Source organism: Bacteroides intestinalis (assembly GCF_003464595.1).
Taxonomy (GTDB): Bacteria; Bacteroidota; Bacteroidia; order Bacteroidales; family Bacteroidaceae; genus Bacteroides; species Bacteroides intestinalis_A.
Genome location: NZ_QRZF01000004.1, coordinates 173,014 through 230,684, shown reverse-complemented (window position 1 = coordinate 230,684; position 57,671 = coordinate 173,014). Strand labels below are relative to the sequence as shown.

38 protein-coding genes (2 of these 38 only partly in view) are annotated in these 57,671 nt (G+C 41.1%); 21 read left to right on the top strand and 17 right to left on the bottom strand.

Going from position 1 to position 57,671, the window contains the following annotated elements:
* The 7 genes from DWW10_RS07695 to DWW10_RS07665 all read right to left on the bottom strand — a co-directional run.
* On the bottom strand, positions 1-437 hold the start of the coding sequence (locus tag DWW10_RS07695) for a DUF4995 domain-containing protein (RefSeq protein WP_118421232.1). It extends 826 nt beyond the left edge of the window; 437 of the gene's 1,263 nt are visible here — the first part of the coding sequence; the start codon lies at positions 435-437; its stop codon lies off the left edge, out of view.
* Positions 438-475: 38 nt separating this feature from the next.
* Positions 476-2,860 (bottom strand): PDZ domain-containing protein, encoded by a 2,385-nt coding sequence (locus DWW10_RS07690; RefSeq protein WP_118421233.1) that lies wholly within the window; start codon positions 2,858-2,860, stop codon positions 476-478.
* Between the two features lie 27 nt (positions 2,861-2,887).
* Positions 2,888-4,876, bottom strand: coding sequence for a heparin-sulfate lyase HepC (gene hepC / locus DWW10_RS07685; RefSeq protein ID WP_118421234.1), 1,989 nt, complete (start codon positions 4,874-4,876; stop codon positions 2,888-2,890).
* Between the two features lie 129 nt (positions 4,877-5,005).
* On the bottom strand, positions 5,006-6,700 hold the full coding sequence (locus tag DWW10_RS07680) for a RagB/SusD family nutrient uptake outer membrane protein (RefSeq protein ID WP_118421235.1): 1,695 nt from the start codon (positions 6,698-6,700) through the stop codon (positions 5,006-5,008).
* A 36-nt stretch (positions 6,701-6,736) separates the two neighbouring features.
* Positions 6,737-9,850, bottom strand: coding sequence for a SusC/RagA family TonB-linked outer membrane protein (locus DWW10_RS07675; RefSeq protein WP_118421236.1), 3,114 nt, complete (start codon positions 9,848-9,850; stop codon positions 6,737-6,739).
* Between the two features lie 44 nt (positions 9,851-9,894).
* Positions 9,895-11,301, bottom strand: a complete 1,407-nt coding sequence (locus DWW10_RS07670; RefSeq protein WP_118421237.1) for an alpha-L-fucosidase — start codon at positions 11,299-11,301, stop codon at positions 9,895-9,897.
* Positions 11,302-11,538: 237 nt separating this feature from the next.
* Entirely contained in the window at positions 11,539-15,561 is a 4,023-nt protein-coding gene (locus tag DWW10_RS07665; RefSeq protein ID WP_118421238.1) for a hybrid sensor histidine kinase/response regulator transcription factor, read from the bottom strand.
* Positions 15,562-15,997: 436 nt separating this feature from the next.
* Between DWW10_RS07665 and DWW10_RS07660 the strand changes: the two genes are divergently transcribed.
* Positions 15,998-18,154, top strand: a complete 2,157-nt coding sequence (locus DWW10_RS07660; protein ID WP_118421239.1) for a DNA topoisomerase 3 — start codon at positions 15,998-16,000, stop codon at positions 18,152-18,154.
* Between the two features lie 60 nt (positions 18,155-18,214).
* Positions 18,215-20,215, top strand: coding sequence for a PorE family type IX secretion system protein (porE, locus tag DWW10_RS07655; protein ID WP_118421240.1), 2,001 nt, complete (start codon positions 18,215-18,217; stop codon positions 20,213-20,215).
* A 15-nt stretch (positions 20,216-20,230) separates the two neighbouring features.
* Here porE and DWW10_RS07650 read toward each other — a convergent pair whose 3' ends face one another.
* Both DWW10_RS07650 and aroC read right to left on the bottom strand, forming a co-directional pair.
* A complete protein-coding gene (locus DWW10_RS07650) occupies positions 20,231-21,586 on the bottom strand; it encodes a dipeptidase (protein ID WP_118421241.1) in 1,356 nt (451 codons plus the stop codon).
* Between the two features lie 124 nt (positions 21,587-21,710).
* A complete protein-coding gene (aroC, locus tag DWW10_RS07645) occupies positions 21,711-22,787 on the bottom strand; it encodes a chorismate synthase (protein ID WP_022391596.1) in 1,077 nt (358 codons plus the stop codon).
* A 637-nt stretch (positions 22,788-23,424) separates the two neighbouring features.
* On the opposite strand from aroC, the gene DWW10_RS07640 reads away from it, so the two are divergent.
* The 3 genes from DWW10_RS07640 (at position 23,425) to DWW10_RS26010 (ending at position 27,195) form a co-directional block, all read left to right on the top strand.
* Entirely contained in the window at positions 23,425-24,348 is a 924-nt protein-coding gene (locus tag DWW10_RS07640; protein ID WP_229096733.1) for a DUF4925 domain-containing protein, read from the top strand.
* Positions 24,349-24,665: 317 nt separating this feature from the next.
* Entirely contained in the window at positions 24,666-26,621 is a 1,956-nt protein-coding gene (locus tag DWW10_RS07635) for a PCMD domain-containing protein (protein WP_118421242.1), read from the top strand.
* A gap of 52 nt (positions 26,622-26,673) precedes the next feature.
* Positions 26,674-27,195, top strand: a complete 522-nt coding sequence (locus DWW10_RS26010) for a calycin-like domain-containing protein (RefSeq protein ID WP_182021367.1) — start codon at positions 26,674-26,676, stop codon at positions 27,193-27,195.
* Between the two features lie 646 nt (positions 27,196-27,841).
* Here the strand turns inward: DWW10_RS26010 and DWW10_RS07625 are convergent.
* The gene (locus tag DWW10_RS07625) at positions 27,842-28,630 is read right to left on the bottom strand and encodes a porin family protein (RefSeq protein ID WP_118421243.1); all 789 of its coding nucleotides are present in this window, start codon (positions 28,628-28,630) and stop codon (positions 27,842-27,844) included.
* 14 nt (positions 28,631-28,644) lie between these two features.
* On the bottom strand, positions 28,645-29,784 hold the full coding sequence (locus DWW10_RS07620) for a PCMD domain-containing protein (RefSeq protein WP_118421244.1): 1,140 nt from the start codon (positions 29,782-29,784) through the stop codon (positions 28,645-28,647).
* Positions 29,785-29,916: 132 nt separating this feature from the next.
* Here DWW10_RS07620 and DWW10_RS07615 point away from each other — a divergent pair, with 132 nt between their 5' ends.
* Positions 29,917-31,200 carry an L-cysteine desulfidase family protein gene (locus DWW10_RS07615; RefSeq protein WP_022393575.1) on the top strand — a complete coding sequence of 428 codons (1,284 nt, stop codon included), beginning with the start codon at positions 29,917-29,919 and terminating at the stop codon, positions 31,198-31,200.
* An 89-nt stretch (positions 31,201-31,289) separates the two neighbouring features.
* Here the strand turns inward: DWW10_RS07615 and DWW10_RS07610 are convergent, their stop codons facing one another.
* Positions 31,290-31,883 carry an FKBP-type peptidyl-prolyl cis-trans isomerase gene (locus DWW10_RS07610; RefSeq protein WP_022393574.1) on the bottom strand — a complete coding sequence of 198 codons (594 nt, stop codon included), beginning with the start codon at positions 31,881-31,883 and terminating at the stop codon, positions 31,290-31,292.
* A gap of 494 nt (positions 31,884-32,377) precedes the next feature.
* Between DWW10_RS07610 and ilvD the strand changes: the two genes are divergently transcribed.
* From ilvD to DWW10_RS07575, 7 genes are all read left to right on the top strand, one after another.
* Positions 32,378-34,177 carry a dihydroxy-acid dehydratase gene (ilvD, locus tag DWW10_RS07605; protein ID WP_022393573.1) on the top strand — a complete coding sequence of 600 codons (1,800 nt, stop codon included), beginning with the start codon at positions 32,378-32,380 and terminating at the stop codon, positions 34,175-34,177.
* Between the two features lie 49 nt (positions 34,178-34,226).
* Positions 34,227-35,921 carry a biosynthetic-type acetolactate synthase large subunit gene (ilvB, locus tag DWW10_RS07600; RefSeq protein WP_022393572.1) on the top strand — a complete coding sequence of 565 codons (1,695 nt, stop codon included), beginning with the start codon at positions 34,227-34,229 and terminating at the stop codon, positions 35,919-35,921.
* A 32-nt stretch (positions 35,922-35,953) separates the two neighbouring features.
* Positions 35,954-36,523, top strand: coding sequence for an acetolactate synthase small subunit (gene ilvN, locus DWW10_RS07595; RefSeq protein ID WP_007210376.1), 570 nt, complete (start codon positions 35,954-35,956; stop codon positions 36,521-36,523).
* The gene (locus tag DWW10_RS07590; RefSeq protein WP_022393571.1) at positions 36,516-37,268 is read left to right on the top strand and encodes an acyl-[acyl-carrier-protein] thioesterase; all 753 of its coding nucleotides are present in this window, start codon (positions 36,516-36,518) and stop codon (positions 37,266-37,268) included. Before ilvN ends, DWW10_RS07590 begins: the two co-directional genes overlap by 8 nt.
* A 52-nt stretch (positions 37,269-37,320) precedes the next feature.
* Positions 37,321-38,364 (top strand): ketol-acid reductoisomerase, encoded by a 1,044-nt coding sequence (gene ilvC, locus DWW10_RS07585; RefSeq protein ID WP_022393570.1) that lies wholly within the window; start codon positions 37,321-37,323, stop codon positions 38,362-38,364.
* Positions 38,365-38,768: 404 nt separating this feature from the next.
* Entirely contained in the window at positions 38,769-39,230 is a 462-nt protein-coding gene (locus DWW10_RS26730; RefSeq protein WP_476374406.1) for an LruC domain-containing protein, read from the top strand.
* 398 nt (positions 39,231-39,628) lie between these two features.
* Positions 39,629-41,656 (top strand): LruC domain-containing protein, encoded by a 2,028-nt coding sequence (locus tag DWW10_RS07575; protein WP_118421245.1) that lies wholly within the window; start codon positions 39,629-39,631, stop codon positions 41,654-41,656.
* 76 nt (positions 41,657-41,732) lie between these two features.
* Here DWW10_RS07575 and DWW10_RS07570 read toward each other — a convergent pair whose 3' ends face one another.
* On the bottom strand, positions 41,733-43,619 hold the full coding sequence (locus tag DWW10_RS07570) for an AAA domain-containing protein (protein ID WP_118421246.1): 1,887 nt from the start codon (positions 43,617-43,619) through the stop codon (positions 41,733-41,735).
* 242 nt (positions 43,620-43,861) lie between these two features.
* On the opposite strand from DWW10_RS07570, the gene DWW10_RS07565 reads away from it, so the two are divergent.
* From DWW10_RS07565 to DWW10_RS07540, 6 genes are all read left to right on the top strand, one after another.
* The gene (locus DWW10_RS07565) at positions 43,862-46,105 is read left to right on the top strand and encodes an aconitate hydratase (protein WP_118421247.1); all 2,244 of its coding nucleotides are present in this window, start codon (positions 43,862-43,864) and stop codon (positions 46,103-46,105) included.
* Between the two features lie 4 nt (positions 46,106-46,109).
* Entirely contained in the window at positions 46,110-47,258 is a 1,149-nt protein-coding gene (icd, locus tag DWW10_RS07560; RefSeq protein ID WP_118421286.1) for an NADP-dependent isocitrate dehydrogenase, read from the top strand.
* A 25-nt stretch (positions 47,259-47,283) separates the two neighbouring features.
* A complete protein-coding gene (locus DWW10_RS07555; protein ID WP_118421248.1) occupies positions 47,284-48,627 on the top strand; it encodes a citrate/2-methylcitrate synthase in 1,344 nt (447 codons plus the stop codon).
* A 515-nt stretch (positions 48,628-49,142) separates the two neighbouring features.
* Positions 49,143-49,904 carry a DUF1295 domain-containing protein gene (locus tag DWW10_RS07550; RefSeq protein WP_118421249.1) on the top strand — a complete coding sequence of 254 codons (762 nt, stop codon included), beginning with the start codon at positions 49,143-49,145 and terminating at the stop codon, positions 49,902-49,904.
* 37 nt (positions 49,905-49,941) lie between these two features.
* A complete protein-coding gene (locus DWW10_RS07545; protein ID WP_118421250.1) occupies positions 49,942-51,162 on the top strand; it encodes an NADH:flavin oxidoreductase in 1,221 nt (406 codons plus the stop codon).
* Positions 51,162-52,007: an SDR family oxidoreductase gene (locus tag DWW10_RS07540; RefSeq protein WP_118421251.1), complete on the top strand. Its 846-nt coding sequence runs from the start codon at positions 51,162-51,164 to the stop codon at positions 52,005-52,007. The genes DWW10_RS07545 and DWW10_RS07540 overlap by 1 nt, the downstream gene beginning before the upstream one ends.
* 56 nt (positions 52,008-52,063) lie before the next feature.
* Here DWW10_RS07540 and pfkA read toward each other — a convergent pair whose 3' ends face one another.
* The 4 genes from pfkA to porQ form a co-directional block, all read right to left on the bottom strand.
* On the bottom strand, positions 52,064-53,044 hold the full coding sequence (pfkA, locus tag DWW10_RS07535; protein ID WP_007210387.1) for a 6-phosphofructokinase: 981 nt from the start codon (positions 53,042-53,044) through the stop codon (positions 52,064-52,066).
* A 174-nt stretch (positions 53,045-53,218) separates the two neighbouring features.
* Positions 53,219-54,091, bottom strand: a complete 873-nt coding sequence (locus DWW10_RS07530) for a 4-hydroxy-3-methylbut-2-enyl diphosphate reductase (RefSeq protein WP_022393824.1) — start codon at positions 54,089-54,091, stop codon at positions 53,219-53,221.
* Positions 54,092-54,219: 128 nt separating this feature from the next.
* A complete protein-coding gene (gene cmk, locus DWW10_RS07525) occupies positions 54,220-54,909 on the bottom strand; it encodes a (d)CMP kinase (RefSeq protein WP_022393823.1) in 690 nt (229 codons plus the stop codon).
* 23 nt (positions 54,910-54,932) lie between these two features.
* Positions 54,933-55,898, bottom strand: a complete 966-nt coding sequence (gene porQ / locus DWW10_RS07520) for a type IX secretion system protein PorQ (protein WP_118421252.1) — start codon at positions 55,896-55,898, stop codon at positions 54,933-54,935.
* Between the two features lie 206 nt (positions 55,899-56,104).
* Between porQ and DWW10_RS07515 the strand changes: the two genes are divergently transcribed.
* Together DWW10_RS07515 and DWW10_RS07510 are read left to right on the top strand one after the other, a co-directional pair.
* The gene (locus tag DWW10_RS07515; protein WP_007659882.1) at positions 56,105-56,791 is read left to right on the top strand and encodes an energy transducer TonB; all 687 of its coding nucleotides are present in this window, start codon (positions 56,105-56,107) and stop codon (positions 56,789-56,791) included.
* An 81-nt stretch (positions 56,792-56,872) separates the two neighbouring features.
* Positions 56,873-57,671, top strand: the 5' portion of a protein-coding gene (locus tag DWW10_RS07510) for a polyprenyl synthetase family protein (RefSeq protein WP_118421253.1). It continues 176 nt past the right edge of the window; only the first 799 of its 975 coding nucleotides appear in the window; it begins with the start codon at positions 56,873-56,875; the stop codon falls past the right edge of the window.

Below are 57,671 nucleotides of genomic sequence, written 5' to 3'. Positions count from 1 at the left end.
AAATCATGCGTATCTTTGAAACTTCTTATCGGGTTCAGCAAGTTAGTATATTGGATAGCTTGTTCTTTTAACTTTTCATTTTTTGTCATCTCATAGGCGTACCATAGGCTCCCGGGGAAAAAACCGCTGGTCCAATCGTAGATATCGGTCAGATGCCTTTTATTAGTTATTTCAACAGATGGATTAGGTAAAAGAGCTTTTTGGAATGAATCGGGACTTCGTTCCAATTGGTTGGTAAGAAAGGCGATATTGTATCCCGCCCATACAGATCTGGGAAGCTTTGCAGAGTCAGCAAGCTCATTTGCCGTCAATTCCAATTGATAGGAAGCAACATCTAAAGCTTCTTTTACCCATGATTCTTGATTCATATCTGTTTTCTTTTGACAACTGACGAGCCCCAATAATAGGGCAGCTATAATTGATCTGTTTATTTTCATACTAAAAATTGAATTATAAATGATTATTACTATAATGCTTAATCTTCTGATTGATAGACTACGTTTGCAGGGATTAATATCTGTTTATCCTTTTGATCTCGGAAAATGATAATTTCCACTACTTTGGTAAAATCAGCCTGTTTAGTGTATTTTATCATATCCGCCAATGTGTGAATATCATTTCCTGCCAATGAAAGAATCACGTCATTAGGTTGTATAAAGTCACGTAATGGACTTTCCAATGCATCAACAGCAATGACATATACACCTCGCTTAGAATCCATTCCAGTAGCGGAACGTTCTTCTTCCGAATCCAGTTCTTTCAAAGACAATCCTGACCAGCTTTTAGTGACTATGTTTTTAGCTTTATGCGCATAAATAGTCGGGAGGGGCATTTGGGGGTGTTTAGCCAGTTGTTTTAAATTAGGAGAAACCACTCCGAACTTATCCATCTCAAAGTTCTTGAAACCACATAAAGGAGTTATCTTTGAAATCTCCACAATACTGAAGTCACCAATGAGGGCATTTTTGAATGTCACGGGATAAACAACAGAATGTTTGTCTGTATGATTTCTAATTGCCTCCTGATATGACAGGCTGTCAGTAAATAAATTGTAATCTGTCTCTGCTCCCCAATCAGAAACTCTGATAGGACGATAAGGACGCATTATCAGATTTCTGACAAATACATCACCGCTGTTTTTAAACCATACATGTGGATGGAATGTATTATTCACTATTATATTGTTTTCCACAACTCGATAAAAGCCTTCTCTTAACTTTATCCCTCCACTTAAGCAAAGATTATTATAGATATGATAATTACTGGAACCATCATCCAGATCAATATCCCAACCACGGTCACATCTGAATCGGTTGTATCGTATTATATTTTCTTTTTTAGCGTCAAGGAGGATGATGTCAGGCTCTGCTGCAACCAAGCTGTCCATTTGGGAACGATTGCTTCTCCAAAAGCGGTCTCTTCCCCAGGAGTTGAGCGAACCGTGATCACCTGTTTCTCTTACAGTGTTGAAAACATCATTATACTCGATAATATGCCCTCCCCAAGTACCTTCGCTAATATTGATACCTGCACGTGGGGTGTGGTAGATACTGTTGTGACTTATAGTGATGGAACTGCACATTGACAACTGAACTCCGGCAACTTGTTTTTCGTAAAGCCCTATATGATGAATCAAATTGTCATAGACTAAACATTCTGTTGGATAATTCTCTGTCTTAGAACCGGTGATACGATCAATCTGTGGTATAGTCACGGATTCTTCATATCTGAATGAAGGAGAACGCACGGCTTCAGGATCACCTACGAAACAGATTCCGCTGGCGCCTATTTGAGACAAATGACAACCAGTGACACAAGATTGGTAGTTATAATCAGAGAAGAATATTGCGTTACCTCCCAAATTATAAAAATTACAATCTTGTATTCTGCAGTTTTCACTGCCCTCTAATAGAATACTGCCTCCCCGATATATAGCCCAGTCCGAGCGCAACAAGGGCTCGTAAGGCTCCATAAAAGTTCGAGTGGTTTGGGTAAACTCAATATCCCTTATAGTAATATTCTGTACCGGTCTTTCCTTACTGCCTCTCAATTCAACCAGATGCTTCAGTTGGGGTGTTTCTAAAGTAATCTCTTCCATATTCTCATCAGGCATGGGATAATAATAGAGTATTCTATTTTCTTTGTCATAATACCATTCTCCCGGCACATCCAGTTCTTCAAATATATTTTCTACCATCCGATTCTGTACATGTCCGGCAGAGGGACGGTTGTTCTGCCAGCCTCCTTCCAGTTGCAGTGTATTATTCTTGTTCTTTCCAACAATTTGATAATGAATATCTCCCCAGTCTGATGTATGCATGACATGCAGATATCCCCCCTTGGGGGTCTTCCACTTTTTTATTCTTTCAGTGGAGGTTGCTTGAGCTGAGGTGCCGTTAAACCTGATTGCAGTAGAGTCAAAATTAGGGTATCGCGCCATTGGGCGATAGCTGCCATTGACAAATAGCTGATCCATTATCACCGATTCCTTAACAGAGGATTTCATAATATTTTTCTTATAATATTCCCAGTTGGGATGAAGAGTTACTCCGCTTGTAATAATTACTTTTTCTTCAGGATATGCACAAATTATAAGTTGCTTTTCTTCATTTCCATCTTCGGAAGTTAAAACGAGTGGTTGTTCTAACCGGTATACACCTTCACGCAGGTAAATGGTTGTAGTCCCATTTTGCTTGCGTGACTCTTGCTTCGCTTTTTCTATACTTAGAAAGGGAGAATCGATGTCTCCTTTTCCTGTATCTTTTCCATTGGGAGACACAAAATATTGCGCCTGTGAGTATGCGTAATTTGTTCTGACAAAGCATAGCAGAAACAAATAAATGATGATTTTCCTTCCCATTTTAGTATTGCTTTACCGTTTTACCCTTCACTCTTGTAGCTGACATTTCAGTGTTTTCTTTTTACCATTTATTTTCACTTCAAGTTCTACACAGTTTCTTGTTTTTTCTTGAAGCTTAGCTGAAATATCAACTTTCTTATTTATATCTTTGACTGGATATATTACAGTTATATAACTCACTGTTTCTTCACTTGTTTTTTCAACATTAAAGGCAAAGGCAGGGCGCTTAGTACGATGGCGATAGGATGTGGAGTACCAACCTTCTTCCTCTTCCATCTTTATTTCTTTATTTGCGAAACACTGCAACACTACATTGCTATTACCCTCGTAGGCGGTGGCTAATTTTTTATTTTGAGAATCAACGTTTATTTTTCCGTCACAGAGTTGATAGTGCAGATTTATGGTTCCTTGCGCTGTACCTATAGCCTCATCTACAATAACGAAGTAAGAAGCATCTATACAAAAGATGAAACGCCGATGCTTAAGTTCCTTATAACTTGGATTCTCTGTTACCAGTACTTGTATATCACCATCTGCTTTCCACTGCTTGGTTACGGACTGGGTAGTCTCTAAATCCTTGTTGTTTAACGTCAGTGTGTTATGTACGGCTGTCTGTCGAAACCAATTGCGGAGTTTCGCTACTTCTTTGTCACCGCCATATACGTATGAGCCTGAATCCGGAAACAGGTTCTTGCCGTTAAACCACAGTTCGAAAGTGCCATTATCGGGTTGACAATGCCATTCTCCCTTTGGACCAGCTTTTATTATCATTATTGTGGCATCTTTATTCCACCCATTACGAAATGTAAAGAAACCGGACGTTAGGAAGCCTTTCGATAAATTATCCGGTGCTTTGCCTTCTTTTCCCAGTGTAGCAAAATAGCGTATTTGTTCATTGTCAGGAAATAATTTAGCCCAATTCCAGAATCTGCCCCATGTGTTATTCCGGCTGGCATCGCTGAAGCATGGGTACGTATAATCAGGGAAATTAAGATTCAGAAAAAATACAATCATTCTCTCTACAGTCTTGATATATGATTGTGGAAATTCATTGTGAAATCCATTGGACTCTGCCATGAATAATGCTTTTTGAAATATATCAATACAAGCGGCATGGTAGCCCAAGTCTAGCTCATACTGACTTCCATCCTCATATACTTGTTTTTCTATTTCCCTATTCAGAATCTTGATACCACTTTCTCTCCATGAAACAGCTTCTTTAAATTCGGGGAAGAAGACACCTGCATAAATCATGCGTTGCGCTTCGAATAATAGATGGTTTCCTTCTGCTGAATAGTTGTGAAGCACATGAAAGGCGTGACGCCGGTAGTTCACGAGAAACTCTGTTAGAAAGTCTGCTGTAAATGAAGGTGATGAAAGAAAGAGTGTAAATTGATTGATCTGGTCTGCCAGACGGTGGCTTGTCTCTAATGGACGCCAGGCAAATCGCACATTCTCTGCCACACCTTTGATCTTACTATGGTTTAGTATCTCATACTCTTGTGCATCAATTTCGAGTAAGGGATTCTTTCGAACCCAATCTCTATATTGATAAACCCATTCTTTGGCATATTTTTCGTCTTTACTTAAATAATATGCTTTTCCCATGGGAATAAACCACTTATGGCGGTGCAATTGCCAGCGCAGTTCATTATCTTTCACCGGCCAGTATTGCCAATTGATGTCTTTCCCATAATTGAAGGGTCGGTAACCATCATGTACATAAAATGTATGCTTCAATGCTTCGTCTGCCCATTCTTGCTCTTGTTTGCTGATGGTAATGCTATCAAGGTTAATGGTGGGATTAATTATTTTTTTGCGATTCTGGTAATATTTTAGAAGAGCTTTTGCAGCATCTTCCTTGTTTCCTTCATTATATAGTTGGTTTACCTTTTCCAATCCCGGGTAGCTTAAGTCCAGCAAAGTAAATGCATCTTCATTCAGTGATTGTGCCCATACCGTATTGGTAAAAAAACACAGATAAAAGCAGAGTATTATGGTAGGCAGCTTTTTCATTGTATATATGAAGTTAGTGTTTATAATGAATATATCTATCTTCTTATGAGATGAAAGAGAGAGGAATAAATTGAATATAATACTGCAAAATATTCCTCTCATGTATTCTCATAAAAGCATCAAAAGGATTTAATATCCCGGATTCTGTTTTAATAGCGGATTAGAAGTCATTTCTTGCTCCGGAATCGGGAATAAGTAACAATCTTTCGTAAATTGAAGTGCGATGTTGGAAAATGCCGGCCAACCATCACGCCCAGGTGTCCAGTATTCTTTCAGTTCACTAACCAGAATGTCCCAACGTGCCATATCAAACATCATATGTCCCCACTCGAAACCTAATTCACGAAAGCGTTCCTGTTGTAGATATTTCATTAGATTTTCTTTATTACCTGCAATATCTACGCCTTGAACAGTACCGATTTGTTCAACAGACGGCATTTTAACCCTATTCCTTACTCTGTTGATTAATGAAACAGCTTTGGACAAATCATTTTCATGTATACAGGTTTCTGCATATAGTAAAAGAACATCTGCATAGCGCATCACAATCATATTCATTGGGCTATAACCACCCTTTCCTCCAAGTTTCCCAACGATGTACTTTACTACACAATGATTACTGGTTTTAGAATATCTGCTCTTAAAGTTTGCGTTGTTCTGTCCCGTCTTCTGTATAAACTCATCAACGGTAGGGGAATCTTCATACCAAACTGTGTATTTTAAACGAGGATCTCTGATTTCGTAAGGTGCAGTGGCATTAAATTGCGGATCCTTTGATTCATAGTTGTAATTGAATATAGGACCGGGAGTAGCATCTGTACGGTCAATATATGTGCTGGCTACTTTGTATCCATTAAGAGTCTCAAATAAGTCACAGTAATATTCAGTTGGTTCCAGATAACCAAATCCTCCTGTGAAATTCATATTCGCTTCGGCAGGTGGATTTATAAAGTCCATGAAGCGATTCATTGCATATTGTCCCGTGGCAGCAGGGCGAGATGGATCATATTGAATTTCATAAATGGATTCTATTCCATTTTCACCATCTGGCCAGAATTGATCATAATAATGAGGAGTTAAGTCATAATCGGGATTCTGTACATCAACCAATGCTGCAAACTCTTTTTGGGCATCTGCCCATCTTTCTTCATATACGTATACTTTTCCTAAAAATGCTTGAGCAGCACCTTTGGAAGCGCGTCCCAAGTTAGCTGTGCCGCGATACTCTTTAACAGAGGGCAGCAGTTGTTTTGCCTTCTCAAAATCTGCAATAATCTGAGTGATGACTTCTGACTTTGGAGTTCTGGGCTTTAAAACTTGGTCATAACTAACCTGTGGTTCTGTGAATAAGGGTACATCTCCAAATAAAGTAACCAAAGTGAAATAAGCATATCCACGTATAAAGTAAGCTTCTCCCAATGTTCTATCGAACACCTGCTGGCTAACGTTAGCAGGCTTTTCTGTATTAGTAAGAATATTGTTGGCGCATGCGATTCCTTTGTACATGTTTTGCCAACACTGGCGGGTAAAATCCAGGCTGGAAGAAACCATCGGGAGGCGTCCGTTGTATGGATTGAACACACCGCAACGACTGGTTGCCGTTTCTCCTGCAAAAGGAGTAATTCCATCTATCATCGGAAAAAACTCTGAGGGATATCCGGTCATGACCGAATACATGCCATTGGCTGCTGCTGCAAAATCATCATCAGTTTTGAAGAATGTACCTGCAGTCAATTGATTCTGAGGATAAGTTGTCAGGAAATCTTCGCAAGAAGACAAGAATATGCTTGCTACTATTCCTATTAATAAATATATCTTTTTCATATTTCTCTATATTTTTATGTTTGGAGATGATTTACATTAAAATTTCAATGAAAGTCCCATTGATACAGATTTACTTACCGGATAGTATCTCACAGTGCCATCTTGTTGGGTATTGGTGGTTTCCGGATCGAATCCTATATATTTGGTAAACAAGAAGGGATTTACTGCATTAAAGAAAATGCGCAGGTTGCTAATTCTCATCTTCTGTGTAAAACTTTGGGGTAAAGTATAGCCTATCTGAATATTCTTTATGCGGAAGAAACTGGTATTCTGCAATACCTTTTTGTGTCCTTCCGGGGCGTTGGTGCCGAGGCCTGTCATTGCAGGATATTTGCCGGAAACAGTAACATTGCCATCTTCTCCAACAATGGTACGATTGTCGAAATATTCTTTATAGATGTTACAGAATCTGGGGCTGATTCCACCATAGCTGTTGTCATAATAGACACATTTTTTTGATTCTCCACTCGTTGCTACAGACAGGTCGATGCCTTGCCATTCTGCCGTCAGGTTAATTCCATATACTAATTTTGGGTCACGGCTACCAAGGAAGGTTTTGTCTTCTGTATCTATTTTGTCATCATTATTGGTGTTTTGGATGATATAGTTACCCGGACGAATGTCGCCATTCGGTTTTACACTGTTATTAACTTCATCCCAGTTTTGATAAATGCCTATTGTTTTATAGCCAAAATAAGAATTGATAGGATACCCTTCTTTAATCCAAAGATCATTTTCTATTTGGAATGGAGCTACACCTCCCATATTTGTTACTTCATTTTTATTGTGTGCAAGGTTGATAGATATGCCATAATGGAATTTCTTAATATTGTCATTCCAACTTGCGCTGATTTCCCATCCGCGATTCATTACTTCACCAACATTGATGACGGGGCCATTTAAATATCCTGTAGAATAAGGTATGGTAGCAGTAAACAGCATGTCTTTTGTACGTTTGTCATACCAGTCAAATGTAAAGTTCAGCCTATTGTTCAATACTGTTGCATCAACGCCTATATTGGTAGTGGTAGTGCTTTCCCATTTGATATCCTTATTGCTCATGTCTGTCTGGTAATAAGCAGGGGATATCGCATTTGGGGTTCCTAAAGGGTAACGGTCAGTCAATTTGTAACTACTTACCCATGCAAACGACTTGATATTGGCATTTCCCAGTGTACCGTAACCTACCCTTAACTTTAAATTGTTTAGCCAAGAAAAATCTTTCATAAACTCTTCTTCACTGATGCGCCATCCGACTGATACAGAGGGGAACGTACCCCATTGGTTTCCCGGTGCAAATACTGATGAACCATCTCTCCGGATATTAGCCTGGAAGAGATATTTACCCATATAGTCATAATTCACCTGTCCAAAAAGAGAAACTACGGCATTCTCTGTCATGTTACCATTTAAATAATCAATGGTGTTGCCGGCATCAATTACATGCAACTCGTTGCCGGGAAAACCTGTTTTCTTACCGGAAAGATCCCCTGATTTAGCCTTTTCTGCTGTAAATCCGACAAGCACTCCTAAAGTATGTTTTTTTGCAAATACTTTGTTATAAGTAAGCAGCTCTTGTATCTCCCATTTTTGACTGTCTGAATAGTTGCTGGTAGCTTCAGCATTAGTTTCAGTGGCATAAATGCTTTCAGGGGTTTCATAATCATACACTGTATAGCTTGAGTGCCAATAATTCTTTTTGCTCCATATATACTGTTGATTATAAACAGATTTAAATTTCAATCCTTTTAGAATTTCCCATTCCAGAAAAAAGTTTGCCCGCGTGGTGAAAGTATTACCTTCAATCATTCTTACATAGTTTGGATCGCTGAGATACATCATGGACAAAGGCATTGCTTGTGATGCATCATACTGTCCGGGCAGACTGCGAAGGGGCAGTCCGTATGAACCATCAGGCATATATTGTGGAACGCTCGGATGCATGAGTAAAGCGTTTTTAGAATAATGATAGATATCCTCACGGCTATCATTATTGGCAATACTGGCTTCTATGTTGACTCCTATTTTAAATTTCTTATTGAAGGCATAATCAAAATTAGAACGGAAATTGAAACGGTCATAATCTGTCAGATGAATGACTCCTTCTTGTTTGATATATCCGGCTGAGATAGCATATTTTGCCTTTTCAGTACCACCTTTCATGGAAAGATAGTAGTTTTGTATAGGAGCATCATTCTTATAAGCATAATCCCACCAGTTGAAGCCTTTGCCGAGAGTTTCAGGTGCGTGGTTACCACTCCAGGGCAGAGTCTGATTGCTCCATATGGCTTCTTCATTCTGCTTTATTGCCATTTCTGTAGCATTTAGCACATCTGGCATGTGAGAAACGCTTTGCCAGCCATATTCAGCGGAAACTTCTACCTGCATAGCTCCTGTTTTGCCTCTTTTAGTGGTGATGAGGATAACACCGTTGGCAGCTTTTGAACCGTAAATAGCTGCTGATGCCGCATCTTTCAGAACCGATATGGTTTCGATATCTCCCATGGCAATGTTATCCAATGTACCTTCAAAGCCATCAACGATAACCAATGGTTGTGTTCCTGACATGACTGAGCCTATACCGCGCACTTGAATTTTGGATGCAGATCCGGGAGCACCGTCTCCCGCTGTGATTTGCACGCCTGGTAGTTTCCCTTGCAATGCTTGTGCAGAACTGGTTGCTGTGATTTTAGTCAATTCTTCACCATTAACGGAAGATATGGCACCGGTTAAATTCACTTTTTTCTGTGCGATATATCCTGTTACGACTACTTCATCCAGCATTTCTGTATCTTCTTTTAAAATAACAGAGAATTCATTTTTACCCTCTACAGATACTTCTTGCGTTATGTACCCGATGAATGAAATAACGAGAACTCCTTTGGGCGGTGCATCAAAACTAAACTTACCGTTTATGTCGGTAATAGCTCCAATCGTGGTTCCTTTAATAGAAACATTAGCACCGGTTATAGGGCCTTGGCTGTCTTTTACAACACCTGAAATTCTTCTGTTTTGCAAGATGCTCTCAATAGAGTTCCGTCCTGTTGATGCTAGTGCATCATTTGCCTTAGTTTGTACCGGAAGGCAACAAGCGCAAGTTAGTAACGAAAGCATGAGCATTCGTTTTGCGTAAAATCTTCTTTTGTCCATAATTTTTTAGTGTTAGCTTATGTATTAGAAATTAGTGTTATCTTTTATTGAGCCTTATTGAAGCGGAAAACCAATGATTCTTCTTTTATTCCTTTGGGTAGAGTGATTCTTGTTTTTCCGTTTCTACAGGTATATTTCATTTGTTTTCCGTTTTGCAACAGCGTGATTTTACCGGTGGGGATATTACCTTCCCATTCGATATATGCGGGGAGCTTTTCATTTTCAGGGAGTGCGTAGATTGCATACAACGTTTTTCCATTTTTATTGGCTGTAAACCATATGTTACCGAAATGATAGTTAGGTGTTGTACGCGTATCATAGATGGCTGTACCATTCTTATGGAGCCATTCGCCAACTTTTTCTAAGCGTTGATATACGATGTCATCGATATTGCCTTCTCCATCAGGACCTACATTCAATAGAAGGCATCCCCCTTTGGCAACCACTTCTGCCAGAGTGTTTATTACCCATTCTGAAGTTTTGTATTTTGGATTAGGATTCCATCCCCAGGTATTGCTGAATGTTATGCAACTTTCCCATGGGAAATTTTGCTGTTCTTGCGGAATTGCTTGTTCTGGAGTTTGGTAATTCTCATTTCTGCCGGGAATAGTTCTGTCAACAGTTATTAATCCCGGTTGTTTTTTGCGGGCATTATGTACTATTTCATCTAACTTAATATCTTGTTGAGGTTTTCTTACCCATCCGCCGTCTAACCAAAGAATATCGATTCTACCGTAGTCAGACATCAACTCATCAATCTGATTAGCAGTATATTCTTGATATTTAGCCCATTTTTCAGGGTATTTCTTAAGATCGTAATTGGGATTGCGCGTAGGGGTTGCAAAAAACGGATCCCAATAATTTTCATTGTGCCAGTCCGGTTTTGAGAAATAAGCTCCAATCATGAAGTCTGATTTGCGAAAAGCTTCAAAGACATGGTAGGTAATATTGCTGTATTTTCCTTTTTTATAAGGTCCTTTAGTGACAGTATAGTCTGTATATTTGGAGTCGAACATACAGAAACCATCATGGTGCTTGGTAGTGAAAATCAAATATCTGAATCCGACTTTCTTCATAAATGTAGCCCATTCGGTTGGCTCAAAACGGCTTGGTTTGAAGGATTCAGATAGTCCCCAATACCATTTCTTAAATTCACAATAGGTACTTCCTGGACGTGCCTCTCTGCGACGGTCAGTAAACCATCGGTCTTCTGAACATAATGCCCATGATTCTGCAATGCCGGGAACCGAATATATTCCCCAGTGGAACATAATGCCAAACTTTGAATCTTGCCACTTTTCTATCTTCTCTAATACGGATGGATCTGTAGGCCATTCGTATTCTTTGGAGGTTTCGTGAATAAAAGTTTGCTCTTTAGTGACCAAATTGTTTTGACCATTCACAATAAGTGATAAACTGATCCCGGTTAATAAGGTTAATAGTTTTTTCATTGTATCATTTAAATGGAGTTATTATTAATGCTTTTCATTATTCCTGCTTTTTTGTTTGATGTAAAGGTAGGGGTTGTTTTTTTATATTCGCTTTGCTCTTGTAGAAACGACTTGAGGTATTGTATAGAATGCTTTTATTTTTGTTGAAGTAGCTTTCGTTTTTGTGTAATATATACTTAAATAGCCTGTAAACAGGCTATTTAAGTGGAAAAATGAAGTAGATTTTCAATTTCTTTTTTAGGTTTGGCTGTGATTGCTTTTGCCGTTTTTCCCATATTCTGATGGCAGGCAACCAAAATATTTCTTGAAACTTGTAGCAAAGTAGGAAGGTACGTAACCAACCATGCTACTAATTTCAGACACTGTATATTTCCCTTCTTTTAGCAATTTGCAAGCATAATTGAATCGCATCTTGCGAATAAATTCATTGGTCGATTCACCAGTCAATGCCTTCATTTTAAGGTGAAGGTTGGAACGACTCATACACATCTCACGGGCGAATTCGTCTGTTGTAAATTCGGCATCATCCATGTGCTTTTCCATAACTTCAACCGCCTTTTTTAATAAATCTTCGTCTAATGGATTGAGTGCTATTTTTTCGGGTTCGATTTCTAAAGATTTGGAGTAATATTCTATAGCGCGGTGCCGTGTTCGGAATAAATTCTTTATTTTAGTCGTAATCATAACTAACGAAAACGGTTTGGGGATATAGTCATCTGCTCCTACTTGTAAACCTTCCAATTGCTCTTTAAAATCAGTCTTAGCAGAAAGAATAATGACGAGGATATGGCAAGTGCGCAAATTTTGTTTAATGAGTTTACATAGTTGTATTCCATCCATGACGGGCATCATTATATCGGTCAAGACAAGGTCTACTTCTTGTTCTTTTATTATAGCTATTGCTTCTTCTCCATTTTGAGCTTTTAGGATTTGGTAATTTTTACCTAACTCGTCGCTCAAGTATTGTAGAATATCGATATTGTCCTCCACGATCAATATGCTTTCTTTATTATTTTTATTTGTCTCAGTTATGTCTTCTTTTTCTTGTATGTCTCCTGTATCTGTAATGTACATATCTTGATTGTTGGTTGTATGAACTTCAGTTTCTTGTTTTGTGGCTTTTTCTTCAGGTTTATAGACAGACTCGTCTGTTGGTAAAAATACAGAAAAGACACTCCCAACACCCTCTTGGCTTTCCAGTTCAATCCTTCCATGATGCAAATCTACTAATCGCTGTACTAAGGATAAGCCAATACCGCTGCCCAGATGTTCGTTATCTACTTGGTAGAAACGTTCAAAAATTCGTCCTTGTTTGTCGTTAGGTATACCACTTCCAGTGTCTTTCACCTGAAGTAATAACATATCATTCTCCTCTTTCAGTGTTATAATGATGCTTTTTCCTTCCCCAGTGTATTTAAAAGCATTGGAAAGCAGATTGTTGGTTATCAGTTCCAGATAACTGGGGTCACAGAGGATGTTTTGTCCTTCTACTTCAGAGTAGAAGTTATAGTCTATTTTTTTATATTGAGCCATTTTCTTGTAAAAGAGAAAACTCTCTTCAATAGTTTGGTGAATAATATTGTATTTAACTTTAAGGTTAAATACGCCTAATTCAGCACGTCGGTAATCCATTAGTTGGTTTACTAGGTGCAGCAATCGATTCGTGTTTCGTTGTATATGTTCTAGCTGTTTATGTATCCAGCGGTCGCTCACCTTATCCATAATTTCTTGTAGAGGAGCAAGGATTAGGGTGAGTGGAGTACGTAACTCGTGTGAGATGTTGATAAAGAAACGTAGCTTCATTTCGTTTACTTCCTTTTGTTTCTCTTTGTCCATGCGTTCCATTTGGAGTTGCATCTTCATATTTTTTCGCATCCAGAAATATCGAAAGATGAAAGTGAAAATCATTATAAGAACAAATCCAAATAGTAAGATAGCCCACCATGTTTTATACCATACAGGTAGAATTATAATTTCCAGTTCGGTTGGTTTCTCATTCCATTTTCCGTTGTTGTTGGACGCTTTGACAAGAAAGCGATAAGTGCCGTGTGGCAGATTTGAGTAGGAGGCTGTACGCAAAATATCTGAGTAATACCATTCTTTATCGTATCCATCCAATTTGTATGCAAATGTGTTATGATTGCCGGAAATATAATTTGAAACAACGAATTCCAGCGAAAACACTGATTGGGCAGCTGTTAATGTAATGCTTTCTGTGATATTGATATTTTTTTGTAGTATACCGGAATCGTCACCGGGAAGGACTGTTTTATTGAAAAGTCGTAATCGCTTGATGACAACCGGTGGAGTATAGGGGTTATCCATTAATTGATCTGGATGAAAAGTAGTAATACCGTTAATTCCTCCGAAATACATTTCTCCATTTTCAGTATGGCAGAAAGAATTATTAGTGAATTGGTTACTCTGCAATCCGTCGTTATCTGTATAATTCCTGATTTTTTCTGTTTGCGGTTGGAAGCGACTCAATCCTTTGTTAGTACTTATCCAGAGTTCTCCATAAGAGTCTTCCAGAACCCCGTGCACTATATTGTTGGGAAGTCCGTTGGCTGTAGTGTATTGCTTGAATTCTTTCTTATTTATATCATAACGGTATAGACCACTTCGGGTGCTTATCCAGAAAAGACCATTGTGAGATTCGTATATACTGTTGATAAAATTATGATTGATCGAAGAACCTTCAGGCAATAATAAAATACTCTTTAGCTCGTCTCCGATTTCAATATAGGTACTAATCCCTTTTTCACCGCAGAGCCACAAGCGCTGTTCACTGTCGCGGAAAATAGTAGTAATATGATTCGTCTTTATTGCCTTTTTGTCTTGGTCAGTGGCATAAGTTATGAATGTCTTCTTATGTGGATTAAAGCGTACAATAGAATCAAGTGTACTTATCCAAAGGTCTCCGTTGTTGGCTGGCACTATGGAATATGCGTGTTTTATATTGGAATTGTACGTTTCAATGCGTTTGGAATGGCGGTGCAGGATACTAATCCCTCCGGCATGTGTACCAATATAAACTAAATTTTTAGTTTCGTCTATATAGATTGTTTTTATATCATTTGATCCTAATCCTTCTTTTTGAGTGTAATGGGTAAAGGTGTTTGTTTCTTTGTTGTAGTGGTTCACTCCTCCGCCGTTAGTACCTATCCATAGCCCTTTTTGTTTATCTTCTATGATGCATGTGATTACATTATCGTTTAGCGAGTTCCGTTCAGACATATATCGTATGTTTTGGAAACAACTTTTGAGAGGGTGATAGTAGTTCAGACCTCCAAAGTAAGTGCCAACCCACATGCCTCCTTGAGAGTCCATAAAGATACTTCGAACGGAGGTTTGTGATAAACTTGTTTGTTTTTGTAGATCTCGGTCATAGGTGGTGAAAGTATCTTTTTCTTCGTTGTAAATATTGAGCGCGGTAAAAGTTCCTACCCATAATTGATTTTGCTGATCAGTGGCAAGTACACGTACATAATCAGAACTGAGTTGATGTTCTCCTCTTTTACGATATATGTTGGTTGCTAATGTCTGTGGATTGATGCGGAAAAGTCCTTTACCTTCTGTTGCTACCCATAGACGAGTAGAAGATTGTTGCAAAATAGCTAATATTTCCGTTCCTCTTAGTTGTGGAATAGGAACAGATTTTAATGTGTTGCCGGATATGGAGTAAATAAATACACCTTGTCGTGGGGTGCCGATGTAGACATTATCTCCTTCTCTTTTGAGACATGTGGCGGAAAGTGATACTAAAGATGTTGGAAGTTTATCAACGCTGAATGTATGACTTTCTGTGTTAAAAAGAAATATCCCTTTTTCTGTACATATAAGAAGTTCTTCTGAATTAATATCTTCAATATCAATAATCGGTATATGTTCATCTTTAATTGGATAGAAGTTCACAAAATGATCTCTGCCCGAAGCATAGAGCGAAAGTCCTTCTTCGGTTCCCGCCCAAAGCCTTTTTTGACTATCTATTTTGAGAGTTCGTATAATATCTCCTGATATGCTGGCTGTATAATTCTCATTGTGCTGATATACGGTAAAAGTATATCCGTCATATTTGTTTAGACCATCGTAGGTGGCAAACCACATATTTCCTCGATCATCTTGTACAATGTCAAGTATCGTACTTTGTGATAATCCTTGCTCAAGTCCAATGTGGACAAAGTTTATTGTGTTTGAGAACTGAGCATATATTGGAAATGCTGAGAAAAAGAAAATGAGGTATACGCAAAGTCTTGTCATAATTAAATTTATAGAGAAACATTGTGAAACAAAGATATGAATAATCGGGGAAAGACCAATAGATAGGCTGAAAATAAAACATGTGCAGAACGTGCAGTGGAAATAAGTATTTGATATGACATTTTCCTCATAATTTTATTTCTTGATGTAATAAGATGCTGAATTTTTATTTGTAAAAGTATGCATAAAAAAGGTATTTCTCATTTAGATTTGTTTAATGATTTTAGATTTCTGGGTATATTGATTCTAATATTGTTGAAAACTCTTTGGGTTTTGTTGAAAGTGAGGCGAATGGGGCTTATGGAGTCTGATTCTCTTATTTTGTTACTTTAAAAATGTGATATGGTCTTATATTGGAAGATAAAGAATATCTCAATGCCAATTCTTTTATCATTCCTCCCTTTTTTGTACCTTTGCTCCGCTAAAAGAATAATGAATGATAGTTTGTATTGCCGAAAAGCCCTCTGTGGCACGTGATATTGCTGATGTATTAGGAGCGAAAGATAGAAGAGACGGCTATATCGAAGGAAACGGATACCAGGTGACCTGGACATTCGGTCACCTCTGTACACTTAAGGAACCGCACGAATATACCCCGAACTGGAAATCATGGAGCTTAGGAAGTTTGCCCATGATACCGCCGCGTTTCGGAATAAAACTGATCAGTAACCCTACCTATGAAAAGCAATTCCATACGATAGAGACTCTTATGCAGAAAGCCGACATGATCATAAACTGTGGTGATGCCGGGCAGGAAGGAGAGTTAATTCAGCGTTGGGTGATGCAGAAAGCCGGTGCACACTGTCCGGTAAAGCGTTTGTGGATTTCATCTTTGACGGAAGAAGCCATTCGGGAAGGTTTTGCCAAATTGAAAGATCAGAAAGAATTCCAACCGCTTTATGAAGCAGGATTAAGTCGAGCAATAGGCGACTGGCTATTGGGAATGAATGCCACACGTCTTTATACTATGAAGTATGGGCAGAACAAGCAGGTACTTTCTATCGGTCGTGTGCAGACACCTACACTGGCACTGATTGTAAACCGGCAGTTAGAAATAGAGAACTTTGTGCCCAAGCAGTATTGGGAATTGAAGACAGTGTATCGGGATACGACATTCTCTGCTATCATCAGGAAGAGCGAAGAAGAATTGGTTCTGGAAGCTGAAAAGAATAAAGAGGCGATTGCTGCCGGGAAGAAACCTAAAAAGGAAGAAGAAAATAAAGGAATCGATCCTATTGCCAACCAGGAACAGGGTATGGCACTGCTGGAACAAATCAGGAATTCTCCTTTTACGATTACCGATGTAACCAAGAAAGAAGGGAAAGAAGCTCCGCCCCGTTTGTTTGACTTGACTTCTTTACAGGTGGAATGTAATAAGAAGTTTGCTTATTCTGCCGATGAGACTTTGAAGATCATCCAGTCATTATATGAAAAGAAAGTGGCTACCTATCCTCGTGTAGATACCACCTTTCTGAGTGATGACATTTATCCAAAATGTCCGGGTATCTTGAAGGGTTTGCGTGATTATGCAACATTTACAACACCTTTGGATGGGACCACTTTATTGAAATCAAAGAAGGTATTCGATAATTCAAAGGTAACAGATCACCATGCCATTATTCCTACCGGGCAATATCCGCAGAACCTGACAGACATGGAGCGCCGTGTATTCGACTTGATAGCCCGTAGGTTCATAGCAGTATTCTATCCTGATTGTAAGTTTGCTACTACTACCGTACTGGGTGCAGTGGAAGAAATAGAATTCAAGACTACCGGAAAGCAGATTTTGGAACCGGGTTGGAGAGTGATATTCGGAACTCCGGGTGCACAGTCACAGGAAGAAAAAGATCCGGGGGATGAAGAAAATGTATTGCCTGCTTTTGTGAAAGGTGAAAGTGGTCCTCATGTACCCGATTTATATGAGAAATGGACACAGCCTCCCCGTCCTTATACTGAAGCTACTTTACTGCGTGCTATGGAAACAGCAGGTAAGTTGGTGGATAACGATGAATTGCGGGATGCTTTGAAGGAGAATGGAATCGGTCGACCATCCACACGTGCCGCTATTATTGAGACTTTATTTAAACGTAACTATATCCGCAAAGAGAAAAAGAACCTGATAGCTACACCTACAGGAGTCGAGCTTATCCAGATTATCCATGAAGAGCTATTGAAATCTGCCGAACTGACGGGACTTTGGGAAAATAAACTCCGTAAGATTGAGAAGAAAACCTTTAGTGCTGCACAATTCCTTGAGGAACTAAAACAGATGGTTTCAGAGGTTGTGATGAGTGTGCTTTCAGATAATAGCAATCGTCATATTACTATTGTGCAGGCGGTGGAGGAAGCATCCGGTGATAGTAAGAAACAAGGTGGAAAGGCGACAAAAGAAAAAGATTCTACCAAACCTAAACGCCAAAGTAAACCACGCAAAAAGGTTGTGGAAACAAATGTTGCTGACACTTCTCAAATACAATCTATTGAGGGGCAGACCTGCCCATTGTGTGGCAAAGGAACCGTGATCAAGGGGAAAACGGCTTATGGTTGCTCGGAGTGGAAGAACGGATGTACTTTCCGTAAACCATTTGAATAAATGATGGTCATACAATAATCAGCCGACTTTTCAGTTTATATGAATGATAACTTGTGAGGCATGAAATTATATAAACTGCTTTTATTTCTTCTTTGTGCTATCTTATTTCTCACTTCTTGCGGAGTGGGACGGAGTCTGCGTCAGGCAGAGCAAAGTTATGCCCGTGGAGAATACTTTGATGCTGCCCGCCATTACAAAACGGCCTATACCCGTACCCCTCCTAAAGATCGTTCGCAACGAGGTGTGCTTGCCTACAAACAAGGTGACTGCTACCGCCGTATCAATTACACGTTGAAGGCTAAAGCTGCCTATATGAATGCCGTCCGTTATCGCTATTCGGATACTCTTTCTCATTTTTATCTGGCGGAGATGCTTCGTAAGAATGGCGAATATGCTGCTGCCATACCTTATTATGAAAATTATCTTGCTTATGCACAGAATCAGTCTGATATAAAAGGGCGTAAAGATTCCCTGGCGCATATAGGAGTCACTTCTTGTTCTTTGGCGCAGGAGTGGAAAAAAAATCCTACCCGTCATATTGTAAAGCGCATTCCTATTCTTGTTTCCCGTCGTAGTGATTATTCTCCCATGTATGCGGGCAATGATCCTGATATCCTATATTTAACTTCTACCCGTAACGAAGCCAAAGGTGCCGATCTGAATGGCATTACCGGCATGAAAAGTGCTGATATATTCCACTCCAAGCGAAATGAAAAGAAGCAATGGCAAAAGCCTGAACCGCTTGCTTCGGAAGTAAATAGTGAATTTGAAGAAGGGGCTTGTTCTTTTTCGGCAGATGGTAAAACGATGTATTTCACTCGTTGCCGGACATTGCCCAATGCACCGGCTTATGCAGAGATATATGTTTCTCAACGTGCCGGGGCGGAGTGGGGGAGTCCTCAGAAGTGTGCAATCCTGAATGATACCCTTTCTTCTGTTGCCCACCCTGCATTATCTCCTGCAGGTGATTATCTATATTTCGTATCTGATATGCCAGGTGGACAGGGAGGGTTGGATTTATGGCGTATCAACGTGACTCGTGATGGTTTCGGTTATGTCGATAACCTGGGACCTGAAATTAATACTTCCGGTGATGAAATGTTTCCCTCTTTTGCACCGGATGGTACCCTGTATTTCTCCTCCACCGGACATCCCGGCATGGGTGGCTTGGATATCTTTCGTGCTGTGCCGGATAGCCTGACGGGACGTTGGCATATTGAGAATATGAAATCTCCGATAAATTCACAAAGTGATGATTTTGGTATGACGTTCGAACCGGGTGCGCCCAATCGGGGCTTTTTTTCTTCAAATCGGGGAGATGCCCGTGGATGGGATCACATTTACAGTTTTGAGCTTCCGGAGGTACATCATATCTTGAAAGGATTAGTTTATGATAAAGAGGGAGATGCACTTTCCGATGCACTGGTCACTTTAGTGGGAGAGGATGGTACTTATATGAAGATCAATGTAAAGAAAGATGGTACTTTTATTCAGGAACTCACACCGGGGTGCCGTTATGCCTTGCTTGCCTCTTGTCGTGGTTATCTGAATGACAAAGAGGAGTTGATGACGGAAGATGTTAATGAGGATCGTCATTATGAACTTGAGTTTCCTTTATCTTCCATTACCCGTCCTGTACTGATAGAGAATATCTTCTATGAGTTTGACCGGGCTGATCTGACTCCGGAATCTACGGTAGCTTTGGATGAGTTGATACAATTATTGAATGATAATCCGAATGTTACTATCGAACTCGCCGCACATTGCGATTATAAAGGGAATGATGATTATAATCTCCGTCTTTCGCAACGTCGTGCAGAATCTGTAGTACGTTATCTTATTAAAGGCGGCATTGATTCGGAACGTCTCACACCGAAAGGGTATGGGGAACAACAGCCTAAGACAGTCACTAATTTCACTCTGAAATCTGCACCTTTCCTGAAGGTGGGAGATGTATTGACAGAAGAGTTTATAAAAAATCTCCCACTGGAACAGCAGGAGATTTGTAATGCTATTAATCGTCGCACAGAATTTAAAGTGCTGCGAACCACGTATCAATGAGTTACGAGGTACAAGCTAATACTTTAAATGAAATTCAACGACTGCTTCGATTCCTTTTCGGAAAATATCCAATGGGAAGTTCTCATTCGGTGAATGGATAGCATTTGATTCCAGTCCGAATCCCATAAGTACAGTCTTGATTCCAAGTACTTGCTCGAATGTGGAGATGATAGGAATACTTCCTCCCCGGCGTACCGCAAGTGGTTTCTTCCCGAATGCTTTTTCAAAACCTTTCTCGGCGGCCTGATAGGCTGGAAGGCTGATTGGACATACATAGCCTTGTCCTCCATGCATGGGTGTCACTTTTACCTGTACGGTGTCCGGAGCAATGCTTAGGATATAATCAGCGAACATTTGGGAAATCTTGTGATGATCCTGATGGGGAACCAGGCGACAAGATACCTTAGCTGTAGCTTTTGACGGAAGTACTGTCTTGGAACCTTCGCCAGTATATCCGCCCCAAATGCCACAAACGTCGAAAGAGGGACGGCAACTGTTGCGCTCCAGAGTGCTGTATCCTTTTTCTCCGAATAGCTCTTTTACACCAATGGCTGCTTTATACTTTTCTTCATTGAAAGGAATATGGGCGATCATGTCACGTTCTGCTTGTGGAACTTCTTCCACATCATCGTAGAAACCGGGCACTGTGATACATCCATCAGCATCTACTACTTTGGCAATCATTCCGCATAATACATTAATGGGATTGGCAACGGCACCTCCGAAATGTCCTGAGTGTAAGTCACGGTTAGGTCCGGTTACTTCAATTTCCCAGTATGCCAATCCGCGAAGGCCTGTAGTCAGTGAGGGCAGGTCGGCACCCAACATACTGGTATCCGATACCAGAATAATATCTGCTTTTAATAATTCTTTATGCTCCTCACAGAAAGCTTCCAGACTGGGTGAACCGATTTCTTCTTCACCTTCAAAGATGAATTTGACATTGTTCTTTAGCATGCCATGTTTCACCAGATATTCGAATGCCTTTACCTGAATGAATGATTGCCCTTTATCGTCATCGGCACCACGGGCCCAAATGTGCCCATCGCGGATTTCCGGTTCAAAGGGATTACTTTTCCATAGTTCCAATGGTTCTGCCGGCATTACATCATAATGTGCATATACCAAAACTGTCTTTGCTGCCGGGTCTACTATCTTTTGTCCGAAAACAATCGGATTGCCTTTCGATGGCATTACCAGTGCTTCGTCTGCACCTGCTTCAAGCAATAGTTGTGCCCAGCGTTCTGCACAAGCCAACATGTCGTCATGGTGTTCAGGTTTTGCACTGATACTTGGGATACGGATGAGGCTGAACAAGTCTTCCAGCATCTTCGATTCATTCTCTGAAATGTATTTCTGTATTTCGTTCATAAATATATATGATAAGGTGATAAAGTGATAGAGTGATAGAGTGATAAGGTGATAGGGTAATAGGATAATGTCACTTTATCACCCTATCACCTTATCACTTTATTATCCTATCACCCTGCCACTTCTATAATTGTGTAGTACGGTCAATCAGATAGAAGTCCAGTATTGTCAAGGCAGCCATAGCTTCTACTATAGGCACTGCGCGTGGCAATACGCATGGATCATGACGACCGCGAGCTTTCAATGTTGTATCTATACCATCTATATTGACTGTATGTTGCTCCATCAATACAGTGGCTACCGGTTTAAAGGCAACCCGGAAGAAGATGTCTTGTCCGTTACTGATACCGCCTTGGATACCACCGGAATGGTTGGTTTTCGTTTCAATGCGTCCGCAGTTATTGAAGAATACATCGTTTTGTTCCGAGCCTTTTTGTTTCAGACCTTTAAATCCGTCACCGTATTCAAATGCTTTAGCTGCATTGATGCTGAGCATACCGGAAGCAAGAGCAGCATGTAACTTACCGAATACGGGTTGGCCTAATCCGATGGGGCATCCTTTGATGACACAGGTCACTACGCCGCCAATGGTATCACCTTCTCCTTTGGTCTTGAAAATAAGCTCCTCCATCTCTTTTGCCTTTACTGGATCCGGGCAGCGTACTGGATTCGTTTCTATTAAATCAAGATCATAAGCAGTATAGTTTTCTTCCAGACGGATTGGACCTACTTGCGAGGTATATGCTGTGATTTTCACCCCCAGTTGACGGAGTGCCTGTTTGGCAAGGGCACCTGCCACTACGCGGGAAATGGTTTCGCGTGCTGATGAACGGCCACCGCCACGGTAATCACGGATACCATATTTTACCTTATAAGTATAGTCAGCATGCGAAGGACGGTATACCTCTTTCATGTTATCATAATCACTGGAATGTTGATTTTCATTCCATACAATGAATCCAATGGGACATCCTGTTGATTTGCCTTCAAAGATACCTGAAAGGAATTCTACTTTATCGCCTTCTTTCCGGGCCGTAGTAATAAGAGACTGTCCGGGACGGCGACGATCCAGTTCCGCTTGCACGAAATCCATGTCAATGCGGATGCCCGCGGGAAATCCATCTATGACGCCTCCGATGCCTTTACCATGTGACTCCCCAAAGCTGGTAAGGCGGAGAATGTTGCCGAATGAGTTGAACATAATCTTTTGCTTTAATGGTTTATGTATAAGGTTTATTCATGCCAAATCCTTTGAATAAAAGCTTTTGGTTGCATAAAGATAACAAATAGTTATGGATTTTTCTTATGAAAAGGGAGAAATATTATATTTTTTATGGAATGATGAGTTCTTTTCCCAGGGCAAACGATTTGTTTCAAAGCATGAAATGAATTGTTTCCCGGTATGAAACAAGTTGTTTCACACTGAGAAACATTCTGTTTCAAGTAATGAAACTGTTTGTTTCATACTGGGAAACAAATGCCGCGTAGACTGTCTCATTTCAGTTGGTTGTTTCTGAAAAAACACTTGCGGCTGCGAAGGCTTACACTTGCGCAAGTGTTGATCAACGGACCTGCAATCATTACCTTTCACAGCCGCAAGTGTTTGCTTTCTTTTTAAGTGAATCGAAAGGCGGTAATTTACTCTCCAATGCTTAAAAAAAGAACATACCAGTTTTAGAATAGACCTTGTCTAATATCTTAAAAAACTGTTATTTTGCACCCCGAAATCTTATTAAATTTAAAAGGAACATGACTACCCGGTGACGGGGAGCTATTATTAATTAAAGGAGAACAATATGAAGAAGAATTTATTTTATTTGTTTGCATTGATTTGTTCAATGAGTCTGTTCACTGCTTGTAGTGATGATGATGAAGAAGTAAGCCCTTGGGCTGGAACTTATAAAATGGCGGATTACACGACAGCAGATTATGAATGGACCAAAGATGAGACAATTTCCAATTGGCCTATGACAGGTGCGTTGTATTCGGATTGGCAATATACTGGTGATGACGATTATCCATCAATACTTGCTGCTTTATTCCGGTATTTGGGTGGCTCTATTTTACCCCAGGCTTTGAATTCAATTACATTAGATAAAAGCGGTAACATTATTGCCGACTATGTGGCTGGTCCGGAAATAGCAATGGATCCTACTACGATAATGTCGATTTTCATTACAGGTGCTTTTCCAACAGCAAGTAGTGTGAAAGCTGATTTTGCGACAGGTGGCTTTACTACCTCTCCTAAGGAACTGGCATACTGGAGCGAGAATAATGGGAAATTTGTTGTAAAGCTAAATATTCCTGCTATCATAACAGCAGCTACCGGAAGTGATGCAAGTGGTCTGACTAGTATTATAGAAACTGTTTTGAATGGAGATCCGGCTACTGTTAAAACATTGCTTGGGGGAATTTTGAATGTTGATCTGAGTGGTTTACAGAATGCTACTATTAGCCAGATTGCAAGTTGGGCTAAAGATGGAATTCCTATGAATATTAGAATTGCTGACAATGGGCATACTTATATTTATTTGGATAAGAGTGCATTTGATAATCTGTTTACACTTCGTGATACAGGTGAGGTGGATGATTGGGGAGATCCGCAGTGGACAAATGATTTGATGATACTTTGGAATGCATTGGTTGAGGGTGGCGTAGTACCGGAAGAGGCGCAGGCCGCTGGATTTATGATTCAGTTGATTGGATCATATTGGAAAGTAACAACAAGCTTTAATTTAGGCTTGGATTTAGTGAGAAACTAGTTCAAAAACTTTATATGTATTGGGATTAAGGATATTCGAAAGAATATCCTTAATTTTTTTATAGGGTATTGCTTTACTAATAATTCGATAAATAGTTTTTTATTTTATAGGTTGTTTTTGAACCGAATGGGGTAACCAAATGTTTCATTAATTAATGATAAATGTGAAATTCTTAAAAACAGGACATCAATTAAGTGAAATAGACCTTTTGTATGTGTTTAAAAAGCTGTTTTTTTGCAAACTTAAATTTAGTGATGTGAAAATAGGACATTGATGGCCTTCGTCAGTAAGACTTATATTAACTAAACAACAAAATTATGAAGAAAAATTTATTTTATTTATTCGTATTTGCTCTATCTTGCACTTTTCTGATTTCATGTAATGATGATGATGACTATAATGTAGATCCAAAAACTTTGATTGCAGAAATATCCGGTACGTATTTGGGAGATTTGGTTGTGACATTGGATGGTTTTCAAGTAGGACAATCAACGCAACAAATATATGTAACGGAAGATGGAGAAGCTTCTGTTAAATTGGAATTAAAAGATTTTGCGATTACAATAGGAGATGCTACGATAGCTGTTGGAGATATTGTAGTACCGGGTATAACTTTAGCGGGAGATCAGTCTAAAGTAGAACTGAAAGAGACCAATGTTGTGATTAACCATCCGGAATTAAAAGAATTGCAGGTAAAAGTTACAGGTGTAATAACAGGTGAAACAGCTGATCTGCATATCGTTGTTTATGCGGCGGAATTAAAGCAGAATATTGATGTGACTTTTAATGGAGAGAGAACCAGTAAAGAGGTTAAGGATTATGCGATGGAAGTTGCTGCTTGGTATGCACGCACGGAGTTGACAGTTACTGGTGTAGACATTGAAGCGAAATATCCTGTTGATGGAATTGAAGTGACTTATGTTGGTTTCAATAAAATTGGCATAAAATCTTTCAGCCTTAGTTGTTATGCGAATGACAAAACTGTAACGAGAAGTATTAGCATTGCTTCCGCCAATCTATTGGTAGGTGCGGATGGTGATACATCTATTGGTACAGTGAAACAAACGTTGACACACAAGACTTATGGAGATGCAGAACTGGAATTGTCTGGTAAGTTTGTGGATGGTGTTTTGACGTTGAATATGACTGTTACTCAAGGAGAAACGAAAGCTGTTTACGTATACACCGGAGCGAAGAAACTGACAGGTTACGCTATTGAAAAGATGACGATAGACAACAGTGTTGTTGTTGTACAACCTGAATTTGGAGACATTACAACTACAGCTGGAAGTGTTGTGTTCTTTGTTAAACCCGAAGCTACAGAGGATCAACTGAAAAGCTTAGTTCCGCAATTTGAAATTTCTGCTGGTGCAAAAATAACTCTAAATAACCAGGAATATGTGGCAGGAACTCCGGTTGACTTCACAACAGGGCAAAAGTTTGTTGTGCAGGCAGAGAGCGGAAAGTCAAAAAGAACTTATACTGTGACATATCAAAAATTGACTTCATTTGATTTTAAGAGTGATTTGAATTCTTGGGAAACAAAAAATGAAACGGGTGCCCAATATAGAATATATGAGGAACCTGCTAATGGTTGGGCTACCTCTAATGAAGGTGTAGCATGGATTAAATTATATCCAGCATTATATGGCCCTGAAGCTCCATATGCGGTGACTCAGTCAGATGATGCAAAATCGGGAAAGGCTGCTCGTCTGGAAACTTTAAATACAACCGGGCAAGCTGGAATGGGAGGATTTATACCTGCAATTCCTGTTGTGACTTCAGGTAGTCTTTTCACAGGTTCATTTAAAGTGAATATATCAAATACGCTGAAGAGTACTTTATTTGGTTATCCTTGTTTTAAGCAACCGGTAGCGTTTAAGGGCTCTTATAAATATACTCCGGGAACTACTTATTACTATTGTGCGCAGCCTGCGGATAAAGCTAATGAGGTTGTTGAAGATAAAACAAAGACAGATCTTCCAGCTATGAATGCGGTCCTATATGAAGTAGATAGTTATGCATTCGAATATTTGGATGGAACCAATTTGCTGACATCAGATAAGATTGTAGCGATAGCTTCTGTAGATGGTAAGGCACAGGCGCAATATACTGATTTTAACGTTTCATTTAAGTTCCTTGATAACAAGACGTTTGATTCGACTAAGAAGTATAAGTTAGCGATTGTTTGCTCTTCAAGTAAAGATGGAGACAAGTTTAGCGGTGCTCCAGGCAGTGTACTTCTTTTAGATGACTTGGAAGTGACTTTCTAAAGATATAGCGCTAATTTTCTATATGCGAGTTATTAACCAAATATTATTTGTTATGAAGAAAAATCTGTTTTATTTGTTTGCACTTGTATGTGCGATGAGTTTGTTCACTTCATGTGGAAGTGATGATGACGATGATAATAAAGTGGAACCGTATGGAACGTACTCTGGAAATTTAAGTGTGGTACTTACGACTCAAGCAGGAGCGCAAGATCCCATTACGTCTAAGGAAAGTGTTCAATTGATCAAAGGAAGCTCTGATAATAAGTTTTCTTTTTTACTAAAGAACTTTATGTTGCAGATGGGTGGTATTGCTACTGGCATTGGAAATATCAATATTGAAAATGTAGATTTGGTTTCAGTTGGAGGTAATAAGTACACTTTTTCAAAATCGATTCCTGAATTGCAGATTACTGCCGGTGATAAAGAAGGAGTTGCTGTTTGGCTAGGTCCTACTTTAGGAAAGATCCCTGTGGATCTTAGTGGTACGATTGAAGGAAATAAGGTTACGGTTGTAATAAACATCCCTTCTTTTATGTCTATGGATATAGCTGTTAACTTTACCGGTACTAAATAGTTCGGCAAACGTATATTATAATAAACAAAAGAGGATGTACTAATGAGTACATCCTCTTTTGTTTTGCTGTGGTTGGGAAATGGCAATTACTTTTGAAGTGAACGCTGCTGCTGAAGAGGATGATTTGAAAGCTTTAAAGCCGATAGTTGCAATTGTTGCATCGATCATTGTTACCCTGCAGTTCCTTTGTTGTAGAAGAAAAGGACGGTTGTGGTGGTTTTCCTCCAAGTTGATAACTGTGTATACAAAAACGTGAGCTTTGGGTTGACTTCTGCCATGACTTCAGGTATTTTATATACTAGCGCTTTCGAGACTTTGTGCGCAATACCTGTTAAATTCTATAGAATCTGGTATCTCCTTATGAGAAGAAGCTTTTGAACTTTAAGGAGGTTCATAAATATCCTTCTGGAGACAACTATGTAGATGGCTCTGATAAAAAGAATGTTCAGGGGAACATAGATATTGTGGATAAATCATCCATTCCTCAAGCAAGGAGCTGTTTTCAAAGGTGCGGTGAATAGTACCTTAATTTATAGATGGTTTTGAAATACTTGGAGAATATAAACAGAATTTGAAAGAGAAAGCCAGAAACAATCATGGGATTGAGTTCTGGCTTTCTCTTATTGAAATAAGTTCTAAATCCTTTTTAGAATGAATATCCAAATCCTACATTCAGATAAATAGGATACATGGCAAAGCTAATAGTATTGAAGTCTTTCTTGAAGATATCATTCAAGCCCCAAGTTAAGTCAGCATAGACATTCAGATGTTTGAAAGCCTTCCATTCTCCACCGAATTGTATACCCCATTGAAACTTGCGAAGATCATCAGAGAAATCATAGGTTGCAACACTTTCTCCACTAAAGTCTACACGTGAGCCTGTTGCATCAGGAGTACGGAGGTGTCCTTCGTAGACATGACCGGAGAAATCCCCTTCCAGTAAATAAGAAAAATAAGGTCCGGCTACGAGTTTCCAGCGTTTGCTGACCTTATAGTTAGCAAGGACAGGGACAGTAAGATAGGAGTTCTTTACTTTGGTTTTTACGCCTCCAGTCCACAGACCTTCCAACTCACCGCCATTAGTATTGATAATCTTCATACCATAGTTTTTGACGGTAGCTTCTGTTGTCATATTCTTAGTTTCCAGACGTAATCCCAAAGTTAATCCCCATAATTTTTTTTCATCGAGCCATTTTGTTGCATTTCCTTCGATAGAGATCGTCATGCTGGGGACATAGCTATCTATTTTACGTATTTCTTCAGGTAATGGTAGGGGGGCAGTGCCACCAATACTGAATCCTGCTTTTAAAGAATATTCCCATCCACGGAGGTAGGATTGGGTGATACTGTGAGTTCTATCTTCCTGCGCTTTTACAGATATGCTTCCCACTATAGCCAGCAGGAATGCTATAAAAATAACGTTATATTTCTTCATAATTATTTTCGTTTTTAGTCCTCACAAATCAATTCTACTTCGTCTATATAAAGTGTGCTACCTACTGCACCTTTGAAGCGGTCACCATCTATACTGGAAGAGAAAATGATGCCAAGTTTGTATTTCCCATTTTGAAGCTTTTGCTCATCAATAGACTTGTTATTTTGGGGTTCGAACGGTAAACTAAATTCGGTCCATTGATCTGTTTCTACAGCTGCATCTGCTTTTATCTGTGCCAGATATACAAGCTTATTGGAAGTTTTGGCATTGGTACCATCCAGCATGAATGAGTTATCATCAGCTTCATACATAATGGCATAGATATCGAATCTATCCTTTACACCACTTTGTGGTTGATTGTTTTCTGTATAAACAGGACCGGCTTTGTATTTATAATATCCTTTTAATGTTTTAGGATGCTTATAGAATTGAAAACCGAAAGTGGTTGCTTTGAGAGCACCTTCTTGTCCTGCCAATGCTTTGGTTACATCAAAATTACCAATGAACAGATTACCGGCAGCAATATACATCTTTACCATTGAACCGAAACTGCCGGTATCTCTGGTTTCTAATTTGACACATTTGCCACTGTATCCATTCTCTGATCGTACGGTAGGATAATCGATAGGACTCTTGGCCATTCCTGTTAGCGCAAAGCCTGGATTTCCACTGGACCATTGTAGTACCTTTGATATTCCCTGTGAAGTACTTGGAGCAAATTCGTAGAGGATATGATAGGGAGTGTTTTCCGCAACCAGTAAGTCCTCAAAGTGATAAACTGTTGGCAGTTCTGTTGGTTTAATATTTATGGTATAAGTGGGCTTGAATTCACCATTTTCAGATGTTACTGTAAATGAGCGTGAATTACCCTCTTCACTGAAGTTATAGAAATCTCCGGTATCTCCGTCTCTGCTATTGTTGGGTTTGATGGTAGCTCCTTCCGGTAGAGTAAATTTTAGTTCTTGTTTAGTGAGGTCTGCACCTTTATGTACATATACATCGACTATTTTTTCATTCGCATTAATATTGGCCAGCTGCACATCTGCACCCGTACAACCATCAATGGCCGCTTCAGAATTAAGCGCTTCGTCTTGTATACAAGAAGATATGGCAAATGCCAAAAAGAAACACGAGGTTAGCGTTTTAATCTTCATTTAATTCAGTTTTTGGTTATTAATAATGTAAAACTCGGGCGCAAAGTTAAGTTTCTTTTTTGAAATAGAAGACTTTGCGCACGTATTAAAAACATTTTTTCTAAATTTGTGTCCATTAAAATCAGTGAAATAATGATAACGGAAACGGAGAGAAAACGGATAATCGACCTGATACATCAGGAAGTGGTGCCGGCTATTGGGTGTACAGAACCCATTGCAGTGGCATTGTGCGTAGCTAAAGCAACAGAAACACTGGAGACAAAACCGGAAAGAATAAATGTGTTGCTAAGTGCTAATATTCTAAAAAACGCTATGGGAGTGGGCATTCCGGGTACCGGAATGATTGGCTTACCCATTGCTATTGCCTTGGGAGCGCTGATAGGAAAATCAGAATATCAGTTGGAGGTGTTAAAAGACAGTACGCCTGATGTAGTGGGAGAGGGGAAACGTTTCATTGAGGAAAAGCGCATTCATATTTCGTTGAAAGAGAATATTGAAGAGAAATTATATATTGAAGTATGCTGTGAGGCCGGAGATGATAAAGCAACAGCTGTGATTGCCGGAGGACATACCACCTTTATATATATAGAACGTAACGGAGAAGTTCAATTTCAGAAACAACATACGGCAAGTTGTGAAAAAGAAGAAGAATGCCTGGAACTGACTTTACGTAAAGTTTATGATTTTGCTCTGAATACTCCGCTGGATGAGATCAGCTTTATTCTTGAAACAGCCCGCTTGAATAAGGCGGCTGCCGAACGTTCTTTTGAAGGCAATTATGGCCATGGTCTGGGTAAAATGTTGCGTGGCACTTATGAACATAAAGTGATGGGAGATAGTGTCTTCTCACATATCTTGTCTTATACATCAGGTGCCTGTGATGCTCGTATGGCAGGGGCTATGATTCCGGTAATGAGCAATTCCGGCAGTGGGAATCAAGGTATATCTGCTACTTTGCCTGTACTTGTCTTCGCTGAAGAAAATGATAAATCAGAAGAAGAACTGATACGTGCTCTGATGTTGAGCCATCTGACGGTGATCTACATTAAACAAAGTTTGGGACGTTTGTCTGCTTTATGCGGCTGTGTGGTTGCTGCTACAGGTTCCAGTTGCGGTATTACCTGGTTGATGGGGGGAACTTACGATCAAGTGGCTTATGCCGTTCAGAATATGATAGCCAACCTTACGGGTATGATTTGTGACGGTGCGAAGCCCAGCTGTGCGTTAAAAGTAACCACCGGTGTATCTACCGCTGTTCTTTCTGCCATCATGGCTATGGAAAACCGTTGTGTAACTTCTGTAGAAGGTATTATTGATGAAGATGTGGATCAAAGTATCCGTAATCTGACCAAGATAGGGTCGAAAGGAATGAATGAAACGGATAAATTGGTACTGGAGATAATGACGGGGAAATAGTGATTAGTGGTGAGTGATTAGTGATTGGAAACTGTGCAGCATAATAGCGTAGCATGCTAATCACTAATCACTTACCGTTAATCACTATCTTAATGATTGCATCCGCATCCGCATCCCTGGTGATCGTGATCGCCGCATCCGTCGCCGCAATCGTCACCACAGCTATCGCAACCGCAACTACATCCACCACCGCTCATCATACGAGCGATTTCAGCTAATTCTTCATTGGTTGCCGGGCGGCTTTCTATTACTTCACCTACAAAGTTCAGGTCGCAACCTGCCAAGGGGTGATTCATATCCATTACCACTACGTCTGCTTTTATTTCTTGTACGGTTCCGTTGATACGCTGACCTTCAGAGGTCATCAAAGGCACTACGTTACCGGCTACAATACGTTCGTTATCGAATTTACCATCTACTTCAAAGATTTGCTTCGGAAGGTCGATTACATGTTCTTCGTCAAAGTCACCGTAAGCATCTGCACAAGCGATTGTGAAATCAAACTTATCACCTGCTTTCAGACTTTTCACCTGATCTTCGAAAGACTCTAAAGTCAGACCCAGACCGGAAATGAATTGGAAAGGGTGTTCTGCGGTGGCTTCTTCGGTGAAATCTTTTTCACCATCTTCTATAGCGTATAATTTATAAGCTACGGTAATGTACTTGTTTTCTACTGTTTCCATTGATATATTCCTACTGTTTTAAGTTAGTAATTCCTGTTTTTTCTTTTTGGAAAGGACAAAGATACGAATAATTTAGTTGGCGAATGAGTAAGCTCTTGTAATTTTCAGATTATTAAATGCTTCGAACCCTCTTGAATAATTCCTGTTCATGGTAGCGAATTACTCAGATTTGCCTTGAATAAGTGATAAAATAAGATTTTAATGCGGGGTTTTCTTACGATTAATCATAATAATCTCATTTTTTTCTTCAAATTGTTTGGAGTTTATAAAAAAGCCCTTACCTTTGCAGCACGATTAACGAAAACAGTAAAGTAAATAAAGTTATGAACTTACATACATCTATTAACCTGGCAGTCCTGCATATTATTCGCGTCGTGGTCCTGGAATCAAGAGCGTGAGAAAGGTTGTGTATGTATTCGTACGTTAAGATATCAATTTAGGAGCCTTTCTCACCATATGTGAGGAAGGCTTTTTAATTAAAAGGAGATTTGAAGATGAAACACCAATTACGCAGTTCGTTCAGCACGCAAGGCCGCCGTATGGCAGGGGCTCGTGCGTTGTGGATGGCAAATGGCATGAAGAAAGAGCAATTAGGAAAACCTATTATCGCAATTGTCAACTCATTTACACAGTTTGTCCCGGGACATGTGCATCTGCACGAAATCGGACAACAGGTGAAAGCTGAGATTGAGAAGCTGGGATGTTTTGCTGCCGAATTCAACACGATTGCCATTGACGATGGTATTGCGATGGGACATGATGGAATGCTTTATTCGCTTCCTTCACGTGACATCATTGCCGACAGCGTAGAGTATATGGTGAATGCGCATAAAGCGGATGCGATGGTTTGCATCAGTAACTGCGACAAGATTACTCCGGGTATGTTGATGGCAGCAATGCGCCTTAATATCCCTACTGTATTCGTTTCAGGCGGACCGATGGAAGCCGGCGAATGGAACGGTCAGCATCTGGATTTGATCGATGCTATGATTAAGTCGGCTGATGAAAGTGTAAGTGATGCCGATGTGGCTCAGATAGAACAACATGCTTGTCCTTCTTGTGGTTGTTGTTCCGGTATGTTTACCGCTAACTCGATGAACTGTCTGAACGAAGCTATCGGACTGGCATTGCCGGGTAATGGTACGATTGTAGCTACTCATGCCAATCGCACGCAACTGTTCAAGGATGCTGCCAAACTGATTGTTGAAAATGCTTATAAATATTATGAAGATGGGGATGACAGTGTGCTTCCCCGTAGCATCGCTACCCGTCAGGCTTTTTTGAATGCCATGACGCTGGATATTGCGATGGGTGGTTCTACCAACACAGTGCTTCACCTCTTGGCTGTAGCGCACGAGGCAGAGGCAGATTTCAGTATGGATGACATCGATATGCTGTCACGTAAGACTCCCTGTCTGTGTAAGGTTGCCCCGAATACTCAGAAGTATCACATTCAAGACGTAAATCGTGCCGGAGGCATCATCGCTATCATGAGCGAGCTTGCCAAAGGCGGATTAGTCGATACGAACGTAAAGCGTGTAGACGGTATGACGCTGGCGGATGTAATCGACAAATACGGTATTACCAGCCCGAATGTTTGCGAAGAAGCTGTGAAGAAATATAAGAGCGCTGCTGCCGGAAAGTTCAATCTGGTACTGGGTTCGCAGGATGTCTATTATAAAGAATTGGATACTGACCGTGCCGGAGGTTGCATTCGCGATCTGGAACATGCTTATAGCAAAGACGGTGGTCTGGCAGTACTGAAAGGTAATATTGCTCAGGATGGTTGTGTAGTGAAAACGGCAGGTGTGGATGAAAGCATCTGGAAATTTACGGGTCCTGCTAAAGTGTTCGATTCACAAGACGCTGCTTGCGATGGCATCCTTGCTGGGAAAGTGGTCAGCGGTGATGTTGTGGTCATTACACACGAAGGCCCGAAAGGCGGTCCCGGTATGCAGGAAATGCTCTATCCGACTTCTTATATCAAATCGCGCCATCTGGGCAAGGAATGTGCACTGATTACGGACGGCCGTTTCAGTGGCGGTACGTCAGGATTGAGTATCGGACATATTTCTCCCGAAGCGGCTGCTGGAGGTAATATCGGTAAGATTCAGGATGGTGACATCATCGAGATTGATATTCCCGGACGTGCTATCAACGTCAAACTGACGGATGAGGAACTGGCAGCCCGCCCGATGACTCCCGTCACCCGTCAACGCGAAGTCTCAAAGAGCCTGAAGGCATATGCCAGCATGGTAAGTTCTGCCGATAAGGGTGCAGTGAGACTGATTTAGTTGAGAGTGGAGAGTTGAGAATTGAGAGTTTAACTTGAAAATAGAAGAGATGAAAGATATAATAACAGGCGCTGAAGCATTGATGCGTTCCTTGGAACATCAGGGAGTAAAGACCATTTTCGGATATCCGGGTGGCTCCATCATGCCGGTATTTGACGCTTTATACGACCATCGGAAGACATTGAACCACATCTTGGTTCGACACGAACAGGGTGCTACTCATGCCGCGCAAGGTTTTGCCCGCGTATCAGGCGAAGTAGGTGTCTGCCTGGTGACGAGTGGTCCCGGAGCGACGAATACGATAACAGGTATCGCAGATGCAATGATAGACAGTACCCCTTTGGTAGTAATTGCCGGTCAGGTAGGTACGGGATTCCTTGGGACGGATGCTTTCCAGGAAGTTGACCTGGTAGGTATTACGCAGCCTATCACGAAGTGGAGCTATCAGATTCGTAGTGCCGAAGATGTGCCTTGGGCTGTAGCCCGCGCTTTCTATGTTGCAAAAAGCGGTCGTCCCGGTCCTGTAGTATTGGACTTTGCCAAGAATGCACAAGTAGAGAAAAGTGAATATGCTCCTGCCAAGTTGGATTACATCCGTAGTTACCAGCCTGTTCCCGAAATGGATGAAGAGGCTGTGAGCCAGGCTGCTGAACTGATCAATAGCGCTGAACGTCCATTGGTATTGGTAGGACAGGGTGTTGAGTTAGGTGATGCACAACAGGAACTACGCGCTTTCATAGAAAAAGCCGGAATACCTGCCGGTTGTACACTGTTGGGACTCTCTGCTTTGCCTACTGCACATCCTTTAAATAAAGGTATGCTGGGGATGCACGGTAACTTGGGACCGAATATCAATACGAATAAGTGCGATGTACTTATCGCCGTAGGTATGCGCTTTGACGACCGTGTAACCGGAAAGTTGGATACGTATGCCAAACAGGCGAAAATCATTCATTTCGATATAGACCCTGCTGAGATAGATAAGAATGTAAAGACGGACATTGCCGTATTGGGCGATTGCAAGGAAACCCTTGCTGCCGTTACGGCACTTCTGAAACCTGCTACTCACCAGGAATGGTTGGATAGTTTCTTGCCTTACGAGAAAGTAGAGGAAGAAAAAGTGATCCGTCCTGAATTGCATCCGGCAAGTAAATCTTTGAGTATGGGAGAAGTGATCCGTGCCGTAAGTGAGACAACGAATCATGAAGCTGTATTGGTTACTGATGTTGGTCAGAATCAGATGATGTCTGCCCGTTACTTTAAGTATAGTAAGGAACGTAGCATTGTAACTTCCGGTGGGTTGGGTACAATGGGCTTCGGACTTCCCGCAGCAATCGGTGCTACTTTCGGAGCTCCCGACCGCACTGTATGTGTATTTATGGGTGATGGTGGTCTGCAAATGAACATTCAGGAGATGGGAACCATTATGGAACAGAAGGCTCCTGTTAAGATGATCTTGCTGAATAATAACTTCCTGGGTAATGTACGCCAGTGGCAAGCGATGTTCTTCAATCGTCGCTATTCGTTTACTCCGATGCTGAATCCGGATTATATGAAGATAGCTTCTGCCTACGACATTCCTTCGCGCCGTGTAATGACACGTGAAGAGCTGAAAGGTGCAATAGAGGAAATGCTTGCTACGGATGGTCCGTTCCTGTTGGAAGCCTGCGTTATGGAAGAAGGCAATGTATTGCCGATGACACCTCCGGGTGGTTCGGTAAACCAGATGTTGTTGGAATGCTAATTTTATTCTTCGTTCTTAATTCTTAATTTAGTATGGATAAGACATTATATACGATAATCGTTCATTCGGAGAACTTCGCCGGTTTGCTGAACCAGGTAACCGCAGTGTTTACCCGTCGCCAGATCAATATCGAGAGCCTGAATGTATCGGCTTCGTCCATCAAGGGCGTACATAAGTACACCATTACTGCATGGACGGATAAAGACACCATTGAGAAAGTAACCAAGCAAATCACCAAGAAGATTGATGTGCTGCAAGCGCACTACTTTACGGATGATGAGATTTATCAGCACGAAATTGCATTGTATAAGATAACAACCCCGATACTGGAAGAAAAACCGGAAGTATCGAAAGTGATCCGTAAGTATAATGCACGTATCGTAGAGGTGAATGCTGTGTTTGCTATCGTAGAGAAGAATGGTATGGGTGAAGAAATCACCAACCTTTATGACGAGTTGCGTGCCCTCGACTGTGTACTTCAGTTTGTCCGTTCGGGACGTGTGGCTATCACCACAAGCTGCTTCGAACGTGTGAACGAATACCTTGCCGATCGTGAAACGAAATATCGCTTGAAAAAAGAAAAGGAGCAAAACAATGAGTGAGAATAGTAGTAAGATAGGAAAATATCAGTTTGTAGCTGAGCCTTTTCATGTGGACTTTACCGGGCGTCTTACTATGGGCGTACTGGGAAACCATTTGCTGAATTGCGCCGGTTTCCATGCCAGCGACCGTGGATTCGGTATCGCTACGTTGAATGAAGACAATTACACATGGGTGCTCTCGCGCCTTGCCATCGAACTGGATGAAATGCCTTATCAATATGAGGACTTTACCATCTGGACTTGGGTGGAGAATGTATATCGCCTCTTCACCGACCGTAACTTTGCCCTATTGGACAAAGATGGAAAGAAGATTGGTTATGCGCGTTCCATATGGGCTATGATTAACCTCAATACCCGCAAGCCTGCCGATTTGCTGGCATTGCACGGAGGTAGCATTGTAGATTATGTGTGCGATGAACCTTGCCCTATCGAGAAACCCTCACGCATTAAAGTGACTTCCACCGAGCCGGTAGCTACCCTGAAAGCTAAATACAGCGATATCGACATCAACGGACACGTGAATAGTATCCGCTACATCGAACATATCATGGACTTGTTTCCGATAGAGATGTATAAGGAAAAGCGTATCCGTCGTTTTGAAATGGCTTACGTAGCCGAAAGTTATTACGGCGACGAACTTACACTCTATAAAGATGAGCTGGAAGATGGGACTTTCGATATTGAAGTGAAAAAGAATGGCAGCGAAGTCGTTTGCCGTTCAAAAGTAATATTTACAGAGAAATAATTTTATTAATCATTAGTTGGCGCAAGCCACAAATAAAAAACTAAAAAAGAAAATGGCACAATTGAATTTTGGCGGTGTTACTGAGAATGTAATGACCCGCGAAGAATTTCCTTTGGAAAAAGCACGTGAAGTTTTGAAAGATGAGACAATTGCAGTGATCGGTTATGGTGTACAGGGACCGGGACAGGCATGCAACCTGCGTGATAACGGTTTCAACGTAATCGTTGGACAGCGTCCGGGTAAGACTTATGAGAAAGCAATAGCTGACGGATGGGTACCGGGTGAAACACTGTTTGGCATTGAGGAGGCTTGTGAGAAAGGTACTATCATTATGTGCTTGTTGTCTGATGCAGCCGTAATGTCTGTATGGCCTACTATCAAACCTTACCTGACTCCGGGAAAAGCTCTTTACTTCTCTCATGGTTTTGCTATCACTTGGAGCGACCGTACAGGTGTAGTTCCTCAGAAAGATATCGACGTAATCATGGTAGCTCCTAAAGGTTCGGGTACTTCATTGCGTACAATGTTCCTTGAAGGTCGTGGTTTGAACTCTTCTTACGCTATCTATCAGGATGCTACGGGTAAAGCTATGGATCGTACCATCGCATTGGGTATCGGTGTAGGTTCAGGATATTTGTTCGAAACTACTTTCCAACGTGAAGCTACTTCTGACCTGACAGGTGAGCGTGGTTCATTGATGGGTGCTATCCAAGGTTTGCTGTTGGCTCAGTACGAAGTGTTGCGCGAAAACGGTCATACTCCGTCAGAAGCATTCAATGAAACAGTAGAGGAATTGACTCAGTCATTGATGCCGTTGTTCGCTAAGAATGGTATGGACTGGATGTATGCTAATTGTTCAACTACTGCACAACGCGGTGCTCTGGACTGGATGACTCCGTTCCATGATGCTATCAAGCCGGTAGTACAACAATTGTATGCAAGCGTTAAGTCTGGTAATGAGGCTCAGATCTCTATCGACAGCAATTCTCAACCTGATTATCGTGAGAAACTGAACGAAGAACTTCGTCAGTTGCGTGAAAGCGAAATGTGGCAGACTGCTGTTACGGTTCGTCAGTTGCGTCCGGAAAATAACTAATCCTTCTTGGGGATAAGAATAAAAATGCCCGAATACTTGATTTCGGTGTTTCAATGTAGTATATTTGTAACCGTAATCCTGATTTAAGTTCGGGAAGAAGACAATGGGAGGAGTAACGTAAGTTGCCCCTCTCTTTTTATATAATAAGGTATGAAATTACTGAAAACGTATCCTCTTTTGGTGCAAAACATATGATGTAATCATTCAAAACACACTATTTGTTGAGGTAAAACAAACGATATAATGTAGGTAAACGCATCATCTGTTTTGCGAAAGATAGAATGGATGGGCTAAACTCTTCTTGTTCTGTTAATACTTTATAAATCTGCTATTGACAAAAAGCGTGTAATCGTTTATAATTGAAAGATAGATTTTTCTTGTTTTGAATGATAGTTGATTTATGAATGCTGAAAATTGTATTTGTTGAAAATAGTATTGTGGAAAATCCGGTGGCTGATATCAATCAAGGAATAGACAAAGACCTTTCTAAAGCAACGATCAATGTATTCTTCAATGCGCTTTCTGTTACGGGTAACAATACGAAAACAGAAAATTATAAGATTAAGAATAAGTTGGGCACTTCTATAGACCATGAAACCTTTGGTATATCTCCTTATAATTTGTTTATTATGGTTCATGATAATACCGAAGATAACAGATGTGAAGTGCATTTGATAAACAACAAACCAATAGTGAAACTCAGAGTGTGGATAAATGCTATCCTAATTTCGCGAAATGGATTAGCTTCAATGGTAGCGAATGTAAGGATTGGTATAAGTAGGAAAATCCTTTTTAAAGTTATTATAAGAAACTACGCAGCTTCGTGTACAATGCATGGAAGTTGCGTAGTTTTTTTGTGTTTATAGAATTGCATTATTCAATGGTTTCATTTTTGAGTTCTTTCTTTAAATAAGTGGATTTAGTCTTAAAAATAATATTAGATTACATAATTCAATCAACTGATCGAGGAACTATTTTTTGATTTATCAATATTTGCATGTTTGTAAAATATCGATGACAGTACAATATATTTGCAGTAGTTTATAAATGTTAAATAAATATTGTATAATCAATAAATGAATCTATATATACAAGTTATATGCCGATTAAAAATAGATTACGAAAGTACTATATTGATTATTTATGATTCTATAAGAGTTGTTAATTGGATGATTTATCCTGAAAAATAAACTTGTATATTTGATCATTATGACAAAATAAGTTGTATGTTTGTAACGATATCAATTTTATAACTTACAATAATATGAAACGGATTAAAAGAAACAGTTTGGTTACAGGTCTCTATGCACTGATGTTGATGGGGATTGTAACAGGATGCGACAAGGACGTTTATAATCCAGGTAACGACGATGATGGCAAACTACCACCAAAAGAAGATTACTTTGATTTCGCTTTGACGGGGGATGTACAGTTAAATGTAAACTATGATGCACCAGGCTATCGAGCCGTTATTGAGGTGTATGATCAGAATCCTATGGAGGATCGCAGGACAAAGAAGGAGGGAATCTCACCTATTTTTGTGGCGTATACCGACATTAATGGAAAGTATGAAGGCAAAATGAATATTCCTACAGCTGTAAAAGAGGCATATCTCTATACAGGCTTGTTCGGTTTGCCGACTTGTGTGAAATTGGAAGCTTCGGCAAGCGGGTATACGTATGATGTTACGAAGAGTGCGCCAGGAACACGTGCTACTAATGGGGTCATAAATGATGATAAGGTTCCATTCAAGTTGACGCATGGGTTATCGGGTACTGATAGGTATGATAATGTATATTCATTAACTACATGGAATGGAAATGGCATCCCTACTTTGGGTGGTTATTTGACACGACCAGATAAGGTAGGAGCAGCTAATGAAGCTATTGGTGTGGTCAGTGCAAGAGTTGATAATTTTTTGGTGGCTTACAATAATGATGAAGCCAATAAAGTTAGTGGTGCTTGTGGAAATGCTAAGTTGTTAAGAAATCCTGATCAGATAAATCTAAAGATTCCTGCAGGTGGTTCGACTGTAAGTGTATCATTCATGGGCGAGGCTGCTGCATATTTGAATTCATTCGGTTATTATTATTATCCCACAGGTCAAACTATAACTCCCGAGAGCTTCTACAAGATGAAAAAATATCTTGTTTTCCCAAATTCGAGTGGTGGAGATGAGCAAAGTACAATGACTCTGAAAGCAGGACAAACGGCAAAGTTGTTGTATTTTGATAAAGATGGTAATCAGTCAGAGTTATTCCCTGAAGGATATACTATTGGCTGGTTTTTAATTAGTAATGGCTTTGGAGGTAGTAGCTTTAGTGCCCCCTATGCTAGTGGGTATGTAAATCAGTTGGATGACTTTGGGTATAGTAGCTCTTCCTATTATAGTGGATATCGCAATGCTTGCATGTCTGACGATACTGGAACTGATCGTCGTTTTATATCTGTATATGACGAAAAATCTAAAATGCGTATCATTGGTATTGAAGACTATGTAAAATCAAGTCAAGCTCCGGATGATTATAAGGATTTGCTGTTTGCTGTTACCACTTCTAAAGACTTAGGCGGTAGTGATTTGGAACCAGTACCTCCTACTGATCCTACCCCGGAACCGGGTGTCCTCCCATTAAGCGGTACTCTTGCTTTCGAAGATATCTGGCCCGGTGGTGGTGATTATGACTTGAATGACGTAATGATCGAATATAATCGTAACATTACTTTTGATGCAAACAACAAAGCCACTAAGTCTGTAGAAACCTTTAAAGCTGTTCAGAAAAAAGGTAGTGCTACCAATAATAACTTCTTTGCTTGCCAGTATAAAAAACTGGGGAAAATGACTTTACCTGCAGGGGTGAAAGCTGAGATTGCAACGAATTCATTTGTTATTGAAACCAGTGCAAAAGAGATTGCTGAGGGTACGGTTTATCAGATTGAACGTGATTTGACAGGATTGAATCTGTCGCAGACCGATGTAGCCAGTGACTTTAATCCGTATATCATCACTAAACAATATACCACAGAAAACAGAGTAGAGGTACATTTGCCACTGGCTGATATGACTTCTGCTGCTGACGCATCGTTGATGACGAAAGATAATGCATATTATGTAGGTTCTAAAGATGGTGGTCAGTATCCATTTGCTATCAATATACCTATTACAGGTTTTGTTCCGGCTGATGAAACTTATAGAATTGATCTGGAAGGACAATACCCGGCATTTGCTAACTGGGCTAAATCTAAGGGTACAACGAATCAAGATTGGTATAAAACAGGTAAAGGAGCGAAATAAGCCAATGTAGATTAACAAGTAGTTCTTCTCTCTTATTTTGCGCGGGCTATATGAAATTCATAAGCCCGCGCTCTTTTTATGGTTTTATAGTACCTGTATATTCTAGAAATTTACGATAAAAAGCATGATGTGCTAAAGTTGCAGCTTCTCCCAATATCACCAATTTCATGCGGGCACGGGTGATGGCGACGTTCATTCTTCGTAAATCATTCAGGAAACCGATCTGTCCCTCTTCATTGGCACGCACAAGGCTGATGAAAATGACATCACGTTCCTGTCCCTGAAACCCATCTACTGTGTTGACTGTGAGTAGACTTCGGTAAGGTTTAAGTGAACTGCTTGCTTTAATCTTATTGCGGAGGTACTGTACCTGGGCTTTGTAAGGAGAGATGATACCGAAATCGATCCGTTCTTCTAAGACACGCTTTCCACCGATCCGGCTAATATAAGCTTTTAATTCCTGAAGAAGTAAATCAGCTTCTGCTTTATTGATACGCCCGAACGTTTCTCCTATGAATTCTTCCTTGAAATCCATTTCTGAAGTATCTATCCAACTGATAGGAGTATCCCAGTCGAGAATGCCGCGGTATCGTATCTCAGGAGCTGCTTGTAGTTCTCCATTGTAAAACCATTGGGAAGGAAATTTCATGATTTCCTCATGCATACGGTATTGTACTTTCAATAGAGAAACGGTGCTGGGTTTATTGGCAACGACTCTTTCCATTAATGTACATTCCAATCCTCCACGGGCAGCTTCGTAACATTTTATAGTAGGTGGAAGCTGGCAATGATCACCTGCCAGTACTACACGGTCGGCCTTGCGGATGGCTATCCAGCAAGCGGCCTCTAAGGCTTGGGCGGCTTCATCAATAAAGAGTGTACCGAAGCGGCGCCCGTTCAGTACGCGGTGATTGCTGCTGACAAGAGTGGAGGCTATAACATGGGCATTGTCGAAAAGATCGGCATTGATTTGTATTTCCAGCTGTGTGGCACGATCACGCAGGCGGCTCATACGGTTGCGGGCGCTTTCACGCTCCTCATAGCTGCCTCGATGCTTGCCGCCCATTTCACGCATGGCTTTGCGGATACTCCATAGTTCAGAATAGGCCGGATGCCCTTCGAAACGGCGCTCATAAGTGAAAGAAAGCATTTTGTCGTTTACTCGGGTAGGATTACCAATGCGCAGAACATTCACACCACGATCTACGAGTTTTTCACTGATCCAGTCGACAGCTGTATTACTTTGGGCGCAAACCAGTACTTGCGGTTCGCGGTGTAATGTTTCATAGATAGCTTCTACGAGAGTAGTTGTTTTCCCTGTTCCCGGAGGCCCGTGTACAATAGAAACATCGCGGGAGTACAACACTTTATTCACTGCATTTTCCTGTGTAGAATTCAGCCAGGGGAAACGAACAGGGTAGAGTTCACGAAATCCGGGTTTTAAAGTTCCCAGCATAATATCTCTCAATTCTGCCAATCGATTGCCCTTGGCGCGAATTACGTCGGAGAGGGCTTCGAACATAGTGCGGTAGGACGTTTCATCAAAATAAAGCTGCACTCCGAGGTTTTCGGCAGATTGCACTTCCAGTATAGCACCTGCACCAGGCATCACAACAACCATGCGTGTTTCGTTGGCATAGCTAATGGTACCGATGGAGTTGAAATATGTAATCTTTTCGTCGTATCCTTTACGGAAAAAACAGACGGGACGCCCGAATTCGAAATTATGTTCTATATCAGTATCTTCCGCATGTGTAATTTCTATTACTAATTGATTCAGTGAATTGTAGTAACTTCGTCCGGGAGTGGCAGGATACCAACAGAGTCCCCGTTTCACCTTGCGGGCGATACCCATGGTTTCGGTCTGCCTTTTGAATTCTTCTTTTTCGAATTCATATTCCATGCGCAGGAGGAGTTCTTGTCGCTGAAGATGGTCGGTTGGAGAAAGGAGGTTATTGCTCATATATAATAAGTGTTTAGTGATTGGTGATAAGTGATTAGTGGGCTGCGCTATATTCCGCATGGTGCTAATCACTAATCACTAACCTCTAATCACTAATCGCATAGTTTTTTCGCAAAGGTAATCATTCTTCGCTTTTGCACGAAGAAAAGCTTTAATTTGTTAAACCTTTAACGATTTTAGTTTGTTTATTATATTAATTTGTAATCTTTACAATATTGGAAAACTAAAAAATAAATGTGATTATGGTGTATGACGTAACTATGTTAAAGGCCTTTTATGCTTCTTATAAGGGGAAAATGGAACATGTGCGGGCAGTACTGCAACGTCCGCTGACATTAGCAGAAAAGATTTTGTATACTCATCTGTTTGATGAGAAGGGGATCAAAGACTACAAAAGGGGAGAGGATTATGTAAACTTCCGTCCTGACCGTGTAGCAATGCAGGATGCAACCGCACAAATGGCATTGCTACAATTTATGAATGCAGGTCGCGAACAAGTTGCCGTACCTTCGACAGTACATTGCGACCATCTGATACAGGCCTATAGAGGAGCCCGGGAAGATATTGCCACTGCTACCAAGACAAACGAAGAAGTATACGACTTCTTGCGTGATGTTTCTTCCCGATATGGTATCGGTTTCTGGCAGCCGGGTGCGGGTATTATTCATCAGGTAGTATTGGAAAATTATGCCTTTCCCGGTGGAATGATGGTAGGAACTGACTCTCATACACCCAATGCAGGTGGTTTGGGTATGGTTGCCATCGGTGTCGGTGGTGCCGATGCGGTGGATGTGATGACCGGCATGGAATGGGAATTGAAAATGCCTCGTTTGATTGGTGTACATCTGAAAGGTGAACTGAACGGTTGGGCAGCTCCAAAAGATGTGATTCTGAAGTTGGCAGGTATCCTGACGGTTAAAGGCGGTACAAATGCAATCATTGAATATTTTGGACCGGGCACAGCTTCTTTGTCCGCTACCGGTAAGGCAACTATTTGTAATATGGGTGCCGAAGTCGGTGCCACCACATCACTTTTCCCTTATGATGATCGTATGGCTACTTATCTGATGGCTACCGGAAGAGAGGAAGTGGCAGAAATGGCTGATTCTGTAGCAGGTGACCTTCGTGCAGATGCCGACATCATGATTGCCCCGGAGAAATATTACGATCGGGTAATTGAGATTGACCTTTCCAGGCTGGAACCTTATATTAATGGTCCTTTTACTCCAGATGCCGCTACGCCTATTTCTGAGTTTGCAGAAAAAGTATTGGTTAACGGTTATCCGCGCAAGATGGAAGTCGGATTGATAGGTTCATGCACCAATTCATCCTATCAGGATTTAAGTCGTGCCGTTTCCCTGGCCCACCAGGTTGAAGAGAAGCACCTGAAAGTAGCCGCTCCCCTGATTGTGAATCCCGGTTCCGAACGGATACGTGCTACGGCAGAGCGGGATGGAATGATAGGTACTTTTGAGAAAGTCGGTGCTACAATTATGGCAAACGCCTGTGGTCCCTGTATTGGTCAGTGGAAACGTGAGACAGATAACCCTACTCGCAAGAATTCTATCGTAACCTCTTTCAACCGTAATTTTGCCAAACGTGCAGACGGTAATCCGAATACGTATGCCTTTGTCGCTTCCCCCGAATTGACGATGGCACTGACGATTGCCGGAGACCTTTGTTTCAACCCGCTGACAGATGTATTGGTGAATCGTGAAGGTGAAAAAGTAAAACTATCCGAACCTGTGGGTGAAGAATTGCCGCCGAAAGGATTTGCCGAAGGTAGTGAAGGGTATATGGCTCCCGGCTGTGAGAAGACGGAAATCAATGTGAACCCTCATTCGCAACGACTCCAATTGCTACAACCATTCCCTGCCTGGGAAGGAACTGATTTGCTTAATATGCCATTGCTGATTAAGGCACAGGGTAAATGTACTACCGATCATATCTCGATGGCAGGTCCGTGGCTTCGTTTCCGTGGACATCTGGAGAATATCTCAGACAATATGCTGATGGGTGCTGTGAATGCTTTCAATGGAGAAACTAACAGGGTCTGGAATCGTTCGACTAATACGTACGGTCCGGTTTCCGGTACGGCAAAGATGTATAAGTCCGAAGGGATTTCTTCCATTGTAGTAGCCGAAGAAAACTATGGTGAAGGTTCCAGTCGTGAACATGCCGCTATGGAGCCCCGTTTCCTGAATGTCCGTGTGATCCTGGCAAAGAGTTTTGCCCGTATCCACGAAACGAATCTAAAGAAACAAGGTATGCTGGCATTGACTTTTGTGGATAAAGCCGATTATGATAAGATTCAGGAACATGATTTAATCTCGGTAATCGGATTGATGGACTTTGCTCCCGGCCGTAATCTTAAGATTGTCCTTCACCACGAAGATGGTACGAAGGATAGCTTCGAAGCTCAACATACGTATAATGAACAGCAGATAGGCTGGTTCCGTGCCGGTTCTGCTCTTAATGCAAGATAGAAAGATGGATAAAATTACAGTACCTTTTATTACCGGTGATGGGGTAGGAGTTGAAATTACTCCTTCTATGCAAGCTATTGTAAATGCTGCCGTGCAGAAGGCATATAGCGGCGGGCGGCAGATTGAATGGATGGAAGTGTGGGCAGGCGAACGGGCTTTTGAAAAGTGCGGCCTGTGGTTACCTGACGAAACGATGGAAGCTTTCCGCGATTATAAAGTGGGTATCAAAGGTCCGCTGACGACACCTGTCGGTGGTGGTATCCGTTCACTAAACGTGGCATTACGCCAGACACTGGACTTGTATGTATGCCTGCGGCCGGTTCGCTGGTTTCAGGGCATTCACTCTCCGGTTCGTCATCCGGAGAAGGTGAACATGTGTGTATTCCGTGAAAATACGGAAGATATTTATGCAGGTATCGAGTGGGAAGCCGGTACACCGGAGGCAGAGAAGTTCTATAAGTTTCTGCACGATGAAATGGGGGTGAAGAAAGTACGGTTCCCCAAGACATCTTCTTTCGGTGTGAAACCTGTTTCAAAAGAAGGAACGGAACGATTGGTGCGGGCTGCCTGCCGGTATGCACTTGAGAATAATCTGCCTTCCGTGACATTGGTACACAAGGGAAATATTATGAAGTTTACCGAAGGCGGTTTCAAAAAGTGGGGCTATGAGTTGGCTGAACGTGAGTTTGGAGAAGCATTGGCTGACGGAAAGCTGGTGATAAAAGATTGCATTGCGGATGCTTTCCTGCAAAATACATTATTGATTCCTGAAGAATACTCTGTGATTGCTACCCTTAATCTGAATGGAGATTATGTTTCCGATCAGTTGGCTGCCATGGTGGGCGGTATCGGTATTGCTCCCGGAGCAAATATCAACTACCAGACCGGACATGCTATCTTTGAAGCCACCCATGGTACAGCACCGAATATTGCAGGCAAAGATATTGTGAATCCCTGTTCCATCATTCTGTCTGCCGTAATGATGCTCGAATACTTTGGTTGGAAAGAATCTGCTTCCTTGATAGAACATGCCCTGGAACAAAGTTTCCTTGATGCCCGTGCTACCGCTGATCTGGCGCGCTTCATGCCCGGCGGTGTCTCTTTGTCCACTTCTGCCTTTACCCGGGAGATAGTGGAAAGAATTGAAAAATAATACTAACGATTAAAACGATACGAAAATGAAGAAGGAATATTTAGTTTATAAGCTTTCCGAGGATATGAAGGAAGCGGTTCGGATTGATACCGAATTATTCTCCAAATTTGATGTGAAGCGCGGTTTGCGCAATGAAGACGGTACGGGTGTGTTGGTCGGGCTCACCAGAATTGGTAATGTAGTGGGTTATGAACGTGTTCCGGGCGGTGGCTTGAAACCTATCCCGGGCAAGTTGTTCTACCGTGGTTATGATGTAGAGGATATTGTTCATGCTTTTGTTAAAGAGAAGCGTTTCGGATTTGAAGAAGTGGCTTATCTGTTACTGTCCGGTAATTTGCCCGATAAGGAGGAGTTGGCTTCTTTCCGTGAACTGATTAATGATAATATGCCGTTGGAGCAGAAAACCAAGATGAATATTATCGAACTGGAAGGAAATAATATTATGAATATCCTGGCACGTAGTGTACTTGAGATGTATCGTTTTGACCCTGCTGCCGATGATACTTCCCGCGACAACCTGATGCGCCAGAGCATAGAATTGATTTCCAAGTTCCCGACCATTATTGCTTATGCATATAATATGTTGCGCCATGCCACTTTCGGTCGTTCATTGCATATTCGCCATCCGCAGGAAAATCTTTCTATTGCCGAGAATTTCCTCTATATACTGAAACGTAATTATACACAACTGGATGCTCGTACGCTCGACCTTTTGTTGGTGCTTCAGGCTGAGCATGGTGGTGGTAATAACTCCACTTTCACGGTTCGTGTTACTTCTTCTACCGGAACGGATACATACTCATCCATTGCCGCAGGTATCGGTTCGTTGAAAGGCCCGCTTCATGGCGGTGCAAATATTCAGGTGGCTGATATGTTCCATCATTTACAGGAGAATATTCAGGACTGGACAAGTGTGGATGAGATCGACACTTACTTTACCCGTATGCTGAATAAGGAAGTTTATAACAAGACCGGATTGATTTATGGTATCGGACATGCTGTTTATACGATTTCCGATCCACGTGCTATCTTACTGAAAGAACTGGCTCGTGATCTTGCCCGGGAAAAAGGTAAAGAGCGCGAATTTGCTTTCCTTGAGCTCTTGGAGGAACGTGCTATCGAAACCTTCGGTCGCGTGAAGAACAATGGAAAGACGGTATCGAGCAACGTTGATTTCTATTCAGGCTTTGTTTATGAAATGATTGGGTTACCACAGGAAATCTTTACGCCGTTGTTTGCCATGGCTCGTATCGTTGGCTGGTGTGCACACCGTAATGAAGAATTGAACTTTGAAGGTAAGCGTATCATTCGTCCGGCATACAAAAATGTACTCGAAGATACGGTTTATGTACCTATTAAGAAGCGATAAATAGGAGTAAAACGGAAAAGAAAGGAAGGAAACCAGTTGACGAGTTGACAAGGGAACAAGGGGCTGCGCAATGCTTCTGTGCCGCATGGAACCTTGTCCCCTTGTCAACTTGTTAACTCGTCAACTTTCCCTCAAAACCGTATAGTAATGAGACCATTTTTTCTAAACTGTTTGTTCTGATTTATTGATGCTAAAAGTGGTTTTGTAACTAGTTGACTATTAGGGGCGTATAATAACCCTATCTCAGTATACGACTGAGGTACCCTAAGTATGATACTGAGGTACCCTAAGTATGATACTGAGATACCCTAAGTATACAACTATGTCTCGTTCTATTTTCTTTTGTAAGTAACTTTGTACTCATTTCTGACGTAAACCACTAACTTGTCACTTTGATTTTAAAATTCATTGTTTTTGAAATAATTCGCTAACGTCTTTGTAAACTAATTAAGGGGAGGAAGTTTTCTTTTTCCTCCTTTTTATATATCTTTGCCCGTACTTAAATCGAAACAAGTATGGAACAAGGGACTTTTCAGCTATTTCTCGGTGCAATGAGCATCATCGCACTGTTTGTTTTTATCGCACTTTATTTTGTCAAAGCGGGATATGGAATGTTCCGCACTGCATCTTGGGGCATTTCCATTAATAATAAATTGGCGTGGATGCTGATGGAAGCACCTGTGTTTATTGTAATGTTGTTACTTTGGTGGAATTCAGCACTATATAATTCAATTGCTCCCCTGATTTTCTTTCTCTTATTCCAATTGCATTATTTCCAGCGCGCCTTTGTGTTTCCTTTCCTGCTGAAGGGAAAGAGCCGTATGCCGCTTGCCATTATGATGATGGGAATGCTGTTCAACCTCCTGAATGGCTTTATGCAAGGAGAATGGCTTTTTTATCTGGCTCCTGAAACTCTTTATACACCGGAGTGGCTGATGACTCCTCAGTTTATTATTGGAGCATTGCTATTCTTTACCGGAATGGGAATCAACTGGTATTCGGATTATGTAATCCGCCATCTTCGTAAACCGGGAGATACGCGGCATTACCTTCCATCGCAGGGGATGTATCGTTATGTCACCTCTGCCAATTACTTTGGTGAAATTATAGAATGGGCAGGATGGGCTATATTGACCTGGTCGCTCTCCGGACTGGTTTTCCTGTGGTGGACAGTGGCTAACCTGGTTCCTCGTGCCAATGCCATCTGGCATCGCTATAAAGAAGAGTTTGGAGATGCGGTGGGAAACCGGAAACGTGTTTTTCCGTTCCTCTATTAATCTCTCACTTATAAATCACAAATCATAAATAATACTCATGAGCAAGTTATTTACTCCTGTAACTTTTGGTCCGCTGACTTTACGGAATCGTACTATCCGTTCGGCGGCATTTGAAAGTATGTGTCCGGGTAATGCCCCTTCGCAAATGTTGCTTGACTATCACCGTTCAGTTGCGGCTGGGGGTGTTGGAATGACTACTGTGGCCTATGCAGCTGTCACTCAAAGTGGTTTGTCGTTCGACCGCCAATTGTGGATGCGGCCTGAAATTATCCCCGGATTAAAAGAACTGACTGATGCTGTACATGCCGAAGGTGCAGCAGTAGCTATCCAGTTGGGACATTGTGGCAATATGTCGCATAAAAGTATCTGTGGTGTTACTCCTGTCGGAGCTTCCACCGGTTTCAATCTTTACTCACCTACTTTTGTTCGTGGCTTGAAAAAAGAGGAATTGCCGGAGATGGCACGTGCATACGGCCGTGCTGTGAATCTGGCCCGTGAGGCTGGCTTTGATGCTGTTGAAATACATGCCGGACATGGATATTTGATTTCTCAGTTCCTTTCTCCTTATACGAATCGCCGTAAGGATTGCTTTGGTGGCTCTTTGGAAAATCGGATGCGTTTTATGGATATGGTAATGGAGGAGGTGATGAAAGCTGCCGGAACGGACATGGCTGTATTGGTAAAAATGAATATGCGTGATGGTTTCCGTGGCGGGATGGAAATGGATGAGACTATGCAGGTGGCAAAACGCCTGGAGCAATCAGGAGCTCATGCATTAGTATTAAGTGGGGGCTTTGTTAGTAAGGCTCCTATGTATGTGATGTGTGGTCGGATGCCTATCCGTACTATGACTCATTATATGAATTGCTGGTGGCTGAAGTATGGAGTGCGAATGGTAGGAAAGTGGATGATACCGACCGTTCCTTTCAAGGAGGCTTATTTCTTGGAAGATGCGATGAAGTTCCGAGCAGGAATTAAGATGCCATTGGTATATGTAGGTGGTTTAGTTTCGCGTGAAAAAATAGATGAGGTACTGAATGATGGTTTTGAAGCTGTGCAGATGGCGCGTGCCCTGCTTAATGAACCGGGTTTTGTGAACCGCATGCGTGAAGAAGAGAAAGCACGTTGTAATTGTAAACATAGTAATTATTGTATTGCACGGATGTATTCCATTGAAATGGCATGTCATCAGCATTTGAATGAAGAACTTCCGGCCGGCTTGAAGCGGGAAATTACAAAAATAGAAGCAAAAGGATAATGAAACAGAAACTTGCAGTTATAACTGGAGCAGATGGCGGTATGGGAATGGAGATTACACGCGCTGTTGCTGCCGCCGGATATAAAGTCATTATGGCGTGTCGTGATCCAGAAATCGCAGAAGAGAAACGTCAGTTAATAATGCGGGAAACAGGAAATATAGCATTGGAAATAGTACCGGTCAATCTTGCTTCTTTATCTTCTACGGCTTCTTTTGCCAATGAACTTCTTCAGCGTGGAGAAGCTATCACCTTGTTAATGAACAATGCCGGTACTATGGAAACGAAACGTCATATTACCGAAGATGGATTGGAACGTACAGTGAGTGTCAATTATGTAGCTCCCTATCTATTGACTCGTAAATTGTTACCATTGATGGAAGAGGGAAGCCGGATTGTAAATATGGTGTCTTGTACTTATGCCATCGGTAGACTGGATTTTCCTGACTTCTTTTTGCGTGGAAAGAAAGGTGCTTTCTGGCGTATTCCGATTTATAGTAATACGAAATTGGCATTAACTTTGTTTACAATAGCTCTATCGGAGAAGGTGGAAGGAAAAGGAATTGTTGTCAATGCTGCTGATCCGGGTATTGTTTCCACCAAAATCATTACGATGCATATGTGGTTTGATCCGTTGACGGATATCTTTTTCCGGCCTTTCATACGTACGCCTCGCCAAGGAGCAGCAACAGCCATCAGTCTGTTGCTGGATGAGGATGCGGGAAAACGTACCGGAACATTGAATGTAAGTTGCCATCCTAAACAGCTCTCAGAGAAATTCTTTCACCATGTACAGATGAAGGAACTATGGGATAAGACAGAAGAAATTGTAGCAAAATGGCTATAATGAAAAAGGCGCGGATGAAATTCATCCGCGCCTTTTTATATTTCACTATATCCTATTTAAATAGAGAGTTCTCTCAATACATTTACCAAGTCTTTCTTGATTGGCTTATCATTCTTGATAGCTTTTGTGAAAGGAACGTATACTACTTCATCATGCTCGATACCAACCATTACATTACGTTGTCCATCCATGATGGCATCGATAGCTGCTGCACCGAGTCGGCTGGCAAGGATACGATCGTGAGCTGTAGGGCTTCCACCGCGCTGCAAGTGGCCAAGGATGGTAACACGTACATCGTATTGAGGATATTCATTCTTTACACGCTCTGCAAAGTGCATGGCTCCACCTGTCAGTTCACTTTCCGCAACAATTACAATACTACTGTTTTTGGATTTGCGGAAACCGTTTTTGATGAATTCTTCCAGTTGATCGACTTCCGTACTGAACTCCGGAATGATAGCGGCCTCTGCACCTGAGGCAATAGCACCATTCAAAGCCAGGAAACCGGCATCACGTCCCATTACTTCCACAAAGAACAAACGTTCGTGAGAAGTTGCCGTATCGCGGATTTTATCCACTGCATCCAGAATGGTATTCAAAGCTGTATCGTAACCGATAGTCGTATCTGTTCCGTACAGGTCATTGTCGATAGTACCGGGTAATCCGATACAAGGTACATCAAACTCTTGTGCGAAAATACGTGCACCCGTCAATGAACCGTCACCACCAATGATAACCAAGGCATCAATACCTTCCTTTTTCATATTATCATATGCAATCTGACGTCCTTCAGGAGTAGTGAACTCCTGGCAACGAGCAGTTTTCAGGATAGTACCACCTAATTGTATAATATTACTTACGTTCTGGCTTTTGAATTCTTTGATTTCACCGGTTACCAGACCTCTGTAACCTCTATATATACCTTTTACTTGTAATCCGTTGTAAATAGCAGCACGTGTTACCGCACGAATAGCAGCGTTCATTCCCGGTGCATCACCACCGGATGTCAAAATACCTATGCACTTAACTGTTCCCATAACAATCTTTTAGTTTGGTTTAAATAATCACCGCAAAAATAGTGCAAGTTGAGAGCAAAAGCAAAATGTTTTTTGATTTTGCCGAAACACAGCCTATTTTCGCTCGGCAAAGATAGCAAAAAGCTGAGGGCGTGATTCATATTTAACGTTAATTTGTTGTTTCAAAACGGTGACTTATTGTCCTGTAAGTCGTGATTGAATGGCCTTTGAAATTTCTTCCATTAGCCATTTGGGAGTGGAGGTTGCTCCGCATACTCCGATAGAGGAAGCTCCAGTCAGCAGAGAACTGTCTATCTCTTCAGCACTGTCTATCAAGTGGGAATTAGGGTTGACTTTTTTGCATTCGCTGAACAACATTTTCCCATTGGAACTTTTCTTGCCACTTACAAAGAATACCAGATCGTGCGAAGCGGCAAATTTCCGTATGTTCGGAATACGATTGGCTACTTGCCGGCAGATGGTATCATAATATTCGAATGTGACATCAGGCGAGATATGCTCCTTGATGTATTCTACGATTTTCTGGAATTCGTCCAATGACTTTGTTGTCTGCGAATATAAACGGATGCTCTTGGTGAGATCCAGTTTTTTAGCTTCTTCCAGTTTCTCTATGACGATTGCTTCTCCGGTAGTTTGTCCCACTAAACCAAGGACTTCCGCATGACCGGTTTTTCCATAAATAACGATTTGCTTGTCCTCGGTATCTTTCTGAGTATACTCTTGTTTTATTTTCTTTTGCAAGCGGAGCACTACCGGACAAGTGGCATCAATGATTTCAATATTGTTGCGACGTGCGATTTCATAAGTTTCGGGTGGTTCTCCGTGGGCACGCAACAAAACTTTGGCATCGTGCAAATGATTAAAGTCATCATGATTGATAGTGATGAGACCCATCTCTTTCAAGCGCTCCACTTCACGGCTATTGTGCACGATATCTCCCAGACAATACAAAGTACCGCCATTGGTTAGTTCTTCTTCAGCTTTATTTATTGCAGTGACTACACCGAAGCAGAAGCCGGATCCCTCATCTATTTCTACTTTTACCATAATATAATATGTTGATATAGAGATTGTAAATAGGTCATCGGAAAGGCTACACCCTTTCCTTCGGATGACTACGCCCTTTGCTTTGGATGGCTACACCCTTTGAGGCATAAGGCTACACCCTTTTTCCTTTATCCCTTAATGGTCTTATCGAATTGCTTTTGTAACCATTCTTTTTGTTGAGAAATAGTCATGGTTGTGTTATCTAACAGCAATGCGTCGTCTGCTTTGCGAAGTGGGCTTACTTCACGATTCTGATCAATATAATCCCGTTGCTTTACGTTCTCAAGTATTTCATCAAAACTGGCTTCTTGTCCTTTGGCTTTCAATTCGTCATAACGACGTTGTGCGCGGATCTCGGGGGTGGCAGTTACAAATATTTTTAGTTCTGCATCGGGAAAAACCGTAGTTCCAATATCACGTCCATCCATGACAATACCTTTGGAATTACCCATTACCTGTTGTTGTGCCACCATTGCTTCGCGTACAAAGCCTAAAGTTGCGATAGGGCTGACGCGAGAAGAAACTTCCATACTACGGATTTTATTTTCTACATTTACTCCGTTCAGATAGGTGTCCGGACGTCCGGTCGACGGATTTAGTTGAAATGAAATATGAATATTACCGATTTCTTTCTGAAGTCTTTCCGTATCAATCTCATTTCCTTTAAAGATGCCATTTTCTATACTGTATAAAGTGACTGCACGATACATGGCGCCACTGTCTATGTATATGTAACCTATTTCACGGGCAAGATCTTTTGCCATGGTACTTTTTCCACAGGAGGAAAAACCGTCGATTGCGATAGTTATCTTTTTCATTTTGAGTTATACTATTTTATATATTATAAGGTATATGACAAATTAAGTATAAGTGAGGATGAACTCACATGATATTTAGCGTATGCTATCCCCAATTTCAGCCGTTTCAACTGAATACCTGTGCCACAAGTAAAACCCGCCCAATGGCTGGAGCCGTTTATTTTCATTTCTTCTCCACGGCGGAAGTTATATCCGGCTGCCAGGTAAAAATTGCTGGTTGGGAGGAAATCAATGCCAAGGGCGATATGATTTAACAATTTCTTTCCAAAATTGTTTGCTGCTGTGGCTGATGTACTCCAGTGTGTCAGGTCATGTAGAGTAAATGAGAGCCTGAAAGGAGCATGTGCCAATCGTTTGCTAAAACCAAGTTGTACGTCGACGGGTAGCTTTTCATGCCGTTCTTCGAAAGCTTTCAGTTGTCCTCCCAAATTGCGTGCAACAAGTGAAGCGGAAAAGTCTGACTCCTGATGATAGTAATTCAATCCCAAATCAACGCCGATTGCGAATGAAGAGTATTTATCATAATGAGAATAAATAAAGTTTGTGCGGACACCACCACTCCAATAATCACTTAAATCATAGGTATAAATGCCCGATATGGAAATATCTTTGGCAGAGAAAGTGCCGATTTCTATATTTTCTTCGGTGGTTTCTTTTAACTCTCCGTAATCTACATATTGAGCGGTTACCGCCCAGGTGGAACGCTCGCCTGCTGTACGTGCAAATGCGGCTCCTCCAACATTGACACCATCCATATAAAGCATATAATTCAGGTTGAGAGTTTTATCCGCTACACACGAAAGAAGGGCGGGATTTTGGACAGCCATAGTTAAATCGTCTTCTATAATAGAAATGTTTTCTCCACCCAATGCCGATGCGTGGGCAGAAAAAGGAAGCTTTAAAAATTGAAAGGCGCTGGTCCCGTCTTGCGCACGTAAAACGGAGAAAATCAGTAGTAGTAGCACCGTAATAAAAGACTTTTTCAACATTTCATTTAAAATTATTGCCAAAGATACGGTATTTTTAAAATATCTCGTTACATTTGTGGCACAAAAGCGCAGGTGTGCTTTTTGAAGGATAAAAAAAACAAAAATGGGTGCATATTGTCTTAAAAAAGATAGTACGGATGAACGTTTTGCAGAAAAAGTACTATATTTGCCCAAAATGAGAAACACGTTAAAATAATATTATAATTATGGAAATTAAGAAAACACCTAAAGCAGATTTGGAGAACAAAAAATCGACTTGGATGCTTATTGGTTATGTTATTGTGCTGGCTTTTATGTTTATAGCATTTGAATGGACAAAGCGCGATATCAAGATCGATACGAGCCAGGCCCTTACTGATCTCTATTTTGAAGAAGAAATGGTTCCTATCACTGAGCAGGAAGAAAAAGTAGCTCCTCCTCCTCCAGAAGTAGCTCCGATTAACGAAACGTTGGAAATCGTAGCTGATGATGCTGATGTGGAAGAAACAGTTATTGCTTCTTCTGAAGAAACAGGTCAGGCAGTAGAGGTAAAGTATGTACCTGTAACTGTTGTTGAAGAAGAACCGGAAGAACAAACCATTTTTGAGGTTGTAGAACAAATGCCTGAATTCCCGAATGGTGGTATGGCTGGTTTGATGCAATTCTTGAGCAAGAACATCAAATATCCTACTATTGCACAGGAAAACGGTACTCAAGGTCGTGTAACAGTACAGTTCGTTGTTAATAAGGACGGTAGTATTGTAGACGCTAAAGTCATAAGAGGTGTTGACCCGTATTTGGATAAAGAAGCACTCCGTGTAATTGGTACTATGCCGAAGTGGAAACCCGGTATGCAGCGCGGTAAACCTGTACGCGTTAAATATACAGTGCCTGTAATGTTCAGATTGCAGTAATACGTTATCTATATAAATAAAGAGGCTGCCGATAAAGCAGCCTCTTTTTATTCTTCCTATTCTCCTTAATTTATAATCACTATGTTTACAGCTTCTGAGCTTCTCGAAAAATTTAATTCTCATATTACTGATTTACAGTTTACGCGTACTCCAAAGGGATTGTATGCTCCGGTGGAATATGTTCTGTCTATGGGTGGAAAGCGAATTCGTCCGGTATTAATGTTGATGGCTTATAATTTGTATCAGGAAGATGTAACTCGCATCTATGCTCCTGCTACAGGTATCGAAGTTTATCATAATTATACCCTTCTTCACGATGATTTGATGGATCGTGCCGATCGTCGTAGAGGCAAAGAAACGGTCCACAAAGTCTGGAATGATAATACCGCGATTCTTTCGGGCGATGCAATGTTGATTTTAGCTTATCAATTTATGGCAGAATGTTCTCCATCCTTTTTGAAGGAAGTCATGGATCTTTTTAGTCTAACAGCCCTTGAAATATGTGAAGGTCAGCAAATGGATATGGAGTTCGAGCAGAGAAATGATGTCGCGGCGGAAGAATATCTGGAAATGATTCGTCTGAAAACAGCAGTTTTATTAGCTGCAAGTTTGCGAATCGGTGCCCGTTTGGGAGGTGCTTCAGCAGAAGATGCAGACCGTTTGTATGATTTTGGAATGCAAATAGGAGTTGCTTTCCAACTGAAAGATGATCTTTTGGATGTTTATGGTAATGCCAAAGTCTTTGGAAAAAATATTGGTGGAGATATCCTTTGCAATAAAAAAACTTATATGTTGATTAAGGCGCTTGAACATGCTGATGCGAGCCAACGTAGCCAATTGAATCACTGGATTCTTGCAGAAAACTTTCAGCCTGCTGAAA

Bases quoted from the DNA above. Each gene is read 5' to 3' on its own strand.
- ilvN (WP_007210376.1), top strand. From the start codon at position 35,954: ATGGATAAGACATTATATACGATAATCGTTCATTCGGAGAACTTCGCC.
- DWW10_RS07540 (WP_118421251.1), top strand. From the start codon at position 51,162: ATGAAACAGAAACTTGCAGTTATAACTGGAGCAGATGGCGGTATGGGA.
- DWW10_RS07665 (WP_118421238.1), bottom strand. From the start codon at position 15,561: ATGACAAGACTTTGCGTATACCTCATTTTCTTTTTCTCAGCATTTCCA.
- DWW10_RS07690 (WP_118421233.1), bottom strand. From the start codon at position 2,860: ATGGGAAGGAAAATCATCATTTATTTGTTTCTGCTATGCTTTGTCAGA.
- DWW10_RS07515 (WP_007659882.1), top strand. From the start codon at position 56,105: ATGGAAATTAAGAAAACACCTAAAGCAGATTTGGAGAACAAAAAATCG.
- DWW10_RS07625 (WP_118421243.1), bottom strand. From the start codon at position 28,630: ATGAAGAAATATAACGTTATTTTTATAGCATTCCTGCTGGCTATAGTG.
- ilvB (WP_022393572.1), top strand. From the start codon at position 34,227: ATGAAAGATATAATAACAGGCGCTGAAGCATTGATGCGTTCCTTGGAA.
- DWW10_RS07610 (WP_022393574.1), bottom strand. From the start codon at position 31,883: ATGGAAACAGTAGAAAACAAGTACATTACCGTAGCTTATAAATTATAC.
- DWW10_RS07670 (WP_118421237.1), bottom strand. From the start codon at position 11,301: ATGAAAAAACTATTAACCTTATTAACCGGGATCAGTTTATCACTTATT.
- DWW10_RS07680 (WP_118421235.1), bottom strand. From the start codon at position 6,700: ATGAAAAAGATATATTTATTAATAGGAATAGTAGCAAGCATATTCTTG.
- hepC (WP_118421234.1), bottom strand. From the start codon at position 4,876: ATGAAAAAGCTGCCTACCATAATACTCTGCTTTTATCTGTGTTTTTTT.
- DWW10_RS07555 (WP_118421248.1), top strand. From the start codon at position 47,284: ATGAAGAAGGAATATTTAGTTTATAAGCTTTCCGAGGATATGAAGGAA.
- aroC (WP_022391596.1), bottom strand. From the start codon at position 22,787: ATGTTCAACTCATTCGGCAACATTCTCCGCCTTACCAGCTTTGGGGAG.
- icd (WP_118421286.1), top strand. From the start codon at position 46,110: ATGGATAAAATTACAGTACCTTTTATTACCGGTGATGGGGTAGGAGTT.
- DWW10_RS07640 (WP_229096733.1), top strand. From the start codon at position 23,425: ATGAGTCTGTTCACTGCTTGTAGTGATGATGATGAAGAAGTAAGCCCT.
- cmk (WP_022393823.1), bottom strand. From the start codon at position 54,909: ATGAAAAAGATAACTATCGCAATCGACGGTTTTTCCTCCTGTGGAAAA.
- DWW10_RS07650 (WP_118421241.1), bottom strand. From the start codon at position 21,586: ATGAACGAAATACAGAAATACATTTCAGAGAATGAATCGAAGATGCTG.
- ilvC (WP_022393570.1), top strand. From the start codon at position 37,321: ATGGCACAATTGAATTTTGGCGGTGTTACTGAGAATGTAATGACCCGC.
- DWW10_RS26010 (WP_182021367.1), top strand. From the start codon at position 26,674: ATGAAGAAAAATCTGTTTTATTTGTTTGCACTTGTATGTGCGATGAGT.
- porQ (WP_118421252.1), bottom strand. From the start codon at position 55,898: ATGTTGAAAAAGTCTTTTATTACGGTGCTACTACTACTGATTTTCTCC.
- DWW10_RS07545 (WP_118421250.1), top strand. From the start codon at position 49,942: ATGAGCAAGTTATTTACTCCTGTAACTTTTGGTCCGCTGACTTTACGG.
- porE (WP_118421240.1), top strand. From the start codon at position 18,215: ATGAAATTATATAAACTGCTTTTATTTCTTCTTTGTGCTATCTTATTT.
- DWW10_RS07620 (WP_118421244.1), bottom strand. From the start codon at position 29,784: ATGAAGATTAAAACGCTAACCTCGTGTTTCTTTTTGGCATTTGCCATA.
- DWW10_RS07575 (WP_118421245.1), top strand. From the start codon at position 39,629: ATGAAACGGATTAAAAGAAACAGTTTGGTTACAGGTCTCTATGCACTG.
- DWW10_RS07590 (WP_022393571.1), top strand. From the start codon at position 36,516: ATGAGTGAGAATAGTAGTAAGATAGGAAAATATCAGTTTGTAGCTGAG.
- pfkA (WP_007210387.1), bottom strand. From the start codon at position 53,044: ATGGGAACAGTTAAGTGCATAGGTATTTTGACATCCGGTGGTGATGCA.
- DWW10_RS07550 (WP_118421249.1), top strand. From the start codon at position 49,143: ATGGAACAAGGGACTTTTCAGCTATTTCTCGGTGCAATGAGCATCATC.
- ilvD (WP_022393573.1), top strand. From the start codon at position 32,378: ATGAAACACCAATTACGCAGTTCGTTCAGCACGCAAGGCCGCCGTATG.
- DWW10_RS07565 (WP_118421247.1), top strand. From the start codon at position 43,862: ATGGTGTATGACGTAACTATGTTAAAGGCCTTTTATGCTTCTTATAAG.
- DWW10_RS07530 (WP_022393824.1), bottom strand. From the start codon at position 54,091: ATGGTAAAAGTAGAAATAGATGAGGGATCCGGCTTCTGCTTCGGTGTA.
- DWW10_RS07635 (WP_118421242.1), top strand. From the start codon at position 24,666: ATGAAGAAAAATTTATTTTATTTATTCGTATTTGCTCTATCTTGCACT.
- DWW10_RS07615 (WP_022393575.1), top strand. From the start codon at position 29,917: ATGATAACGGAAACGGAGAGAAAACGGATAATCGACCTGATACATCAG.
- DWW10_RS07660 (WP_118421239.1), top strand. From the start codon at position 15,998: ATGATAGTTTGTATTGCCGAAAAGCCCTCTGTGGCACGTGATATTGCT.
- DWW10_RS26730 (WP_476374406.1), top strand. From the start codon at position 38,769: ATGCTGAAAATTGTATTTGTTGAAAATAGTATTGTGGAAAATCCGGTG.
- DWW10_RS07570 (WP_118421246.1), bottom strand. From the start codon at position 43,619: ATGAGCAATAACCTCCTTTCTCCAACCGACCATCTTCAGCGACAAGAA.
- DWW10_RS07675 (WP_118421236.1), bottom strand. From the start codon at position 9,850: ATGGACAAAAGAAGATTTTACGCAAAACGAATGCTCATGCTTTCGTTA.